This is a genomic window from Sorangium sp. So ce887 (genome assembly GCF_051521455.1).
GTDB lineage: Bacteria > Myxococcota_A > Polyangia > Polyangiales > Polyangiaceae > Sorangium.
On record NZ_CP150354.1, the window covers coordinates 865,074 to 922,744 of the forward strand.

The following is a 57,671-nucleotide window of genomic DNA, read 5'->3' on the forward strand; positions in this document are numbered from 1 at the left end:
CCGCCGCGCGCCTCGATGAACGGCCGGAGCGCCTCGGAGCCGGCGCCGCCCACGATCCACGGCGCGTCCCGGCAGGCGTCGGCGTAGGCGTCGATGAGCTCGCGCGCGGCCGGCGGCGGCGGCGGGATCGCGACCGTCAGGGCGATGATGTCCGGCGCGAGCGACTCGACCGCGCGCGCGATCGCGGCAGGCGGCGTCCTCGGGCCGAGCACGATCGAACGGAAACCCCACGCGCAGAAGCGCAGGCCGATGCCGAACAGCCCGAGCACGTGATCCTCGTCGGCAAAGGCGGCGAGCAGCACGCGCCGCCCGCTCTCGCCCGGCTGCGCCAGCCGCAGGAGGTGCATCAACGTCGCGCCGAGGACCTGCGAGGCGAGGTGCTCCTGCGCGACCGTGATCTTCCCCTCGTGCCAGAGGTCGCCGATGCGCTCGAGCGCCGGGCCGAGCGCGCGCTCGAAGATCGTCACCGAAGGGCCGAGCGACAGGGCCCGGTTCACCTCGGCCTCGAGGCCGTCCGGATCGAACCGGATCGCTGCGTCGACGATGCGCTCGCTCGCGCCCGCGAACGCGTCGCCGCCGTTCATGTGCACCGGCGCGCGGGGCACCTCCGTCTCGCGCACCATGCGCGCCGCCTCGGCCGCGGCCATCCCGCCGTTCACGTAGTCGCGCATCTTCTTGATCACCGCGACATCGTCATCGCTGTACAGGCGATACGCCGACGCCGTGCGCGCAGGGGACGGCACGCCGTAACGACGCTCCCACGCGCGCAGGGTCGCCGAGGACACGCCACACATCTTCGAGACGGCCTGGATTCTGTAGCGGCTCAAGTGAACGACCCTGGTGGACCCGCCGAGCCGCGGCCGCCAGCGCCGGCTCGAAGCACCGAGCCGGCGGGCGGCGCAACCCCAGGAAGGCCAGCTTGCGCAGATGTTTTCGCCTTTGTCAAAGGCTAGTACAAACATTATCCTGGGCACCATGCGAAACACCAGCGCTTCTTCGGCGCATGAAGAGCGGCCCGGCCCGTCGCCGGGCGACGACGGGGCCGCCCGGCGGCAGGCGCCGCGCGCGGCGGGCGCCCGTGGGGCGTCGCGCGCGCCGCGCGCCGTCGTGATCGGCAGCGGGTTCGGGGGCCTCGCGGCGGCCGTGCGGCTCGGGGTGCGGGGCTACGAGGTCACCGTCGTCGAGAAGCTCGACGAGCCGGGCGGGCGCGCGTACGTGCACCGCCAGGACGGCTTCACCTTCGACGCGGGGCCGACCGTGATCACGGCGCCGTTCCTCTTCGAGGAGCTCTGGCAGCTCTGCGGCCGGAACCTGGCCGACGACGTCGATCTGCGGCCGGTGACGCCGTTCTACCGGATCCGCTTCCACGACGGCGTGACGTTCGACTACACGGGCGACGCCGCCGCGATGCGCGCCGAGGTCGCGCGCCTGTCACCCGGCGACGTCGCGGGCTACGAGCGCTTCGTCAAGACAAGCGAGGCGATCTTCCGCGTCGGGTTCGAGGAGCTCGCCCACGTGCCGTTCGGGTCGTGGACGGACATGGCGCGAATCGTGCCCGACATGATGCGGCTCGAGAGCTACCGCACGGTGTACGGGCTCGTCGCGAAGCACGTGAAGGACGACCGCCTGCGCCAGGTGCTGAGCTTCCACCCGCTGCTCGTCGGCGGGAACCCGTTCTCGACCACCTCGATCTACGCCCTGATCGCGTTCCTCGAGCGCAACTGGGGCGTGCACTTCCCGATCGGCGGCACGGGCGCGCTGGTGCGCGGGCTCGTGTCGCTCATCGAGGGGCTCGGCGGATCGGTGCGGTGCGGCGCCGAGGTGCGGCGCATCGCCGTGGAGGGCGGCCGCGCCCGGGGCGTCGAGCTCGCGTCGGGCGAGCGGCTCTCGGCCGACGTCGTCGTCTCGAACGCGGACTCGGCGTGGACCTACAGGCACCTCGTGGCGCCCGAGGCGCGGAAGCGCTGGACCGACCGGCGCATCGAGCGGCAGCGCTACTCGATGAGCCTCTTCGTGTGGTACTTCGGCACGCGCCGGCAGTACCCGGACGTCGCGCACCACACGATCCTCCTCGGGCCGCGGTACAAGCCGCTGCTCGAGGACATCTTCGAGAAGCACGTGCTCGCAGACGACTTCAGCCTCTACCTGCACCGGCCGACCGCCACGGATCCGGCCCTCGCGCCGCCCGGCTGCGACGCGTTCTACGTGCTGTCGCCGGTGCCGAACCTGCTCAGCGGCACGGACTGGCCCGCGACCCAGGAGCGCTACAGGCGCTCCATCGCGGCGCTGCTCGAGGCGACCGTCCTGCCGGGGCTCGAGGGCGCGCTCGCGAGCTCGCGGCTCCTCACGCCGCAGGACTTCCAGGACCGGCTGCTGTCGTTCCGCGGCGCGGCGTTCGGCCCGGAGCCGGTGCTCACGCAGAGCGCCTTCTTCCGGCCCCACAACGCGAGCGAGGACATCGAGCATCTCTATCTCGTCGGGGCAGGGACGCACCCAGGGGCCGGTCTGCCCGGGGTGCTCTCGTCGGCGCGCGTGCTGGATCGGGTGGTGCCGGATGCATCGAAGTTCCGTTGAGGCGTCGGCGGCGGACTTCGCCGCGTGCAGGGCGCTCCTCCGCAAGGGATCGAAGAGCTTCGCCGCCGCGGCGCTGCTGCTGCCGCCGCGCGTGAGGGAGCCGGCGGCGGCGTTCTACGCGTTCTGCCGGGTCGCCGACGACGCGGTCGACGAGCTCGGCGAGCACGCCCCGCCGTCCGCGGCCGCGGCGGCGGTCGCGGCGCTGCGCGAGCGGCTGGCGCGCGCCGCGGCGGGCGCGCCGGACGACAGCCCCGTCGACCGGGCGCTCGCCCACGTGATGGCAGAGCACGGGCTGCCGCGCGCGTTCATCGAGGCGCTGCTCGAGGGGCTCGCGTGGGACGCGGAGGGGCGCCGCTACGAGACGCTCTCGGAGCTGAACGCCTACGCGGCGCGCGTGGCGGGCACCGTGGGCGCGACGATGTCGACGCTCATGGGGGCGCGGGGGCCCGACGCGCTCGCGCGGGCGTGCGACCTGGGCGTCGCCATGCAGCTCACGAACATCGCGCGCGACATCGGGGAGGACGCCCAGCGCGGGCGGATCTACCTGCCGCTCGCGTGGCTGCGAGAGGCCGGGATCGAGCCGGACGCCTGGCTCGCGCGGCCCGCGTTCGACGACCGGCTGGGGCGCGTCGTGGCGCGGCTGCTCGCCGAGGCGGAGGTGCTCTACCGCCGCGCGGGCGCCGGCATCCCGATGCTGCCGCGCGACTGCCGCGCGGCGATCCAGGCGGCGCGGCTCATCTACGCCGACATCGGGCGCGTCATCGCGCGCCGCGGCTTCGACTCGGTGTCGACGCGCGCCGTTGTGTCGCCCGGCCGCAAGGTGTGGCTCGTGCTGCAGGCGCTCGTCCGCAGTCCGGTCGCGCCGGAGGAGGAGCGCGAGCACGGCGCGGCGCCGCCGCTCGACGAGGTCCGCTTCCTCCTGGAGGCGGCGCGATGAGGGCCGGAGCAGGCGGCGCGGCGGGCGCGGCGGCGCGGGAGCTCGACGCGGCGCGCGGACGCGTGCGCGAGGCGGGCGGCGAGGCGCTGCTCGCGCGCCTGGAGCACCTCGACGCGGCGCGGGTCGCGCCGGCGCCGCAGACGGGCCTCGGGCGCGCGCCGCGGCCGCCGGACCGGGGCGCGGCGGCCGACTACGACGTGGTGATCGCCGGCGGCGGGCTGTCGCTCCTGCTCGCGCCGATGCTCGCGGCGGCCGGGCTGCGGGTCGCGGTGCTCGACAGGGCGCGGATCGGCGCGGCGCACCGCGAGTGGAACGCCGGGACAGCCGAGGTCGAGGCGCTGTCGGCGTCGGGGATCTTCGCGCAGAGCGAGGTGGAGCGGCTCGTTGTCGCCCGCTACGTCGAGGGGCTGTGCCGCTGGCACGGCGGCGGGACGTACCCGGTGCGCGGCGTGCTCGACCACGCGATCGACGCGGGGGGGCTGCTCGCCGCGGCGCGGGCCCGGGCCGAGGCGCTCGGGGTGACGCTGCTCGACGGGCACGCGCTCCTCGGGCACGCGGAGGGGCCGGACGCCGTCGCGCTCGCCGTGGCCGAGGCGCGGGCGGGCGCCGCGCCGCGCGATCTGTCGGCGCGGCTCCTCGTCGACGCGCGCGGCGCCGCGAGCCCCTACGCGACCGCGGACCTTGTCTGCCCGACCGTGGGCGGCGTGCTCGCGGGGCTCGCGGAGGGCGATGGGGAGCGGCGGATCCGGCCGGATGTCGGCGAGATCCTCGCCACGACGGAGGACGTCGAGGAGGGCAGGCAGCACCTCTGGGAGGCGTTCCCGGGGCGGCCGGGCGAGACGACCGTCTACCTCTTCTATTACGCGCGCTCCGGGGACGTCGGGCCGGGCGCGCTGCTGTCGCTCTACGCGCGGTTCTTCCGGCTCCTCTCGCGGTACAAGGAGGGCGACGCGCGGCTCGTCCGGCCGACGTTCGGGTTCATCCCCGGCTGGTCGCGGCTGTCGGCCGCGCCGCGCGCGCCGGGGCGGCGGGTGCGGCTCGTGGGGGACGCGGCGGCGCGGCACTCGCCGCTGACGTTCTGCGGCTTCGGCGCGAACGTGCGCGAGCTCGCGGCGACGGCCGTCGACCTGGCGCGCGCGGCGCGGGATCCGGGCGCGCCCAGCACGGCGCGCGACGCGCCGGTGCACTCGGGCACGGGCGCGCTCGCGGCCCTGATGGCGAGGCCGGCCGGCGGGGCGAGGGCAGGGGAGATGAACGCGCTCCTCAACACGGCGTTCGCGGTGCTCCACGCGATGGGCAACGACGCGTACGCGGCGCTGCTGCGCGATGAGATGCAACCTGGCGATTTTGTTAGATTTTTGCGCGAGACGGCGGCGCGGCGGCCCGAGGTGTACCGCGAGGTCGTGAGCGCGCTGCCGCTCCGGGCCCTCGGCCGCTGGGGAGCGGGGCTCGCGCGGGAGCTCTACCGCGCCCGCTGAGGGGCGCGCTCGCCGAGGGGGGCTCCGGCGGAGGGGCGTCCGGGCGCGGCGCCCGCCGAGGGGCGCCCGGGCGCGGCGCCCGCCGCTGCCCGGCGCGCGAGGACGAGGGGCCCGAGGAACAGGCCGTACGGCGGGCCCCCGGTGCTGTGGTGGACGCGGTGCGCGTCGCGGACGCGCGCGAGGTAGGGGATGCGCGCGAGGCCGGAGACCGGGAGCCGCCGGTGGACGAGGCCGTCGTGGACGAGGACGTAGGCGGCGCCGAAGGCGGTCATGCCGAGGCCGAAGCCGTAGGCGGCCTCGCGCAGCGGGCCCGGCGCGCCATCGCAGCCGTAGATGATGAGCCCGGCGGCGATCGGGGCGTGGAGGAACGCGAGCGCGTCGTTCTGCTCGAAGGCGCCGCGCCGCTTCGTGTGGTGGGAGCGGTGGATGCTCCAGAGGGCGTGGTGCCAGACCCTGCCGTGGAGGAGCGCGGCCCACACCTCCATGGTCGCGAAGGCGGCGAGCGCCGTGGCGATCCAGATCGCGAGCGAGAGCGTCACGACGCCCTCCGCATGCGGAAGGGCAGGAGGAGCTGGACCCAGGGGCTGGCGAAGCGGTCGAGCGAGAGGGCCTCGTGGACGACCATCGCCGGCTTGCCGCCGAACGTCGCCGTCGCCAGAGAGCGCGCGTAGAACGGCGTGTCCTCGTAGGTGCGGAGGAGCCGCGGCGCGGAGCCCGGGTCGGCGGCGATGTCCCGCGCCATGCCCCAGCGCGTGCCGCCGAGCGGCCGCGGGGTGAGCGGCGGGAGCTCGCGCGCGCCGCCTCCCGCGTCGAACGCGGGCGAGAGGAGCATGCGCGTGCCGTCCCGGCGCCGGACGTCGTAGGTGAGGGCGATCCCGTCCGCCCCGAGCGCGCGGGACCAGGTCCAGCGCTCGAAGGCGTGCTCGAGCGGCTCATCGCCGGAGTTCGTGTCGAGGTAGGCGCTGCCGGAGAAGCGCAGCGACGGGTGCGTGAGCTCGACCTCGGCGCGCGCGATCGGCGCGACGGGCGCCCAGCGATGGCGCCCCCGGCCGTCCAGCGCGACCCCGGGCTGCGCGCCGCCCGCGCCCGGCGTCGCGGGCTCGGGCGCCGACGGGCGGAGGCGCACCGTCCCGGAGAGCCGCGAGGGCACCGGCGCCGTGATCTCGTCGAAGGCGACGCGGAGCTCGCCCCCGGCCCACTCCATCAGGCTCGGGCCGATGGCGAGCGACCGCGGCGACCTGAAGACGGCGCGCCGCGGCCGCTCGGTCAGCGCCCAGCGATCGGCGCGCGGGCCGTACAGCGCGACGTTCATCGCGCAATGCATGAGCGGGTCCGCGGCGCCGCGCGCGCGGGCCCTCGCGTAGTACGGCGAGAAGACGCTCCCGAGCATCGCGATGATCGTGAGCGCGCTCCGGCCGTCGTCGCTCACCGCGTCCAGGTACCACCAGGCGTAGCCGCCGCTCGGGATCTCGAGGTCGAAGCGAGGTCCTCCATCACGCTCCGCGCCGCGAGCTGGCCGCTCAGCGCCGCCATCGGCACGCCCGCCCCCGGGTGCGCGCTCCCGCCCGCGAAGTACAGGCCCTGGAGCTTCGAGCGCGAGGCCGGGCGCGCGAAGGTCGAGCTCCACCCGTGAGACACCGGCCCGTACAGCGCGCCCCCCGTCGCCGGGAACATGCGCTCGAAGTCCGCCGGCGTCGTCACCACCGGGGAGGGGCCCGCGCTCTTCAGCGAGAGGCCGGACCTCTGCAGTCGATGGAACACACGCTGCTCGCATTCTTGGATCTCCGTGGATGAGGGGGTGTGCATATCACCGGTCGCGGGGGCGTTGAGGAGGAAGAACAGACGCTCTCCGGCGTGCGCCTCCGGGGGCGCGCCGGCCGCGGCCCCGCCGGGCCCCGGCGACGGCTCATCCCAGCGGTCCTCGGCGCAGACATAGACCGTGGCGTCGCGCGGGACCGCGGCGCGCTCGAAGAGGTCGCGGAACTCGGCCTCGTAGTCCCCGGAGAAGAAGACGTTGTGCCGGAGGAGGGGAAAGCCGCTCACCTCGGCCACGAGCGCCCAGGTGATCGCCGAGAGCGACCGCGGCGCGCTCGCCGGCGCCTTGCCGGCGACGCGCTGGCCGAACAGGCCGCTCCGCAGCGCCGCCGGGTCGGCGTTCATCACGATCGCGTCGGCCTCGATGCGCTCGCCGCCCTCGAGCACGACGCCCCGCGCGCGGCCGCGGCCCTCCTCGATGGCGGCGACGCGCGCGCCGCAGCGCAGGGTCGCCCCGGCGCGGGTCGCGGCCGCGGCGAGCGCCTCGACCACCCGGTACATCCCGCCCTCGGGGAACCAGAGGCCCTCGCGCTCCACGTGCGCGATCACGCTCAGCGTCGCCGGCGCGAGGTACGGCGACGAGCCGCAGTAGGTGGCGTAGCGCCCGAACAGCTGCAAGAGGCGCCCGTCCGCGAAGAAGTCGTGGAGCGCGCGGTGGAGGGTGCGATGCCCGTCGATCTTCATCATCCCGCCGAGGCCCAGGCTGCCCGCCGTGCTCAGGATCGTCTTGAGCGTGGGCCGCTCCGCGCGCAGGAACGGCGCCTCCACAACGTCGAAGATCTCGCGCGCGTACCGGCAGAACCGGCGGTACCCGTCCGCCTCCCGCGCCCCCGCGAGCGCGCCGATCGCGTCCGCGGTGCGCTCGACGTCGGCGAAGAGATCGAGCGTCGACCCGTCCGGCCAGACGTGGCGCGCGAGCGTCCCGGCAGGGCGGAGCGGCACGTGGTCCCCGAAGCAGAGCCCGAGCGACGCGAAGATCTCGTCGAAGACCCACCGCATCGTGAGCACCGTCGGGCCGGCGTCGAGGCGGCGACCCCCGAGGGCCACCTCGCGCATCTTTCCGCCGACGCGCGCCGCCTGCTCGAGTAGCACGACGTCGAGCCCGTTCGATGCCAGGAGCGCGGCCGCGGTCAGCCCGCCGATGCCCCCGCCGATCACCACGACGCGATCTCCCTTGTCCGCCATGGAGCCGGAGTTTACCCGTCGCGGGCGGTTTGTCTATACTTTGTGTAAACGTTGTTCAAACCATTGACAATGCCCTGAACCTCGTCAAAAGTCGTCCGTCATGGATTTCGATCGCCGGATCGAGCGCGTGCTCCGCGTCGCCATCGAGTCGCTCTCCTCGCCCGCGTCGCCGCCCGCTCTGCTGGCGGCGACGCACCACGCCCTCTTCCCCGGGGGCGCCCGCGTCCGGCCACGGCTGTGCCTGGCCGTGGCCTCGGCTTACGGCGATCCTGCGCCGGAGGTCGCCGACGCGGCGGCGGCGGCGGTCGAGCTCATCCATTGCGCGTCGCTGGTCCACGACGATCTCCCCTGCTTCGACGACGCGCCGATCCGGCGCGGCCAGCCCTCGGTCCACCGGGCCTTCGGCGAGCCGATCGCGGTGCTCGCCGGCGATCAGCTGATCGTGCTCGCCTTCGAGGCGCTCGCGCGCGGCGCCTTCCACGCGGTGGCGAGCGGCGTGTCCGACGCGCGGAGGGCGGCCCGGTTCTTCGAGGTGCTCGCGGGCGGCGTCGGGATGCCCCAGGGGATCATCGCCGGGCAGGCGTGGGAGTCGGAGGCGAAGGTCCCGCTGTCGGCCTACCGGCGCGCGAAGACGGGGGCGCTGTTCGAGGCGGCGGCGGCCCTGGGCGCGCTCTCGGCGGGCCAGGACGGGGCCGCCTGGGGCGACCTCGGGCAGCGCATCGGCGAGGCGTACCAGGTCGCGGACGACGTGCTCGACCTGATCGGCCAGCCGGAGGACATGGGCAAGCCGGCGGGGCGGGACGGGGCGCTCGGGCGGCCGAACACGGCGCTGGAGCTCGGGCTCCCCGGGACGACCCGGCTGCTGCAGCGGCTCATCCAGGACGCTGTCGCGTCGGTGCCGCAGTGCCCGCGGGCCGACGCCGTGCGGTCGTGGGCGGTCGAGCTGGGCGACAGGCTCCTCCGGGTTTGCAAGATCCGGGATGCGGCGCTCCCGAGCGTGAGCTCGATGTAGCGGCCTCTGCCCGGGGCGCCCGTCCGCGCGGAGGGGGTGTTCGCGCGGGGCCTACGGTTGTTTGAGGGGCGCCGTCCGAGACTTAGGATTTGCGGAGGAACAGGCGTGGTTGCGCGTCGCCGGACGGAAGACGAAAAGGGGCTTCGGGAAGGGCCTTAGCGCGCTGTCGAATCGAGACAGAGAGCGTGCGGGCCGGCTCGACGAACACTGGTTGAGATGCCATTCTCGGCGGGCCTTTCCGCGCCTGTCGCGGTGGGTAGGACCGTGGAGCGGCGCAGAGGTGGTTGCCCTGCGTCTTGTGAAATAAGGGGTGGGTCGTAGTCCGCGATCGGGGGGATTGGGGATGAGGGCGATTCGGGAGCAACACGCCACCATCGTTTCTCGCAAACTCGAGGCCGATAGCCCAGGGGGAATGCGCGAGGCGATCACCTCCGTCGAGCAGCTCGCGCGCGTCGCGCGCGGGCGGCTCCGGGACCGGGTGGTGGACGTCGGGAGCCCGACGAACGCAGGCCTGCGGGGCGCGCCGAGGAGCGCGAGCTTCGTCCGCGCCGGCAGCGCCGCCGTGCCGCTGCACGTGTCACGGATGCTGCTCGATCGACACCAGCTCGCCGCTCACGCGCTCGCCCACCTCTACGCGGAGATCGAGGCCTGCCGCTCGCTCGCCAGCTGGGCCTGCGAGGCGGGCGGCGAGGCCAGGGCCGTCGCCGAGGCCCACGCAGGGGCGCTGCTCCTGTCGCTGCGCGGAGGCGTCGATCTGGGGGGCGGAGAGGTCGCGCCGCTCGGCGAGCTCGAGCTCCGCGATGACGAGGTCGCCAAGGCGATCGGACACCCCGCGGTCGCCGCGTGGGCGCGCGACGCCGGCTCGGGCGCCGCCGTGGCGTCGCTCGTGCGCACGGCCGCGGAGCACGGGATCCCCGGCTGCGGCGGCGCAGAGGACGAGCGCGTCGGATGGATACGGCACAACATGCGCGACTTCGTCGAGCGCCTCGTCGAGCCGCTCGCCCCGGAGATCCACCGGCGCAACGGGCTCATCCCGGAGTCGATCGTCCGCCGTATGGGGGAGTTCGGGGTGTTCCGGCTGGCCACCGCGCCCGAGCACGGAGGCGACGGGCTCGGCGCGGCCGCCATGGCCGCCGCCGTCGAGGAGCTCGCGCGCGGCTCGCTCGGCTTCGGCGTGCTCACCATGACAGCCTCCATCGCGCTCGACCTCCTCGCCCGATCCGGCACCGACCTCCAGCGCAGGACCTGGCTGCCGCGCATCGCCGGCGGCGAGGCGCGCTGCGCCCTCGCGTTCTCGGAGCCCGCCTACGGGTCGGACCTCGCGCGCGTCGCCACGCGCGCCGAGCGCCAGGCCGACGGCAGCTACCTCATCACCGGCAAGAAGGCATGGGTCACCGGAGCGTCACGCGCCGACCTCGTGCTCACCCTCGCGAGGACCACGACGCCAGGCGGACAGGGACAGCAGCCGCTCGGGCCAAGCCTCTTCGCCGTCGCCAAGCGGCGCGGCGCGCCGGGCGCCGACTTCCCGGACGCAGGGATCGCCGGGGCCGAGGTGCGGGCGCTCGGGCAGCGCGGCATGGGGCACTACGAGCTCCGGATCGAGGGGCTCCAGGTCGGCCGCGAGGCCCTGCTCGGCGAGCGCGAAGGCGAGGGGATCGCCCAGATCCAGCGGTCGCTCGTGATCGGTCGCGTCTACGCGGCGGCGTGCGGCGTGGGCGTGGCGCAGGCCGCCCTGGAGCTCGCGCTCGAGCGGGCCAAGACGCGCGTGCAGTTCGGGTCGCAGCTCATCTCCTTCCCGCGCGTGGCGCACCGGCTCGGCGGGCTCATCACCCGCGTCGCGGCCGCGCGCCAGCTCACGCGCGCCGCCGCGCAGGCCGCGGACACGGGACAGCCGTGCGAGCTCACGTCCGCGATGGCCAAGCTGTTCTCGAGCCGCGCGGCCTGGGACGCCGCCGACGCCTGCATGCAGATCCACGGGGCGAACGGCTACGCCGAGGGCTCGGTCCCGGCGCGGCTGCTGCTCGACGCCCGCAGCCTCTTCTTCCACCTGGGCACGCGCGAGGTGCTCGCGCAGGGCATCGCGCGCGCCCTGCTCGAGGGATCGCTGCCCTGAACGGGCCCGCTCCGCCGCGGCGGAGCGCGCCGTGGACGAGGGCGAGCGCGCGCCGGCGTGTGCGCGGGGGCACGCGGGCGAGGGCCCGGGCGAGTGTGCGCAGGCGTGGTTGCGATCGGCGCCGTCGTCAGCGGTGCGCGCCTGTGCCATCATCGCGCGGACCGATGGTCCGCGTCCGCTCTCCTCGCTACGGCCGCAAGCTCGACGATTTCACGGTGGGCGCGGTGTACGCCCACCCCTGGGACGTCACCGTGGACGAGGGGATGCTCGCGCTCTTCGCGGCCTCGTTCCAGGACGCGATCCCGACCTACTCGAGCCGCGTCGCGGCCAGAGCGGTGGGGCTCAGGGACAGGCCGGTGAGCCCGCTGCTGCTCCTCAACCTCGGGATCTCCTTCAGCGTTCACGACGTGAGCGAGCAGGCGATCGCGCACCTCGCGTACATCGACGTGCGGTTCCCGGAGGCCTGCTATCCAGGGGACACGCTGCGCGCGAGCTCGATGGTCATCGGCAAGAAGCCGGTCTCGACGGGCGACAAGGGCGTCGTCCACGTCAGGACGCAGGTGGTGAACCAGTACGGGCTGCTCGTCTGCTCGTTCGAGCGCAAGGCGCTCGTGCCCCCCGGCCGCGTCGCGGAGCGCCCCGCCGACGCGCCGCACGCGGTCGTGCAGCCGGACGGGACCCCGGCGCGCCTGCCGAAGGAGCTCGACGGCCCGCTGCCGCCGCCGGCGCGCCAGGGCGGCTTCGCCTGCTTCTGGGACGACTTCGAGGTGGACGACGTGCTCACCCACGAGGTGGGCCGGACCGTCGGTGACAGCGAGCACATGCAGCTCGCGACCCTCCTGCGCAACTCCCACCCGCTGCACCTCGACGAGCAGTACTGCAGGGCGAGCTCCTTCGCGAAGACGCGCGTCGTCCACGGGGGGCTCGTGCTGTCCTGGGTGCTCGCGCTCTCCAGCCGGGACACCGCCGGGTGCGGCGTCTGGGACCTCGGCCTCGACGACGGGGCCCACCCGAGCGGCGTGCTCGCGGGCGACACGCTCTTTGCCGCGTCGAAGGTGATCGCCCGTGAAGAGGCCGGCGCAGGCGCCGGGAGCGTCACCTTCCGGATCGTCGGCGTGAAGAACACTCCGCCGCGCGCGCTGCTCGAGCAAGGGGCCGATCTGTTCACCCCCGAGCTCGGAAAGACCGACGGCAGGGTCAAGGAAAAGGTCGTGGAGATCACGCGTACGCTGCTCGTGCGCCGACGGAGCTAGGCGCGCTCGCGGCATGGGTCGCAGAAGAGGGATCCCCCGCGGGGCGCGCCGCGGCATACAATGCGCGGCCATGAGCACCGCCCCGCCACGACGAGGAGCAGGACGGCCATGAGCGCGGCTGCGAGCCGTGAGCTCGACTCACTCCGCGCGCGCGTCGCCGAGCTGGAGCAGGCGCTGTGCGACGCCCACGCGTCACGCCAGCGCGCCTCCGCCGCGGATCCGAGCGGCGCGCGGGGCCCCGCCTCCATCGGGTGGGAGGCGCAGCTCGACGAGGCCGAGCGCGCGGCGCAGATGGGCAACTGGCTCTGGGAGCTCGGCTCGAACCACGTCACCTGGTCGCGGCAGCTCTTCCGGATCCTCGGCTGCGACCCCGCGACGGACAGGCCGTCGACGGAGACGTTCCTCGCGGCCATCCACCCCGACGACAGGGAGCGGATGCACGCCGGCATGCGGCTGGCGATCGAGACCGGAGAGGGATCGGGCGCGAGCGCGTTCCGCGTGCGCCACCGGGATGGCACGGTGCGGGAGTGCCTCCTGAGCAGCCTGCCCGTCATCGAGGGGGCGGGCCCGCCCACCCGCTTCTTCGGCGCGATCGTCGACCTCACCGAGCGCCGCCGCGCCGAGCAGGAGCTCCGCCGCAGCGAGCGCATGCTGAAGGAGGCGCAGCGCATCGCCCTCGTGGGCAGCTGGTCCTACGACCTCGCGTCGCGGACCATCCGCTGGTCCGAGGAGCTCTACCAGCTCCTCGGCGTCGACCCGTCCGTGCGCCCGACGTTCGAGCTCTTCGCGGGCCTCATCCACTCGGAGGATCGCCACCGCGTCTTCGGCGGTGCGGAGAGCGCCTCGCCGCTCGGCATCGCGAGCCCCGTCGAGTGCCGCGTCGTGCGTCCGTCGACCGGGGAGCTGCGGCACATGCAGATGGCGGCGCAGCTGCTCACCGACGACACAGGGGAGATCACCGGGCTCGTCGGCACGAGCCTCGACATCACCGAGCGCCGGCGCCTCGAGGAGCAGCTCCTGCACAGCCAGAAGCTCGAGGCGATCGGGCGCCTGGCCGGCGGGGTCGCGCACGACTTCAACAACATGCTCACCGCCATCTTCGGGCACAGGGAGCTCGCGGTGCGCAAGGTGTCGCCGTCGTCGCCCGTCCTCGATCACCTCACGCAGATCGGCACCGCCGCGGAGCGCGCCGCGGCGCTCACGCGGCAGCTGCTCACCTTCGCGCGCAAGCAGCTCATCCAGCCGACCGTGGTCGACCCGAACGCGCTCATCCTCGGCGTCGAGCCGCTCCTCCGCCCGCTCGTCGGCGAGGACGTGGAGCTCGCCGTGCTGCCGGGGAGCCAGATCTGGCCCATCCACATCGATCGGGGCCAGTTCGAGCAGCTGCTCATGAACCTCGCCGTGAACGCGCGCGACGCGATGCCCGCGGGGGGCCGCCTGACCATCGAGACAGCGAACACGACGATCGGCGCGGGCGACGCGGAGCGGACGCCGGAGCTCGAGCCAGGCGACTACGTGGAGCTCACGGTCACGGACACCGGGCAGGGCATCGAGGACGCCATCCGGCAGTACGTGTTCGAGCCGTTCTTCACGACCAAGGAGCCGGGCAAGGGATCGGGGCTCGGGCTCGCGACGTGCCACGGCATCGTGAAGCAGCACGGCGGCCACATCTGGTTCTCGAGCGCCGCCGGCCAGGGGACGCGCTTCACGATCTGCTTCCCGCGCGTGCGCGGCGCGCCTTCCGAGCAGCCCGCGAGGGCGCCCTCCGCCGTCGCGGGGGGCGGGGAGACGGTGCTCGTCGTGGAGGACGAGGCGCAGGTGCGCGACCTCAGCGTCGCCGCGCTGCGCTCGTTCGGCTACTCGGTCCTCGCGGCGCGGAACGGCAAGGAGGCGGTCGCGCTCGCGGCCACCCACCCCGGCGCGATCCACCTGCTCGTGAGCGACGTGGTCCTCCCGGACGCGCGCGGCCCCGCGCTCGCGGCGGCGCTCGCCCGCGCGCGCCCCCCGCTGCCCGTCCTCTACGCCTCGGGCTACACGGAGGACTCCCTCTTTCCGGCCGACCTGCTCGACGGGTCCGTCCACTTCCTCGCCAAGCCGTACACGCCGACGCAGCTCGCCAGGGCGGTGCGCGCGGTGCTCGACGCGTCCGCGCAAGCGCGACGGGCGAAGGGCTCGGGCGACGCTCCGCCGCCGGCCTCGACCGCCGAGCGCCTGCAGTGAGCGCGCCTGTGCGCGCCCGGAGGCACGCGCGCACAGGCGGCGGTGCCGGAGCGAGCGGCGTGCCCGCGCGCTCGGGCACACGCGCGCTCCGCGCTGGCCCGAGCGGCCCGGGAGCCTCTATCCTGGACAGGCGGCTGTCTCGATGAAGATCCGGGGCTCAGCGCTCATGCACGCGAGGACCTACCTGCAGACGCGGTGGGGGAGCCAGGCCATGTCGGCCCTCGACGCGAAGCTGCCCGCCGCCGCCCGCGCGGTCTTCTCCTCGCCCGACCTCGTGGCGCACAGCTGGTACCCTGTCTCGGTCTGGAACGCCATCGCGGACGAGATCACGAGATGGCCGAGCAAGGCCGGTGTCATCCGCGATCTCGCGGCCTACGTGGCCGAGCAGGACCTGACGCTGGCGCACAAGGTGCTCCTCAAGCTCGGCACGCCCGCGCTCGTCATGCGGCAGGCCGGCGTGATGTGGGGCATGTATTTCAACGGCGGCCGGCTCGCCCCGCTCGCGGAGGGCGAGCGGTTCTTCCGCCTGATCCTCTATCTCGGGGTCGATCCGCAGTCCGACCCGGGGCGCCAGACCTGCAGGGACGCCGTGCCGGCGTGGCAGGAGAACGCGCTCCGGCTCGCGGGCGCGCGAGGCGGGCAGAGCCTCCACACGAAGTGCCGTTTCGAGGGACACCCCACCTGCGAGTACGAGGTGCGCTGGCTCCGCTGAGGCCGCGGCGGCGCGGGCGCGTCAGGTCTTTGTGCAGAACGCGAACAGGTTGACCTGCGCCTCCTCGGCGCGCACCTCGACGGAGGTGGTCCCGAACTTCGAGCGGGAGAACAGCGTCCTGAGATCATCCGAGCTGCGGTGGATCAACTCCCACTCGAGGACGTGGTCCATGAAGGCCTTGCTCGGGTTGTTCACCCCGAAGTTGCCCACGACCGCGATGCCCCCGGGGAGCAGCTTGTCATGCATGCAGTTGAGGAGGCTCACGACGAGGTCGTCGCGCAGATAGTCGGTGAGCCCGATGCTGTAGATCATGTGCTGGGGCTTGAGCACCGTCCTGCCGCGGCCGTGGGCGAGCCGCACCACGTTGTCCTGGGCGAAGCTGAAGCGGTCCATGACGCCGAGATCCTCGGCGATGCCGGCGGCGTAGGCGAGGGCCTGGTTGTCGATATCGATGCACGTCGCCTTGATGTCGGGCGGCTCGCCCCCATCCGCGAAGAGGTCGAACAGCTCGCGGGCGGGCCCGCTCGCCAGGCTGGTCACGAGGACCGGGCCGGACCCGTGCACGTGGAAGGCCTCCCGGAGCGCGCGGCTCAGCACGCCCCGCCTGTTCTTGACGGCGCGGCAGGCCTCGATCGCGAGCCCCCACTGGTCGATGAAGCGGCCGAGGCGGCCGTCGCCGGCGGGCTCGTCGTTGTACATCATCTCGATCGTGTAGAAGTCGCCCGCGTAGCCGCGCGGCTTCGTGTAGCACCGGTCGACGGTGCGGCTCAGCATGAAGAGCGAGAAGGTCTCGCGGAAGACGTAGGCGCCGATGCCCTTCTCGAGGTGGCGCTCGCGCTCGATGTGCTCGCGCAGCGCGGACACGATGGTCTGGCACGCGGCGCTCACCTTCTCCTGGATCTCCGCCTCGGGCTGCTTGGCCTCCTTGACCATCCTGTCGGCGATCATCATCTCGAACTTGAACTGTTCGACCGTGTCGATGAGCTTCGGAGGGATGTTGTTGGTGCCGGCCTGGCCCGTCCTCGCCGCGTGAAAGCGGTTGACCTGGGGCACGTCCTCGACGAGGAGCGGGGGGAGCATCGCGGTGTTCTCGCGGAGGCGCTGGGCGAGCATGATCGCGAGGGACTGGTAGAAACGCGCGGCGAGGCCGGGGACGGAGGCAAGCAGCGAGTGGACATACGGGCCCTCGATGACGTCGAGGGTGCACTCCTCGCGGGCGACGACGGAGGCGCTCGCGGCGGCGCTCTCGAGGAACGACATCTCGCCGAAGATGGCGCCGGGGCCGAGCTGGCGGAGGGCCACGCCGCGCCCGAGGTGGGCGACCTCGACCCCGACCAGGCCGCTGCGCACGATGAAGATGCCCTGCCTGCGCGAGCCCTCCTCGAGGATCTGCTCGCCCGGTCGGTAGGTGACGCAGGTCGACTTCTCCAGCAGCAGCCGCTCGTCATCCTGGGTCAAGAACTCGAAACCTGTCGTCATGATGCCTCCCGACCACCGTAGGCGCCTCGGCGTCGCGGCGAGCCGGATCCCTCCCCGCCGCGGCGACAGGACGTCCACGCGTGCGCCCCTTCTACCACGACGCATCGCGACCTCGCTGGGGCATGGCGCGCCTCTCGAGGCCCAGCCCCGATCCGCGCCGCGGCGCTCAACGCGATAACGCGCGCGCGCCGCTCACGGCGGGGCGCAGGCCGCGAGGCCGCCGTCCTCGGCGAGCACCAGCACACAGTTGCGGAGCACATCCATTCCGGCAAATCCGTCCGACGGGCAGGTCCCCCTCCGCTGGCCGGGCAAGAGATCGAGTTCCGCGGCGGCGTCGAACCCCGCCAGGTGGAGGCGCGCGCCTGACAGCACGGGGACGGTGTGCTTGCCTGAGGCGGCGTAGGCGCTCCTGCCGCCGGCCGCCCGGTGCGACAGCCGCTTCCCCGCCGGCGCGGCGGCGAAGAGCGAGCTCTGTGACGCGCCCGAGTCGACCTTCAGCGTGACGGCGATCCCCTCGACGGTCGCCTTGACGGTGAGCTCGCGGCCCTGGTTCGGGCCGCCGCAGTGGCCGAGCTCCGCGATCGCGGCCTCGCCGAACCGCGCCCGGAGCGAGCGGGCGGCCTCGTCGCGCGGCGCCTCGGTCATCCGTCCCTCGCGCAGGTCGAGCACGACCGCGCGGCCCGGCGCGGCCAGCGCCTGCGGCGCGAGGACGCCGCCGATCCCGAGGCGCTGCAGCGCGTCGGGGACGGGGACGACGAGCAGCGCGGGGGCGTCCACCGCGCCCCACCCGGCGAGCGCGAGGGTCGCGCGCTCGATCCGGGAGACCGGCACGGGCCGGCCCGCGTGGTCGACCGCGACGTCGCCGGCGGTCGAGAGCGGCAGCCCGAGCTCGTCGGCGAGCCAGCGGGCGATCACGTGGTGGGAGGCGCCGGTGTCGACGATCAGCGCGGTCGGCTGGCCGGCGACGACGGCATCGATGAGCGGCGAGGGGAACGGGCGGTCGTTGAGCTCGAACTGGAGGCTCGCCCGGCGCCCCCCGGCGCTCGCCGGCGCCGCCGGCCCCGCGCTCGCCGGCTCCGCGGGCGGAGGTCCGTGGGCGGCGTCGACGGCCGGCGCCGCGCCGTGCGGCGAGGCCGGCGCCGCGCGGACCGCGGCGGGCTCGGCGCAGCCGGCCACCGCGAGCGCGACGGCTGCGAGGGGGATCGAGAGCGCGAGGGCCGCCCTCCCACGAGCGCGCTGCACCCGCATCATCCGCGCTCGGCCTGCCGCGGTGAGGGACGGCCCCGGCGCCGGGCCTCGCCGCGCTCGCCTCTCTCCGGAGAGGTGGAGAGTCTCTCTCGCATCGTCATCAAGCCATCCTTGGCCGGCGCTCGACCTCGGTCAAGCGGGCTCTGCCGGTGACCCCGGAGCGCCGGTTGTCAGCCGGCTCGTCCGGCTTCAAGGTTTGCGCAGGAGAAGGCAAACGCATGATCCACATCGAGGCGAGGCACGTGATTCACTGCGACGAGGACACCTTCTGGGAGCTGTTCTTCAGCGGTGAGGTCAATGAACGGATGTACCGCGACGTCCTCAAGTTCCCCTCGTTCGAGGTGCTGGAGCAGCGGGAGGACGAGCGCACGAGGGTGCGCAAGGCGACCGGGCAGCCCCGTATCCATGCGCTCCCGGCCGCCCTTCAATCGATGCTCGGGCCGAACTTTCGTTACATCGAGGAGAGCGTCTTCGACAAGGCCGCGCGGACCTGGAGCTGGACGATGGCGCCGAGCCTGCTCCACGATCGGCTGCGCAATTCGGGCACCCTGCGGGTCGAGCCGTCGGGCCCCGGCCAGGTGACGCGCGTGGCGAGGGCGACGATCGAGGCGAAGATCTTCGGCGTGGGCAGGGTGCTCGAGGGCATCATGGAAAAGGAGATGCGCGCCGGCTGGGACGACAGCGCGGCGTTCCTGAATCGATGGATCGCGGAGCACCCCGCCCGGGCGGCGGCGAGCGTTCAGCCGGCGTGAAGGGGGCGCGTTTTGCGCGGCCGACCAGGCCGAGAGGCCATCACGGATCCAGGGCGGCGCCGAGGCGGCGCTCCACCTCGGCGCGGGTCGGATAGGAGGGCTGGCACCCCTCGCGCTCGACCGAGAGGCCCGCCGCCGCGATCGCGAGCCGCAGCGCGGCCTCGATCGCCATCCCGGAGGCGAGCCCGCCGGCGAGCACGCCCGCGAGCGCGTCCCCCGCGCCGGTCGTGTCGACGGCGCGGGCGGGCAGGGCCGGGAGCTCCTCGCCCGAGGGCAGCAGCACCGCACCGCGGGCGCCGCGCGTGAGCACCACGCGCTCCGGCAGGTGACCGCGCAGCGCCTCGTGCTCGAGCTCGTTGACCACGGCGAGATCGAACCGGCCGACGAGCGCAGGGTCGATGGCGTTGACGGGCGATGGGTTGCAGATCGACAGCGCGCCGTCGGCCCGCGCGGCCGACAGCACGCCGTCGATCGCCTCGGCCGGGATCTCGCCCTGACAGAGCCAGACCGAGGCCCCGCACGGCGAGGGCGGCGCGACGAGCGCGTTGGCGCCGGGGATCGCGAGGATCTGGTTCTCCCCGGCGTCGTCGACGCAGATCAGGGCCACGCCCGTCGTCGCGCCGCGGTGGACTGCCACGGTGGACTGGTCCACGCCGCATTCGGTGAGCGCGGCGGCGCAGAGCTCGCCGTGGGCGTCGTCGCCGCGCGCGCCCGCGAGCCGCACGCGGGCGCCGGAGCGCGCCGCGGCGACCGCCTGGTTCGCCCCCTTGCCGCCCGGCGCCACGAGGAAGCGGCGGCCCAGCACCGACTCGCCCGGGCGCGGCAGCCGCGGGCCGTAACCGAAGAGATCGGCGGTGATCGAGCCGCAGATCGCGAGCAACCCCATGTCCGCCGCATACCACGAACGCGTCGGCGCCGAGCCGCTGGACGGCGCCAATGAGCCGATGAGGCGGCTGCTCCAGGCTCAGCCGCCGAGCGCGCCGTCCAGGTGGCGGGACCCCAGCGTGAAAAGGAGGACGAGCAGCGTCGTGCGACCGAACAGCCATGCGAGCGCGCGCAGCGGCCATCTCTCCTGGCGCGCCGCCTCGCTCCGCGTCCCTTCGGCCAGCTCGTGCTCCCCTTTGCCGGCCCGCGAGGGCCTGTGTCTCCGCGCCCTGTCCCTCCTCTTCTGTGCCGACTCGCCGGCGACCTGGGCCGGCGAGCGCGTCGCCGGCCGCGGGCAGATCTCGGCGTCGAAGAGCAGTGCGCCGTCTGGGGCGTAGCGCCGCGCTCCCGAGCTGTTCTCGAAGAGCCAGACGCCGTCGTCGACGGCGAGGAGCACGGAATCGCGCCACACGCGGCCGGCCGGGCCTTCGAGGCAGGGGCGGAGCTCCTGGTCCTCCGGTCGGGCCACCCAGAGGCGACGATGGTTGAGCACTCCGACGAGCCCGCTCGGGCTGACCGAGAATGCGAGCCTATCGAGCGAGCCGTCCTTCGGATTGACAAGGAACGTCCTGAGCGCGCCGCGCGGATCGACGACATCGAGCCTCACCCCGCGGTGGCGGGAGAGGACGCCGAGCCCGCCGCCGGGCAGGCGCCGGACGACCTTCACGCCGCGTCGGCCGAGGACCGCTCCGGGGAGCACGGCGGCATCGCCTTGCACCACGGCGATGCGTCCCCTGTCGACCCGCAGATGAAGGCCGAGCGCGCGCGCCACCCGCCCGTGGAGCGACGCGAGCATCGAATCGCTGGTCGCCTGTTTCCCGAGGGAGGCGCCGGTGGCGCTATTGAGCACCTCGTGTCCGTCTCGGGAGTAGAGGAGGATGCGTTCACCGTCCGACGCGAGGCCGAGCGCCTGCTTCCCGATCTTCCCGGGCATGCGCTCGCGCCGGAGCCACCGCACCCGGAGATCCGGGCCGAGCGCCACGACGACGCGCTCATGCACCTCGTCGTGGCTGCGCCGCGGCTCGGTCCACTCTCCGGTGGAGAGCGAGAGCAGGACGAACCCACCGTCGTCGAGCGGTGCGACCCTGGGCGCCTCTCTCCAGTCGAAGAGCCCCTCTTGCACCGGGGCGGCGCGCCCGCTGACGGGGGCGAACCGCTCCGACGCGATGAGCCATGTTATCGGGGCGCGGTCACGGACGCGTTGCGAGGAGGCTTCGGGAACGTGAGGGACCGCGGTGCAGCGCTCGCAGCCTGCTGCGGGGGCGCTCGAGTCGCCCGCAGCGCTGCAAAGGGCGCAAGAAGACGGCTCGACGCCCGCGGTGCCGGGGCGCTCGGCCGCGGCGCTGATCTCGGCCTCCTCTCCAAGGAGGAGCGCCTCGGGATCGAGGCCGGCGATCGGGATGGCCGCCGGCCAGCGGCGACGCGCGTGCTGCGTCCCGCAGCTCGAGCACGAGAGGGGTGTGAGCGCGCTCGAATCCAGGGAGAGCGGCGCCCGGCAAGCGCGACAAGCGGGCTTCGATCGAGAAAATTCGAGTGACAGTGACATTTCCTGCACGCGCTGCACCTCGCCCGGCAGCAGGCGCGGAGCGCGGTAGAGCGGTTCGCGTAGCATGCGATGCCACACGCGGTTTGCGATCTCGGTGAACGTGCCGCACACGGAGCAGAAGATCTTCGTGTCGACCCGGTTGATGGGCAGGATCGCCTGGCAATACTGGCACCGCCCCCGCATCGTTACGCACAGCGCATCCACGGCAGCGTCCTCGCTTCTCGGCCTTCGTCCCGCGCGCCACGCCCGAGGACGGTGAATGATAAAAGCGACATCGGAGACGAGATGTCAAGTCACAGTTCCGCGGACCTGAGTTGATCGAAACTGCAATGGAATCTGCTCCGCGCTGGAATCCAGTCTGCCGGTTGCTCTCGTTGGTGGGTTGCCGTCGTCGATGGCGCCCGTTGCGCTTTCACACGGAGCGGGTGCGCGATACTGCGGTTGCGGGACCGCGAGGGTGGCCGTTGAGGGGGAGCCGGCGCGGTGATCCCTGGTGAGCATCTGTACAGCAGAGTGCGCTTCGGAGTTGTGGCCGGGCTCCGGCGTGTCGTTTCCTGCCCCTGCTCGATGTGCCGGCGTGCATGTCCGGGCCGGCTCGAAGGCGGCGTGGCGCTCTACCTACCTATCTGCCGGTCAGTCGGCGAGCCTCGCGGCCACGGCGTCCGTCTTGCCGGCCGCGAGCGCGCCGGCGCGGCGGACGACGCCGAGGAACTCCTGCTGATCGCCCTTGCTGGACGCCGCTGCCCTCGCGATCTTCTCGATGTCGGAGAGCCTCCAGGAGCGCGCATGCGGGCTGTGGCGCAAGATCTCGGAGAAGCCGGCCACCGCGGACGCGAAGCGGAGGTCGGCCGGCGCCGCGTCGAAGGTGGGCGCGATGGCGCCAGGAGCCATCTTGACCAGCGTCTCCTCGGCCACGTCCGAACCGAGAGGCGCCTTGTGGCGGAGGCGCACGACGACCGGCGCCGCGCCCTCGCCCCTCTGCGCCGAGGCCTTGAGCTCGACGTCGTAGAGGGCCGTCACGCTGTGCCCGGCGCCGATCTCGCCCGCATCCACCTTGTCGTTCCGGAAATCCCGGTCGGCCACGTCGCGGTTCTCGTAGCCGATGAGCCGGTAGCTCTTGACGAAGCTCGGATCGAAGTCGACCTGGATCTTCACGTCGCGCGCAATGACCTGGAGCATCCCGCCGACCTGCTCGGAGAAGACCCGCCGCGCCTGCGCCTCGCTGTCGATATAGGAGTAATTGCCGTCGCCCTGGTTGGCGAGCTGCTCCATCATGAGATCCTTGTAGTTGCCCTGGCCGAAGCCGATGGTGGACAGCGTGATCCCCTTGTCCCGCGCGCGCTTGATCGTCTTCAGGATCTCGTCGTGGGAGGTCGGGCCGACGTTCGCGTCGCCGTCGGAGAGCACGACGACGCGGTTGATGTGCCCCTTCACGAGCGTCTGCTCCGCCAGCCTGTAGGCGAGGTCGATCCCGCTCGCCATGGCGGTGGAGCCGCCCGCGCTGAGGTCCGCGATGGCAGCGAGGATCTTCCCCTTGCTCTCGATGCCGGTCGGCGCCAGCACCTCCCGCACGCTGCCCGCATAGGTGCAGAGCGCGACCGTATCCCCTGGCTTGAGCGACTCCGTGAGCATCTTCAGGCTCTTCTTCGCGAGCTCGATCCGGTCCGGCGCGTGCATCGATCCGCTTGTGTCGACGAGGTACACGAGGTGCACCGGCGTCCGATCCTTGACCGGCACGCGCCTGCCCTGGACCGCCACGCGCACGAGGTGGTGGCCCACCGTGAACGGCGAGGGCGCGGCCGCGAGGTGCACCGCGAACGGGCCCGTCGTGGGCGCCGCATAGCCGTAATCGAAGTAGTTGAGGAACTCCTCGGCGCGCACGGCCTGATAAGGGGGCAGCGCTCCGTCCAGGATCTTGCGGCGCGCGATCGCGTAAGAGGCCGTGTCCACGTCGATCGCGAACGTCGAGAGCCGGTCCTTCGCGGGGTCCTCGACCGGGTTGACGCCATAGTCGCGGTACGACTCGCTGCCCTGGGGCTCGGGCGCCGTGACGGCGACCGCCGCGGGCGGGGCAGCGGGGCGCGCCGGGGCGGAGACCTTCTTGGGCGCGGGCGCGGCGCCGGTCGCGCGGCCGCGCGCCTCCGGCTTGGCGGCCGACGTCGCGGTGGCCGACTGGGCCACCCGCACCGGCGAAGGCGAGGCAGGAGCCGCCGCAACGGGCGGGGCAGGCGGGGGCGGGGCGGCCACCGCGGGCGGGGCCCCGGGGGCGGCCACCTCGGCCTTCTCGTCCCGAGCGGCGGACGCGCGGTCCTCTTCTTGCGGAGCGTCGTACTCCGGCTGCATCGACTGCCCGGCGGCGGTGCCCGTCGGCACGGCCGCCGATGCCGCCGCCGCCGGCTCCAGGGCAGGCGCAGCGCCGCAGCCCACGAGGAGCGCGGCGAGGAGAGAAGGGGCGACGAGATCGAGGGGTCGGGTGCGCATGAGGTGTCCTCCTTGAAGGGGATCGCGAGCGCGGATCCCCGCAGTACGTTCTCGTGGGGCGGTCATCGCCGACCCCGACACAGGTCCTTGCGAGGGCCGCACGCGCGGCCCCCCTTTGGCATCGTCCAGGGGCGAGACGGATCCCCCCGCCGCTCTCGCTGGGCGAAAGCCGCGTGTCGCCGGTTGTCCGGCGAGCCGACGGAGGGACCCTCGCGGCCGGGGCTCGCGGCGGCGGGCCCCCGGCGCGTCCGGGTGTCAGGGAAACGCGGTCGCCTCCGCCGGCTTACACCGAAAATCGAGGGCGCGCCGGCCGCGCGTGCTCCGTGCCCGGGACCGGGTGGCGCGGCGACGGTGCGACAGGCACCGGCGGTGCGGCAGGCGCCGCCGCGCGCTAGATTGCGCTGGAACGCGGGAAGCCGGGGGCAGCGACAACCGTTCTCCTGTCTCCCCATCTCCCTGCTTGATTTTCCTCAGGAGGTTCCGCGATGAGCGCAACGAGCCGCGAGCGCTTCCAGTCCAGCCTGCGCCGCGCCAGGAAGATCGCCGTCCTGACCGGCGCCGGCGTCTCGGCGGAGTCGGGCATCCCCACGTTCCGCGGCGCCGGCGGGCTGTGGCGGCGCTACCAGGCGACGAGCCTCGCCTCGCCCGAGGCGTGGCAGCGCGATCCGGGGCTCGTGTGGGAGTTCTACAACCACCGCCGCGAGCGCGCGCTCGGCTGCCGCCCGAACCCGGGCCACCACGCGCTGGCGCGGCTGGAGGCGCGCTTTCGGGAGGCCGGCGGCGTCTTCACCCTGATCACCCAGAACATCGACGGCCTGCACGAGCAGGCGGGCTCGCGGGACCTGGTGCGGCTCCACGGCTCGGTGTGGCAGGTGCGCTGTCTCTCGTGCGGGAGCGTGACCGAGAACCGCGGCGTGCCCATCACACCCGCCTTCGCGGGCAGCGGCTCCCCCGATCCGGAGACCCGCGCCCGCCGCTTCACCGCCGCGGAGCTGCCTCATTGCAGCTGCGGCGGCGTGCAGCGTCCGCACGTCGTCTGGTTTGGCGAGGCCCTGAAGGAGAGCGATCTCGCCGCGGCGGCCGCCGGGGTCGACGGCTGCGATCTCCTGCTCGTGGTCGGCACCTCGGCCGTGGTCTATCCGGCGGCAGGCTTCGTCCCCCTGGCCAAGCGTCACGGCGCCCTCATCGCCGAGATCAACGTGGAGCCCAGCGCGGTCACCAGCCTCTGCGATTTCGTGTTCACCGGCGGCGCGGGGGAGATCCTGCCCTCGCTGCTCGACCTCGCACCGGCGCCCGCGCCGTGACGATCGCGGTCTGACCGGCGCGCGCCGACGCGATGATCTCGACTTCTCTCCGGCGACGCGATCGCCCCCGCGCGCCCGCGCCGAACCCGGCGGGCGGCCTCCTCGACGGCAGGCCGGCGGCGTCAGCGCGACAGAGGCGAAGCGTGACGGCGACGAGCGGGCGATATCAGCGGGTTGCGCAGCACGTCGCAGCGCGCGCGCGGTGCACGTCGCGCGCGGCGCGGCTCGTGCTTCTCCCGGGGTATGGAACAGGTCAACCGTGGGATTTCAGGGCTAACGTGGGCTGCGATCGCGCTCGTCGTGATCGGCGCCGTCAACTGGGGGCTTGTTGGGCTGTTCGAGTTCGACCTGGTCGCCGCGCTCTTCGGCAGGCTCAGCGCGATCAGCCGCATCGTCTACGTGCTCGTCGGGCTCGCTGGCCTTTACCTCCTCTACGCCTCAACCCAGCTCGGTAAGCGCACGCGCGTCACCACGACGCCCTGAGCGGCCTCGCTCGACCGGGCGCACCGGCGCGAAGCAGGCGCGCCGTGGACCGGATCCGGAGTACCTGGGAGTCAGGTGGCTCCCGAGGTCGTGGTCTGTGCCGGCGCGGGTCTTGCAGCTCATGGCACCTGTCCAGACACCGTTCTGGAACCATGGAACAGCGAGCTCAGCGGCAACTCCCAGGCGCCCTCGTCGTTCGTCAGAAGGGTCGATCCGGCGGACTGGAGAGGTGCAGTCGTGTCCCGACAAGGCCGCAGCCGCGACGGACCCAGGAGTGACACCATGCCCAGCTCTCGAGAACCCGTGACCGCCCTCGCCCGCGACGCCGCCCGGCCGCTGAGCGGCCGCGCGCGGGACCACGATGCCCTGCTCGACGCGATCGGCGATCGCCGCTTCGTCCTGCTCGGCGAGGCGACGCACGGCACACACGAGTTCTACCAGGCGCGCGCTCAGATCACGCGGCGGCTCATCGCCGAGAGGGGCTTCACCGCCGTCATCGTCGAGGCCGACTGGCCGGACGCCTACCGCGTGAACCGCCATGTCCGCGGAACGGACGACGACGGCAGCGCCGAGGAGGCGCTCGGCGGCTTCAAGCGGTTCCCGCGGTGGATGTGGCGCAACCAGGATGTCCTCGGGCTCGTCCGCTGGCTCCGCGAGCACAACGCCCGCGTCCCGCGCGGGCAGCCGAAGGCGGGCTTCTACGGCATGGACCTGTACAGCTTGCACGCCTCCATGGAGGCTGTCCTCGAATACCTCGACCGCGTCGATCCGGAGGCCGCCAGGCGGGCGCGGCGCCGCTACGGGTGTTTCGACCGGTTCAGCGAGGACCCGCAGGTATACGGGTACGCGGCCGGCTTCGAGCTGAGCGGGTCGTGCGAGCGCGAGGTCGTCGAGCAGCTGATAGAGCTGATGAAGAAGCAGGCCGAGTATGCCAAGCTCGATGGGCGCGTCGCCGAGGACGAGTACTTCCAGGTCGAGCAGAACGCGCGGCTCGTGCAGAGCGCCGAGGAGTACTACCGCACCATGTTTCGTGGCCCCGTGTCGTCGTGGAACCTCCGCGACCGGTACATGGCCGGTACCGTCGAGGCGCTGGTCGCGCACCTCGATCGGTTCCATGCGCCGACCCGGGCCGTCCTCTGGGCGCACAACTCGCACCTGGGCGACGCGCGCGCCACGCAGATGGGCGAAGCAGGCGAGTGGAACGTCGGCCAGCTCCTGCGCGAGCGCTTCGGCGACGACACGTTCCTCGTCGGCTTCTCGACGCACACCGGCACCGTGATGGCCGCCTCCGCGTGGGGCGATCCCGCGGAGATCAAGCGCGTCCGGCCGTCGCTGCCGGACAGCTACGAGCGGCTCTTCCACGACACGGATCTGCCGCGCTTCTGGCTCGACCTGCGGCCCGAGGCGGGCGCGCGCCGGGAGCTCGTCGAGGCGCTGCGCGAGCGCTGCCTCGAGCGCGCGATCGGCGTGCTCTATCTCCCGGAGACCGAGCGGGCGAGCCACTACTTCCACGCGAGGCTCAGCGAGCAGTTCGACGCGGTCATCCACGTCGACGAGACGAGCGCGGTGCGGCCGCTGGAATGGACGACCGAGCGGCGCGAGCCGGAGGCGGAGACGTACCCGACAGGGATGTGAGCGCCGGGAACAGGCGCTCTGGCGAGGGGAGGGTCGCGCCGGCCCCGCCCGCGCGCCGCCGCCGCGCGGCGCGTCTCGGGCTTTCGCGCTTGCCCGGAGGGCGGCCGGTCGAGGTATCGTCCCGGCCGTGTCCTCCGCTCACAAGCTCCGCGAGCTCCTCGCGACGCCCGGCCTCCTCGTCATGCCGTGCTGCTTCGATGCGCTGTCGGCGCGCCTGATCGAGCAGGCCGGCTTCTCGCTGACCTTCATGAGCGGCTTCGCGGTCTCCGCCGCGCGCCTCGGCGCTCCGGACACGGGGCTCATCTCGTATGGCGAGATGGTCGACCAGGCGCGGGCGATCTGCGCTGCGGTGTCGATCCCGGTGCTCGGCGACGGCGACACGGGCTACGGCAATGCGATGAACGTGAAGCGCACGGTGCGCGGCTATGCGCAGGCCGGGCTCGCGTGCGTCATGATCGAGGACCAGGTGGCTCCGAAGCGCTGCGGCCACACGCGCGGCAAGCAGGTCGTGCCCCGCGACGAGGCGTTCACCCGCGTCCAGGCCGCCGTGGACGCGCGCGACGAGGGCGCCGGCGTGCTCATCATGGCGCGCACCGACGCCCGGCAGACCCACGGCTTCGACGAGGCGCTGGCCCGGGCCAGGGCGTTCGCCGATCTCGGGGCCGACATCGTGTTCCTGGAGGCGCCCGAGAGCGTGGAGGAGATGCGCACGTTCTGCCGGGAAGTGCGCGCGCCGGCCATGGCAAACATGGTGGATCACGGCAGGACTCCGGTGCTGCCCCCGGCCGAGCTCGCGGCGATCGGCTACAAGATCGCGGCCTATCCGCTCACCCTGCTCTCGGTCGCCGCCGCCGCCATGCGCGAGGCCCTCGCGGCCCTGCGCGCCGGCCGGCACCCGGACCCCCGGACGAGCTTCGGTACGCTCCAGGAAATCGTCGGCTTCCCTGAGTACTATGCTGAAGAGGAGCGCTATGCGCTGCCTCCCAGGAAGGGTTGAGTCGGGAACCATGTCCACCATGTCCTCCGCCGAGCCCGCGTCGCTCCTCGACGCGGCGCGCAGCCTCGTTCCGCTCATCAAGGAGCACGCGCAGCAGGGAGAGCGCGAGCGCCGTCTGCCCGATCCTGTCGCGAGGGCGTTCAGGGAGTCGGGGATCTTCCGCATGTGTCGTCCGCGAGCGCTCGGTGGCCTCGGGACCGACCCCCTCACGGCGATGCAGGTCATCGAGGAGCTCTCGCGGGCCGACGGCGCGGCGGGATGGTGCGCGATGATCTGCGGCACGACCGGCGCGTTCGAAGCGCACCTCCCGGCGGAGGGGGGCAGAGAGATGTACGCGAGCCCGGATGCCGTGACCGCCGGCGTCTTCGCGCCGAGCGGGCGCGCCGTCGAGGTCGAGGGAGGGGTTCGCGTCACCGGGAGGTGGGCGATGGCGAGCGCCTGTCAGCATTGCGACTGGCTGGGCGGCACCGCGGTGGTCTTCGACGGGGCGGCCCCGCGCATGCTGCCGGCGGGCATGCCCGAGGCCGTCGTGTCGATGTTCCGCGCCTCCGAGTGCAAGATCCTGGATACGTGGACCGTCTCCGGCCTCGCCGGCACCGGGAGCCACGATTTCGAGGTCGTGGACGTCTTCGTGCCGAGCGGCCGGTGTATCCGTCTCCCGATGGCGGCGCCGATCCATCCGGGGCCGCTCTTCTCGTTCCCCCTCTTCGGCTTCCTCGCGAGCGCGGTCGCGTCGACCGCGCTCGGGGTGGCGCGCGAAGCCCTCGATGAGCTGGTCCGTCTCGCGGCGACCAAGAGGCCGTCTGGAATGATGGCGTCGCTCGCGGCGCGGCCGTCGACGGCGCTCGTCGTGGCCGAGGCCGAGGCCACGCTGGGCGCGGCCAGGGCGTACCTCTTCGATTCGGTCGGCGCGGTCTGGGATGCCGCGGCCTCTGGCGGGTCGATCACGATACGGGAGCGAGCTCGCGTCCGGCTCGCCGCGACGAATGCCGCTCTCGGCGCGGCCCGCGTCGTCGATCTCGCCTTCACGGCGGGCGGCGCCACGGCGCTCTACGCGGACAGCCCTCTTCAGCGCTGCTTCCGCGACGTCCACGCCGTCACGCAGCACGCCCTCGTCGCCCCGCACACGCGCGAGGTCCAGGGTCGCGTGCTCCTCGGGCTGGACACCGAGCTACCGATGTTTTGACGGGCCGTCCGCGAGAGGAGAGACGGAGACGAGAGGGCGAAGCAGGCGAGCCGTCACGCGCCCGCGGGGGGCGCGCGCCTCACGTGAGCGGGAGGTCCACCCAGCGCTCGAAGCCCGGCCGGCGCTTGATGCGTTCGTACCACGCGTCGACGTGCTGGAGCGCCGGCCGGTCGGCCGGCAGGTTGTACCACCGCTGCGCCGCCACCCCGAGGGGGATATCGGCGAAGGTGAAGTACTCTCCTGCGACCCACGGGTGCCGTGACAGCTGCCTGTCGAGGATCCCCAGGGCGGCGAGGGCCGCCTTGCGCGCACCGTCGATCGCGCCCCGATCGCGGCGCTCCTCCGGCGTGCGCAGGAGCTGGATGAGGAGCGTCCGGACCGGGGGCCACAGGGTCCCGAGCTGCCAGTCTGTCCAGGCGTCGGCGCGCGCCCTCTCCGCGAGATCGCTCGGCTGGAGCGGCGGCGAGCCGTAGCGCGCGAACAGATACCGCACGATCGCGTGCGACTCCCAGAGCGTCAGGGACCCGTCCTCGAGCGTCGGGACCAGGCCGTTGGGGTTGAGGGTGAGATAGTCGGCGTCCTTCACGCGGCCGAACGGCCCGCCGGCGTCGACGCGCTCGAAATCCAGCCTGAGCTCGTCGAGCGCCCAGAGGACCTTCTGCACGTTCGAAGAGTTCTTGTGACCCCAGAGTCTCAGCATGATGTCTCCTGTCCCTCGGTGCCGCTCAGGCGGCCGTCGCCGCCGCCGGTTTCACGAACTTCGCGTAACGCTCCACGTAGAAATCGACCGGATTCGAGGTGGCGCGGACCGCGTCGCGCGCCTGCACCGCCTCGATCCACGCCCGGAGCCGCGTGAGCTCTGCCGGGATGGAGAACCCGCGGAGGCGATCGACCGCGGGCAGCCGCTCGAACCACGGATAGAACGAGAGATCGACGAGGCTGACGTCGGCGCCGAGCCAGTAGGGCCCGCGGCCCGACGACCCCGCCAGCGCCTCTCGCTCGATGAACGCGAGCACCTCGCCGAGCGCCTTGCGCCCCTCCGCTTCGCGCTCCGGCGTCTCGGCCCTGAGCAGCTGGGCGAACGCCGGCACGAGGCGCGTGTTCGCGTAGTCTATCCAGATCCGCGCCAGGGCGCGCTTGCCCGGCTCCCTCGGCAGGAGCGCCGGATCGGGGAAGACCTCCTCGAGGTACTCGTTGATGATCGCCGACTCCCAGATGCGGTTGCCCTCGTGCTCGATCGCCGGGACCTTGCCGTAGAGCGAGGCGTCGACGAACGCCCGCGGCTTGTTCTGCAGATCGACCTCGATCAGCTCGGCGTCAATCGCCTTCTCCTGAAGCACGAGCCGGGTACGGTGGGCGAAGGGGCACGCCTTCGCGCTGAAAAGTCGCAGCGTCGTCATCCTGTTCTCCTTCGTGGCGTCCGCCACGCGAAAAGCTCTCCGGCAGTCGATTGCGTTCGCGTCATCTCCCGAGCTGTGATCTCACGAGCTATCGATATCGATGGCTATATCGATAGAGCAGGTAGCGTGCCAGATCGTTGTCGCAGGAACGGATCGCAATCCGTCATGGTGGACATGGACTTGCTGCGACAGGAGCAAGGATTGCTGGTGATGTGTTGCTGCGGCAGCAATTCATCCGTCGTGAGGCCGTCGTGAGGCGGTGCCCCGGTCGGCCGGCGTCCTGTGATGCCGCGCGGGCTCGCTGGACCGCCTGCTGGACGCACGTTCGAGGTGCTCGGGGTCGGCTTGCTCGACCGGCGCTCCGCTGGGAGCGCGGGGCGCTGGGGTGGGCCGCTGCCGGTGGGAGGGTCGAAAGACGTCAAACGCTCGGGAGGCGGCGCGCCTCTCGGGCGGGCGCATGTTCAGATCTTCATCCTTCCTCCTCGTGGCTTGTTGGTCGCGGATGCGACAGAAAGAGGCGCAGTCGGCGCCACGTCATCGCGTGGCGCCTCTGGTCGAGCGGGTCATCCACGCGCGGGCGTGGACGCGGAGCTCCTCTCAACGCACCGGGAGGGAGAGCTGCTGTTGTTCGCCTTACTCTTTCGTGGCGGATGTTAATCCGTTATAACGGAAGTGTCAAGCCGCTCCGGGAGGGCGTTGGCGTTCCTGATCGGTCGCGCTGTAACGGGTCTGCGGCGGGGATGGCGCTGTCGGGGAGGGGACTGGGCCGGACATGCGGGGATGTGCCAGCGAGGTCTTCGTTGTAAGCTCCGCGGCATGACGACGGTTCGTCTCCACGCTGGAGCGCTCTGCGGCTCGGGACATGGCCCTCGCGCGGTCCGCGGCGCTCGACGGGGCAGCGTCCTCGTCGTCAGGTGCACGATCGCGGCGGGCGTGGAGCGGGGCGATGGCGGGTGAGCGCCCGCCGTCTCGTATCCTGACCGCTCGGCTGACGCTGCGAGCGTGGCGGCCCGAAGATGCTCCTTTGATCAGGGAGGCGATCGACGGAAGCCTTGCGCACCTGCGGCCCTGGATGCCGTGGGCCGCGCACGAGCCTTCATCCATGGACGCCTCCACTGTGCTCCTGGAGAGGTTCCGGGACGACTTCGCGGCAGGACGGGACTTCCATTACGGCATCTTCACGCGCGACGAGCGCCAGGTGCTCGGAGGGACGGGGCTGCACCCGCGGATCGGTCCGGACGCGATCGAGATCGGGTACTGGCTCCGGGAGACCGCGACGCGCCGCGGTTACGCGAGCGAGGCCGTGGCCCGCTTGACCCGGGTCGCGCTCGAGGAGCTCGGGGTGAGCCGCGTCGAGATCCGTTGCGACCCGCGGAACACGGCGAGCGCCGCCGTGCCTCGACGGCTCGGGTATCAGCATGTGACGACGCTCGAGGCCAATGCCCTGACGCCCTCGGGCGAGCCGCGCGACACCATGGTGTGGGCGCAGACGGCCGCGGAGCTCGCGGGGCCAAGGCGGGAGTAAGTCACCTGCACATGAAGGCGTGAGTCAGGAAGAATATCGAATGATCTTGCCACCTCCATGTGAACTCTCTCCGGGCGAGTGACAGCACCGTTGCGCCGAGGAAGGCAACGTCCGTGAGACCACCGCGCTCGGCCGGCGCGCCGCGAGCACCATCGAGTTCAGAGAGAGGTGCTCGGTGCGCGCTGGCAGCGATCAGAGCTCGAGCGTCATCTCGATCATCGTGCGACGGAAGCCGAACCGCTCGAACAGGCGCTGCGCAGCGGCGTTCTGCGTCGCGGTGTGGAGCACGACGCGTGGCGCACCCAGGGCGCGGAGCCGTGCGAGCATGGCCTCCAGCAGGATGGCGCCCGCGCCGAGCCGGCGCACGGGTTCGGCGATATAGAGGTCGTGGACCACGCCGCAGGCGTCGAGGAGGCTGTTCCAGTCGCGCGGCTCCCGGCGGCCGTAGGCGTAGCCGACCAGCACCGGCTCGGCGCCGCCTCGCTCGGCGACGACGATCGCGGCGTCAGGGCTTTCGAGCTCGCTGGTGAGCCATCGCTCGTAGCCCGGCTCGATCGGCTCCAGGCACAGGAAGCGGTGCGGATCCAGGGCATGGTGGAGGCGGACGAGCTGCGCCGCGAAGCGCGCCACCTCGGGCATGTCCGCGCGCACCGCCCCGCGGACCGTGATGGAGGAGGTCATCTACCAGGATAGCCGAGCGACGACCGCTCGCCCGGCGCTCGGCGCCCGGCGCTCGGCGCTCGGCGCTCGGCGCTCAGCGTGCTTTGCCCGCCCCCAGGCTCGCCAGCGCCTGCTCCGCGTCGCGCCGGTAGGCGTTGTCGGTCGGCGCCGTCTCCAGGAAGCGCTGGTAGTGGCGGATGGCCTTCTCGCGGTCGTTCGTCGCGCGGAGCGCCTCGGCCAGGAGGAAGTGCGCGTCGAACAGCCACGGCGGGGTCGAGCGCTCCGGCGACTCGCCCAGGGCGACCGCCTGCGCCATCTCGGTCGCGGCCCCGGCCCGGTTGCCGCGCGACGCGTAGATCTTGCCGAGGCGGTAGTGCCACTCGGGGACCTTGTCGTTGGACGCGATCGCCTTGCGCCAGGCCTCCTCCGCCGCCGGCCAGTTGCCCTGATCCTGGTAGCAGAGCGCCATCGTGGCGTACGCCTCGTAGCGGGACGGCCGCTTCTCGAGCGCGATCTGCAGATCCGCCAGCGCGTCGCGGCTCGCCCCCTGCTTCTGCAGCAGGACGCCGCGCTGCCAGTACGCGTCGCCGAGCTCCGCGTCGAGCTCCAGCGCCCGCCTCAGCGCCATCTCGGCGCGCGCGGTCTGGCCCGTCTCGTTGGCGCCCCAGCCGACGTAGAGGTGGTACTCGGCGCGGTTCGGGTCGATCTCCGAGGCGCGCTCCAGGAAGCGCAGCGCCTCGGCCGTGTTCGTGCCGCGCACCAGGAGCGCGCGGCCGAGGAAGTGGTTCGCCTCGGCGGAGTTCGCCTTGTCCTTGAGCACCTCGCGCAGGATGGGCTCGGCCTGGCTCGCGTGCCCCGCCATCACCTGGGTCGAGCCGACGCGCAGCTTCAGATCGACGTCGTTCGGCGCCTTGCGGAGCGCGTCGGCGTACATCTCCAGCGCGCGCTCGCTCTGCCCGGTCTCCTCGAACAGGAGCCCTCGCTCCAGCGCCAGGCCGGGGTAGTCCTTGTCCGCCGCCATGACCTTGTCGAAGATCCGCGCTGCGTCCTCGAACCGGCGCAGGCGGCGGTAAGCCTCCCCCAGCTTGAACTCGCTGCCGAGGTCCTCCTCCTTGGCGAGCGCGAGCTCGAGCTCCATCCGGGCCTCCTCGTACTTCCCGGTCTGGAGCGCGACCTCGGCCTTGGCCTTGTGGAGGGCCGGCAGCTCCGGGAACTTCGCCGTCGCCTCCGACAGCTTCGCCGCCGCCGCCTCGTTGCGGCCCAGGCTCGACAGCAGCGAGGACAGCGCCACGTAGGCGTCGACGACCTCCGGGCGGTTCTCGCTCGACTTCACCGCGTCGAGGTACGCCTGCTCCGCTTCCTTCTTGTTGCCGAGCGCGAGCTCGGTGCGCCCGATCCAGTAGGCGACCTGCGGATCCGCCGCGTGGGTCTTCTGCAGCCCCTTCAGGAGGTCCTTCGCCTCCTTCATGCGCTCCTGCGCGAGCCAGGTCTTCGCCTTGCCGATGTGGGCGGCGAGGTTCTGCGCGTCGGCGCGGGCCGCGGCCTCGAAGCGCGCCTGCGCCTCGGAGTAGCGGCCGGACCGGTACAGGACCTCGCCGTTGCCGATCAGCGCGCGCACCGCCTGCGGATCGATCTTCGCCGCGGCGGCGAAGGCCTGCTCGGCCGCGCTCATGCGGGACTTCGTGAGGTGGATGGTGCCGAGCAGCGTGTACGCCTCGACGATCTCGGGGTCGCTCGCGGCGGCGCGGACCGGACCGTCGCCGGTGACCTTGCCGAGCAGGTCGAGCGCCTCCTGCTCGCGGCCCTGCGTCTGCCAGAGCAGCGACGCGATCAGGGTGCGGGCCCCGACGTGGTCCGGCGAGGCCTCGAGCGCGCTCCTGGCGCTCGCCTCGGCGCCGGGCGCATCGCCGGCGAGCCGCTGCGCCCGGGCCAGGCCGAACAGCGTGCGCGCGCTCTTCTGGAGCTCGGTCGCGCGCTGCCACGCCGCGGTCGCCTTGGGAGCGTCCCTGGCGAGGAGCTCGATCTCGGCGGCGAGGACGGCGACGTCGATGTCGTCCTTGAGCTGGGCGCCGAGCGCCTGCGCGGCCTGGCGCGCGCGCGGGAGCTGGCCCGTGGTCGCGTCCTGCGCCGCGACGGCCAGGGTGAGCAGGTCGCCCGGATGGGAGCTCGCGAGCGTGACCATCTCCTTCCCGAAGGCGTCGTCGATGGTCCGGTGCCCGAAGCGGACGCTGCGCGCGAAGGCGACGTACGCGGCGTAAGCCATCGTCGGCCGGTGGCGGGGCGCGCTCGTGCGTGTGGCCTTTGCGTCGTTCAGCGCGCCGTTCGCGGCCGAGGCGGTGTCCTGGGCGAGGGCCGTCTGGGTCCGCTGCCGGAGATCGGCGAGCGCCGCCTCGTACGCGAAGACGTTGAGCCGGTCGCTGATGAGGTTCACGCCGAAGGCGCCGACGTCCGGAACGAGCGCGAGCGCGCCGCCGCCGACGGCGGCGACGGCGAGCACCGCGACGACGTAGCGCTTGATCTTCGACTTCTGCGCCGGGGCTTCCTGGGCAGGCGCGGGCTTCTCGACCTGCGCCTCCGGCCCGGCGCTCAGGTCGCCGATCTCGGTGCCCGCGCCGGTGAGATCGACCTCGTCGCCGACGCTGGGGTTCGGCTGGCTGAGCTCGATGCCCCGATCGTCGTCGTCCGCCGGCGTCTGCGTGAAGTTCCCGGAGCGATCGGACGGATCGTAGGCGGTGGGCGCGGCGCTGGCGGCGAGGTGCGTCACGCTCTCGCCGAGCGCGATCTCGTCGCCGAAGTCGGCCGGCGGCATCGCGCCGCCGAAGTCGGCCGGCGGCATCGCGCCGCTGCTCGGGGGCTCGGGCGCCGCCTGCGGGATCGGGCGCGGCCCGGGCGCCTGGAACGCGGCGCCGACGCGCGAGTCGTCGTAGTCCGGCGGGGCCTCGTCGAACAGCTCGGCGCCGACGATGGTGCCTGGTCCGGCGGGCAAGCCGGTGCCGGTGGCCCTCGTGGGAAGGGCGGTGCCGGTGGCCTTCGTGGGAAGGGCGGTGCCCGTGGCCTTCGTGGGAAAGCCCGCGGACGCCGCGGCAGGGTAGCCGGCGGACGCCGCGGCAGGGTAGCCGGCCGATGCCGAGGTCGGGAGCCCGGCGCGCACCGGCGAGGGGAGCGGTGCGGAGGCCGGCGCGGGCAGGCCCGCGTTCGAGAACGGGGAGGGCATGCCGATCACGCCCGGGACCGAGCTCGGCAGATCGCTGGCCATGATGGGCAGGTCGCCCGAGGGCGAGGGCAGCTCGGCCTCACCGTCGCCCTCGAGCGGCAACTCGAGCTCGCCGAAGCCGAACGACATGGACCCGCTGCTGGAACGCGCCGGCGGAGCCGGGGGCGCGTCGTCGTCCAGGTCTCCGAAGTCGTATTCCGGGACCACGCGGGGCGGAGCGACGTCCCCCATCCCGCGGGTGCGCCCGCGGCTGAGCGGCTGCGAGGCGGCCCCGGAATCGCGCGCGCCGAACCCCGAGGGGGCGCTCGGCCGCGAGTCCCGTATGCCGAACCCGAGGATGCGCCGGCTGCTGGGAGGAAGCGGATCGGACGGCGCCGGCAGGTCGGACTCGGCGAACGCGGTGGGCGTCGCCGGAGCGGTGCGGGACTCCGCGCGCGAGCGCGCCCCGAACGGAGCCGGCGCGGCGGGCATATTGCCGTAGACGACCGGCAGGTCGTCGGGATCGAGCCCCTGCACCTCGGCGTCCGTCGGGCTCGGGAGCTCGACCATGAGATCGATCTCGCCGAAGCCGCGGCGCTGCGGCACGGTCTTGGCGTTGCGCCGATCGGACGGGGCCGGGCGATCGGGGACGTCGGGCAGGCCGATCTCGCCGAAGACCTCGGGGCCCGACGGCTCAGGGAGCGGCGCGGGCGCTGCGGGGGCCGTGGGCGCCGCGCGGCGCGGCGGCGTCGCCACGGGCGCCGGCCCCGGACGACGAGGAGGCGCGACCGCGGGGAACGCGACGTCCTCCGGGGCCGCCACCGGCAGATCGGCGTCGTCGTGCATCGCCGGCGCGCTCCGCTCCGAGAGCTGCAAGCCTCCCGCTCCAGCCCGCGGCGCGGGCGTGGGTGTGGGCGCGGGCGTCGGCGCAGGTGCTGCACCCGCGCCCCCCTTGGTCACAAGCAGGCTCGTACCGCACTTCGGACAGCGCATCCTGAGCCCCGCAGGGGGAATGCGCTTCTCGTCGACCTGGTACGGCGATTTGCATCCGTCGCACTCGACCTTGATCATGCTCCCCGACCCGATGCCGGCGCTGCGAGTGCCTCCGCAGGCGCGCGCCTACACGCTCGTTCGGCCTGTCAAAGGCCGGGATGCCCCGACATCCGCTCTCCTTACTAGCAGGGCTTGTGGTCCTTGGATCGCCTCTTCTACGGGCCGTCCTCAAATCGGCGATTTCCCCGGGCATGTCGCGTGCTTGTCTCCGGCGTGGAGCCGGAGCCGCGCCGGGGTGGAGCCGGAGCAAACGCGGCCGGCGGCCGAGCGACGCTCGGCGAGCGCGGGCGCGGGTTGGCGACGTCCGGCCGGCGGAGCGCGCCGCCATCGCGGCCTCGCCAAGCGTCCTCCACCTGTGCTAACGCGCTGCCGCCCATGCAGCGCTCGACGGCGGTCATCTACACGCTCTTCTTTGCGGGCGCGCTGGCGTTCGTCATCGCGAACGGCGGCCCGAAGGGGAGCGGCGCGGCCAGCGCGCCCGCCGACGCGGGCGCCGACGCCGACGCCGACGCCGGCTCGCCTGCGGCGGCGTCAGCGGCGGGCGACGGCGACGCCGGGAGCGACGCCGGCGGTGACGGCCTCCTCCAGGAGAGCGGCCCGGAGCAAGCGGCGCGATCCGACGCGGGCATCACGCTCCTCTCGGGCGAGGCGCCGCCCGGGCTGCCGGCCGAGGCGCCGAAGAAGGTGCGCTTCGGCGTGGTGCTCGTCCAGTACCGTGGAGCGCAGGGCGCGACGCAGAACGCGCGCTCCAAGGACGCCGCGCTGGCGCTCGCCAGGGAGCTCGCCGAGGTCGCCAAGACGGACTTCAAGGCCGCCATCGGCAAGGGGGACAAGGGATCCACCGACGATCTCGGCTACATCCCGCGCGGCGTGCTCGAGCCCGCGCCGGAGTATGAGCTCTTCAGCCTCCCCAAGGGGGGCGTGAGCGGCCCGGTCGACACGCCGCGCGGCTTTTGGATCGCGCGCCGGATCGAGTAAGGAAGGCCTACCGCGCGGCGCGTCGCCGCGCGCGCGAACGAGTGGAGATACCGTATGGCGACGATCGACATCCGCCGGCAGCACGCGCTCACCAAGGAGGAGGCCAGGCAGCGCGCGGAGGAGCTCGCGCGCGGCATGGAGGACAAGCTCGGCATCCGCTGGCGGTGGGAAGGCGATCTCATCCGGTTCGAGGCCCCGGGCGGCGCAGCGAAGGGGACGAAGGGCCTCGTGCGCGTCGAGGCGTCCGCCGTCCAGGTGGAGATCGATCTCCCGTTCCTGCTGAAGGCGATGAAGGGCACGATCGAGTCGAAGGTCAACGAGAAGCTCGAGGCCGTGCTCTCCAAGGCCTAGCCGCGGCGGCCGGGCTCAAGGAAGCGCCGCGCAGACCTGCGCGCCACAGCGCCCGCAGCTCCGCGCTTTCCAGGGCCGCGCGCCTCCACGCGCGCGGCGCAGATCGAGCCCGCCCCCTACCCGGCGCGCTTTACTCCGCGACGTTCGGTTCGCTACTCTCCGCCATCGTCATGCGTTGCGCAGAGATGAGACCCCCTTCGGAGGCGTCGCAAGCGAGATGACGGTTCAGGCACCCGAAGGGCAGGTGGAGAGCATGACGGCCCTGATCGCGCGGCTTCGCGCGGAGCAAGGAGACCAACCGGAGCGACAGCTCCAGGCGCTGCTGCTGCACGAGCTCGGCGCGCTCGAGGAGGCGCTCGGCGAGGAGCCCACGGCCGCGCGCGACTACCTCGCCGCGTTCAACGCCGATCCCCAGTTCCGCGAGCCGCTCGAGGCGCTGGTCCGCATCCTCACCCGGCGCAAGTCGATCAAGAACCTCGGCAAGCTGCTCGACGCGCTCACGCGCGCCGCGGCCACGCCCGAGGAGCGAGCGCGCGCGTTCTGGGAGCGCGCGGCGTACCTCCAGGACCACGAGCAGAACCTCTCGGCGGCCAAGGAGGCGCTCGAGGAGGCGGCGCTCAGCAACCCGGAGGACGCGACCCCGTGGCTCGAGCTCGAGCTCATCGCGGCCAAGGAAGGGGACATCGCCGGCCGCATGCGCGCGATCGAGGCCCGCGCCGAGCTCGCGACCGACGCGACGTGGAAGGGGCTGCTCTTCATCGAGCTCGCCGACCTCGCGTCGGCGGCCGAGAACGTGGAGCGCGCCTACGAGCTGCTCGACGCGGCCGCCGCGCTGGAGGGGCGGGCGCGCTTCCGGTCGCAGCTCGCGCTCGAGGCCATCGCGCGGCGCGAGGAGGACTTCGGCGCGCTCGCGCGCGCCCTCGAGGGGCAGGCCGAGCTCATCGCCGACGCGCTCGATGACGAGGCGAGCGGCGAGGCCAACGGCGTCCCGCGGTACATGCGCAAGCCGGAGTACGCGGCCGACGCGTGGCTCCGCGCCGCCGAGCTGACGCAGCGCACGGGGACAGGCGGCTTCGCGTCGCTCCTGGAGCGGGCCGCGGAGCGGCTGCCCAAGTCGGCGCTGCTCGGGCGGGCGCGCATCGCCGCCCTCGAGGCCGCCGGCGAGGCCGAGGCCGCCGCCGGCCTGGCCAAGCAGGAGATCGCGCGCGGCGCGAGCGGGCCCGGCGCCGCGGCGCTGTGGCTCCGCATCGCCGAGGCGGCGGCGCTGGCGAGCGACCGCGAGGCCGCGCTCGCGGCGCTCCGGAGCGCGCTCACGGCCGACCCGCAGTGCATCCCGGCGCGCGCGCTCGAGATCGATCTGCTCGGCGACGGCCAGGACCCGTCCGCGTTCGCGGCCTCGCTCGAGACAACGGCGGCGTCGTACGGCAGCGACGAGGCGAGGGGACGCGCGCTGCTCCTCGCGGCCTACGTCTGGGCGGTGCGGACGGACGACGTCGGCGCGGCGAAGGCGGCCCTGTCGCAGGCCGGCATGGCCGGCGTGCATCCGGGCGTGCTCGCGCGCTTCGGGCGGTCGTTCGCGGCGCTCCGCGGCGACGCGGCCTGGTACGAGGAGTCGACGAAGCGGCTGCTCTCGACCGGCGTTGACCCGGCCGAGAAGGCGAGCCTCTGGTTCGAGATCGGCAGGAGCCGCCTGCTCCGGGGCGACGCGGGCGGCGCCGAGGGGGCCTTCGCCGAGCTCGCCGCCGCTGGCGCCGACGACGGTGGCCTCGCGCCGAACGCGTGGCTCGGGAGGGCGCTCGGCGCCTTCGCGGTCGATCTCGTCCGCAGCCGTCGCGAGCGCGGCGACGAGCCCGGCGCCCCCGGCCCGCGGCGCTCGCCGATGGTGATCGAGGCGCTCGCGGAGGTCGAGGGCCCGGAGACCGCGCGCGGGCTGTGGCTCGTCGCCGCCCTGCGCAGCGCGCGCAGCGGCGAGCTCGATCGCGCGCGGAGCCGGCTCCGCGCGCTCTTCGAGCAATCCGCGGACGACGAGGTCATCGCGGTGTTCCTGGCCGAGCTGGAGCGGCGCGCCGGGAGCCCCACCTCCGCGGCCGCCACGCTCTCGACCTGCGCCGCGGCGATCGACGACGCCGATCTGTCGGCGGCGCTGCACATCGAGGCGGCCATCCTGCTCTGGCGCGCCGGCGAGCGTGGGCGCGCCATCGAGGAGCTCGAGGCGGCGCGCGGCAAGGCGCCGCGGGCGGGCGCGACGGTCCTCACCTGGGCGCTCCGCGGCCACGAGGCCAGCGATCTCGACAGCCGGCGCCGCGCCCTCGAGGTGGCGGGCGAGGCGGGCGAGGACCCGGCGGCGCTCGCGCTGTCGCGGTTCGGCCTCGAGATCGGCGCGGCCGAGGGCGGCGACGCCGACGAGGCGCTCGCGACGCTCGAGGCGCTGGAGTCGCAGGCGAGCGACGATCTCGCCCTGGCCGCCGCGCTCGGGCGGCTCCTCTGGCAGCCGGCGCTCGAGCAGCGGAGCGCCGTCGAGCGCGCGCTCGACTACGTCGAGGAGCGGGGCGACGGCGCCGCGTCCATCGCCCACGCCGAGCGCTTCCGCCTCGCGCGCACCCTGGATCACGACCGCGCGCGCACCGCGGCGCGCGCCGCGGCGTGGGCCGAGGCCGACCCGAGCGCGCACGCCGAGCTCGAGTGGCTCGGCGCGGCGCTCGGCGCCGAGGACCGCGACGCCGAGGTCGCCGCCCGGAGCGCCCTCGCGCGGCACATGGACGGCGAGGCCCGCGCGGCGATGGAGGCCTCGGCCGCGATCGTCGGCGCGCTCGACCAGCCGAACCTCCCGCGCCCGTTCCTGACGGGCGAGCACGCGCCCGCGCAGCTCGCCAACCTGGAGCTCGCGCTCCCCGGCTGCGATCCGCGGCGCCGCGCCGCGGCGCTGCACGGGCTCGGCGACGCGCTCGGCGAGGACGCGCAGCTCACCGCGCTCGGCCTCGCGGGCTGGTCGGACTTCGCGGCCGGCGATCACGAGCGGGCGCTCGCCGCGTTCCGCACGGTCGTCGAGCGGAGGCCCGACGACGTCGCCGCCTGGGAGGGCGTCCGCGCGACGTCCGAGGCGCTGCGCGACCCGGTGTCGACGGCGCTCGCCTCGGCGCAGCTCGGGGCGCTCTGCAAGGACGACGCGCGCGGCGCGGGGTTCTGGGAGAGCGCGGGGCTCCTGCTCCTCCAGCACACCGAGGCCCACGAGGACGCGGAGATCGCCTTCGACCGCGCCTTCTCGCGCGACCCGCGGCGCGGCGTCGCCTTCGACCGGCTGTTCCGCCGGGTGCGCGCGCGCAACGAGGACGATCGGCTGCTCGACATCGTCGAGCGGCGGCTCGGCGTGGCCGACAACGACCTCGAGATCTGCAAGCTGTTCTGGGAGCGCGCGCGCGTGCTCCGCAAGAAGGGCAAGCTCGACGAGGCGCTCGCCGCGCTCGAGAACGTGACGCTGCTCGAGCCGGACCACATCGGCGCGCTGGCGCTCTCGGCCGACATCTCGAAGGCGCAGGGCGATCTTGGCCAGGCGGCGGCCTTCTACGCCGAGCTCTCGCGCGTCGCGAAGGCGCCCGGGGAGCAGCGCCTCATGTCCGGGATCACCGCGGTCGACGCGTACGAGAAGCTGGGCGAGCACGACAAGGCGCTCGAGGTGCTGGTCAGCCTGCACCGGGCCGGGCTGTCGACGCTCCCCGTCCGCGAGCGCCTCGTCCGGGTCGCCGCGCGGGTCGGCTCCTGGGACGAGGCCACGCGCCTGCTCGAGGAGCTCATGGTCGAGCGCGACACCCCCGCGGGGCGGATCGAGGCGGCGCGGCTCGCGATGGCCATCTACCGGGACCAGCTCGGCGCGCCTCGCCGCGCCGAGCGGGCGGCGGCGAAGCTCCTCGACGAGGCCCCGGACGACGGGGAGGCGATCGACCTCGTCCTCACGACGGACTACGACCCGGCGTTCCGCACCCGCGTGCTCGGCCGCGCCAAGGCGACGCTCATCCAGGCGCTCGCGTCGGACCCGATCGACGCGGACCGCGTCGCGCTCCTCGCGAAGATCGCCGGCGCCGGGCAGGACGCGGCGCTCCGGCAGGCCACGCTCGGCGCGCTCGTCGCGCTCGGCCGGAGCGACGAGGGCATCTCCGCGGAGCTCAGGAAGATCGACGCCCGCGTCCCCGCGCGGCCGCAGATCGCCCTCGACGCCAAGGCCATGGCCGAGATCGCCGATCCGCTCGACAGCGGGCCGGTCGGCGAGCTCTTCGCGAAGATGGCCGAGACCCTCTCCGTGACGCTCGGCCCCTCGCTCGTGTCGCTCGGCGTCGGCAAGAAGGACCGCATCGACTCGCGCGGCGGCCACCCGCTGCGCGTCGCGGTCGCCGAGTGGATGGGCGCGCTCAGCTTCGAGACGGACTTCGAGCTCTACGTCGGCGGCCCCAGCCCGCACGGCGCCACGGGCGTCTACGGCCAGCTGCCGGCGCTCGTGCTCGGCCCCGAGGTCACGACGCCGCTCGACGCCGCCTCCCGCTCGGCGATCGCGCGCGAGGCGTTCGCCCTGCGCCGAGGCATCACGTCGCTCCGGACCCGGGACGACAACACCGTCGCCTCGCTCGTCGCGGCGGCGTGCATCGAGGCGGGCTTCGCGGTGCCGCAGCCGCCCTACGCCGTCTTCGGCGAGGTCTCGCGCGCCATCCACAAGGAGATGTCGCGCGCCACCCGCAAGACCATCGCCGACGTGTGCCAGCGCATCGTCTCGAGCCAGCAAGACCCGCACCACTGGGCGCAGGCCGCGCGCAGGAGCATCGACCGCATGGCCGTCGTCGCCGCCGGCGACGTCTCGCTGGTCCTCTCGGACATCCTCAGTACCCCGCGCGAGCAGCTCGGCGGTGTCGTCGCCGAGAGCGAGCGGGCGCGCCAGCTGGTCGCGTTCGTCCTTTCGCAGAGCTACCTCGAGCTTCGGAAGAAGCTCGGGATGGGGGTCCGGTGAGCAGCAAGAATCCGCAGTCCAAGAGCTCCTCTGGCGGCGGCGACGAGGGCACCCCGTCGCAGGAGAAGATCACGGTCCCGCCGCCGGCGATGTACGGCGCGGCGGTCTCGGACGACGACGTCGAGGAGGCCACGCTCCTCGCCAAGATCCCCGACGAGCTCATCCAGTCGATCCGCGCCGAGGAGGGGGAGCGCGCCGGCGAGGGCGGCCTGAAGCAGCTGTTCTCGCGCGAGCCGGTGCCCGTGCCCGCGAGGCCGGCGCAGAGCGCCGGAGAGAGCGACGCGCTGCTCGACATGCTCTTCGAGGAGCCGCGCGGCGACGACCCCGACGACGGGGTCGTGACCTCGGCGCCCGCGCTGACCGGGCCGCGCCGGGCGACGCCCCCCGTGCCGCCGCCGCCGCGGCCCCCGTCGCTGCCCCGCCCCGCGGCCACGCCCCGCTCGGGCAGGCCGGGCGACGCGAAGGCCTCGCTCGGCGCCGAGCTCGCGCACAGCGATCGGACGCCGAAGATCCCGGCGCGGGCCGCGTCCGCGAGGTCTCCGGTGCCGCGCCCGCCGCCCGCCGCCACCCCGCCCCCGCTGCCGCAGACCGGGCGCCCGGACGAGGTGCAGGAGGAGGACACCGCCGAGCCGGGCGACCGCGCGACGCCCATCCCCGACGGAGGCGACTCCCCGTTCGAGTTCGCGCCGCCCAGCGCCGTCAACAGCAGCCGGCTCGCGAAGGCGCCGCACTTCGACGACGAGGACACGACGGGCTTCGACGACGAGGAGACGAACGCCCTCGACGAGCCCGGGCCCACGACCCGACCGTACGCCGGCGTGCCGTCCGCCCCCCCGAGCCACTGGGATCAGCCCGCCATCGAGAGCGATCCCGGCGAGCTCGTGGACGAGTCCAGCCTGCTCGACGGGTCGGCCGACATGGAGGACGATCTCGCCCAGACGCGCGTCGCGAGCCGGAGGCCGGAGGTCGGCCCGACGTTCGCTCCGCCGCGCTCGTCCGCGCCTGCCCGCGCGCCCGAGAGCCTCCCGCCGCTGCCGTCGATCCCGCCGCCCGCGTCCGTGTTCGACGGCGAGCAGGACGCGAGCGCGATCCTCGTCCAGTCGCAGCAGCGCGACGTCTGGGCGGCGCGCGCCGCCTGGCTCCGCGCCGAGGCGGAGCTCATCGAGGACCCGGCGGCCCGTGCGCGCGCGCTGCTCCCCGTCGCCGAGCTCTTCGTGATGGCCGGAGAGGACGCCACCGCCAGCGCCATCGCGGCCGAGGCGCGCGAGCTCTCTCCGGGCCTGATCTTCGCGCACCGGCAGCTCCGCGGGCTCCTGATGCGCGAGGGGGATCTGCCCGCCGCGCTCGAGGCGCTGGAGAGCGAGACCCGCATCCTCGGGACGCCCGCCGCGCGCTGCCACAACCTGGCGCTCGGCGCCGAGCTCTCGCGCATCTCGCTCGCGGACCCCGAGGGCGCGCACAAGCGCCTGGAGCTCGCGTCCCGGATGCACCCCGCCGATCCGCGCGCGCACGTCCAGCGCTTCTGCGACGCGCTCGCCGCGCCCGACACCGACGCGGCGGCCTCCGCCACGATCGCGAAGCTCCGCCTCCCCGACGCGCCCGAGCTCGCGCCGCTCGCCGCGGCGTGCGCGCAGGTCGCCGCGCACCGCGGCGCCGCGCGGCGCGGCCGCGCCGCGCCGGCCACTCCGTACGAGGCGCTGCTCCGCGCCCGCGCCCTGCTCCGCGCCGGCGACCTGGCCGAGGGCCTCGCGAGCCTCGATCCCCTGCGCAGCACCTCGCTCGCGCCCGGGGTCGCGTGGCTCACCGCCGCCCTGAGCGCCGCGCGCAAGGAGACCCGCCCGGCGGCGCTCGGCGCGCTCCGCACCGTCGCCTCCGGCTCGCACGGCGGCCAGGCGCGCCGCGCCCTCGCGGCGCAGGCGATCGAGCTCGGCGACGCCGCCGCCGCGCGCGAGGCGACGCGCGACGACGGCGACGCGTTCTCGCCGGCCGATCGCATCGTCCTCTCGGCGCTCGCCGGCGGCTCCGCGGGCGAGATCGAGCCGTGGCTCACCGCCCTCGCCGACGACCCGGAGTTCGCGCCGCTCTGCGCCGCGACGAGCGCCGCCCTCAGCGACGCCGGCGGCGCGGGCGACAGCGCGACGGCGGACGGGGCGCCCGCGCCGCGGGGCGTGCGCGCCCTCGGCGGCCCCGGCGCCCGCGCCGCCGCGGTCCTCGGCCGCGCGCTCTCCCGCGAGGCTGTCCCGGCCGAGGGCGGCATCGACGCGAGCGACGCCTTCTCCCGCGCGGTGCTCACCTACGGCGACAGCGCGCCCGAGAGCCCGCTCTTCCGGGCCCTCTCGCTCGAGCTCGATCTCGACGGCGATCGCGGCGCCCGCGTCGCCAGGGCCATCGCGGCGCTCCGCGAGGTCGCGTCCGAGCGCGACAGCGCGCTCGCCGCCGCCGTCATCGCGGAGGTCGCGGGGGATCAGCGGGCGGCCATGAGCGACCTCGATCGCGCCCGCGCCGCGGATCCGCAGCACGAGGGCGCCGCGCGCGCCCGCGCCGCGCAGGAGAGCGGCGTCGGCGCGGCCCGCATCCTCGCGGAGCACGCGCTCACGCTCGAGGAGGGGCCGCGCGCCGCGGTGCTCGTCACCGAGGCGGCGATCCGTTTGCTCGACGGCGGTGACAACGACGAGGGCGAGCGCCTGCTCTCCCGCGCCGCGCAGATCGATCCGAAGCTCCCCGTCGCGCTCCACCTCGGCGAGCGCAGCGCGCGCGCCCGCGTGGATCGCGACGGCCTCCTCGAGTGGCTCAGGACCCGCCGCGAGAGCGCCACCGACCCGCTGGAGCGGGCCCACGACCTCGTCCGCGAGGCGCTCCTCGTCGCCGAGGCCGATCCCGCGTCGGCCGCGTCGCTCCTCGAGACGGCGCACCGCTCGCGCCCGCAGGACATCGGCCTGCGCGAGCTCTTCGAGCGGCTCGCGCCGGAGCCTCCGGCCGACCGCGCCGCCTGGCGCGCCGAGCGCGCCACCGAGCTGATGCGCGCCCTCCACCCGGGCGGCGACGGCGGCGCCTCGGGCGACGCCGACGACCGCGCCGCGACGGGCATCGAGGCCGCGCGCCTCGCGCTCGAGGCCGCCCTCGAGTACGAGCGCACCGGCGATCTCGCGCAGGCCGCCGCGTGCGCCAGCCAGGCCATCGCCGCGGGCGACGAGGCGCTCGCGCCGATCGCCCTCTACCGCGCCGCCGTCGCCGGCCACGGCGCCGGCGAGCTCGTCGACGCCCTGATCCCGCGCGCCCGCGAGGCGGCGGACGCGACCGAGCGCCTCGAGATCTACGAGCGCCTCGCGGAGCTCGACGAGCTCGGGCGCAGCGACGCCGGCAGCGCCCTGCTCTGGCGCCGCTCCGTCCTGGAGGAGACGCCGCACCACCTGCCCACGCTCCGCCGCGTCGCCTCCTTCCTCATCGGCGAGGGGCGCGACGAGGAGCTCGAGCCGATCGCCCTCGAGGTCGCGCGCGTCCTCGACGGCCCCGAGGCGATCGCGCACGCGCTCCTGTCGGCGCGCCTGCGCCTGCGCGTGCTCCCGTGGGAGGAGACGTTCGAGCCGGTCCAGATCGCGTACAGGAACGAGCCCCGGGGCATCTGGTCGCTGCGCCAGATGGCCGCCCACGCCCGCGCGAGGGCGGAGCACGCCCTCGCGATCGAGGCGGATCGCCAGCTCATCGAGCGCACCGATCGCCCGTCCGAGGCCGCTGCCCTCTCGGTGCGCGCCGCCAAGGACGCCCTCCTCGCCGGCTCGATCGAGGACGCGGTCGCCTTCTTCCGGCACGCGATCACGCTCGTCCCGCACTACCTCGTCGCGCACCTCGACCTCGCCGACGCGCTCGAGCGCGGCGGCGAGGCGGCCGCCGCCGCGGCGGCGCTCGAGTCCGCGGCGGGCGCCAGCGTCGGCTCCGAGGGGCGCGCGCACTCGCTCTATGCCGCGGCGGTGCTCTGGCAGGACAAGGTCCAGAACGCCGCGCGGGCCCGCGACGTCCTCGAGGCGGTCGCCACCGTCGACCCGTCGTACGCCGACGTCTTCTCGCGGCTCAAGGCGATCTACGTCGCCGAGGGCGCGCGCGCCGAGCTGGCCGCCCTCCTCGAGCGCCGCCTCGACGCGGTGACGGATCCGGCGGAGCGGGTCGAGATGGAGGTCCTCCGCGGCCGCGCGCTCGCCGACGTCGGCGACGCCACGGCGGCGAAGCGGGCGCTCGCCGCCGCGCTCGACGCGAACCCCGACCACGTCGAGGCCCTGTCCGCGTTCGCGGACGTCTGCGCCGGCGAGGGCGACTGGACCGGCGCCGAGCAGGCCTGGATCCGCCTCGCGCGCCTCGTGCCCGATCCGGCGAAGCAGGTCGCGATCTACCTCCGCCTCGGCGAGCTCTACGACGAGCACCTCCCGAACGCGGAGCGCGCCGAGCTCGCCTACCAGGAGATCCTGAAGCGCGCGCCGGGCGACGTGAGCGCGCGCGAGCGCCTCGTCGCGCTCTACAAGCGCGAGGGCGACGGCGTCCATGCGCTGGAGCAGCAGAACCTTCTCATCAACGCCGCGGAGGCGCCCGAGCAGAAGTGCCGCCGCACCGCGGAGCTCGCCGAGATCTACGAGTCGATCGGGGACCTGAAGAAGGCCGAGGCCACGCTGCTCACGGCCCGCAAGACGTGGCCCAAGGACGACTTCGCGCTCGGCGCGCTGGCGGGCTACTACCAGCGCACCGAGCAGGCCTCCGCGGCCAACGTCTTGCTCGATCGCGCCCTCGCCGACGCCCGCCGCGCGCTCACCACCGGCCGCTTCGAGCCGTACCTGTTCGCGACGGTCGCCACGGTCGCGGAGCTCCGCGGCCGCGCCGGCGCCTCCAGGATCGCGCGCGCGACGGTCGCCGCGCTCGACGGCCGCGAGGCGGCGATGGGCGGCGCCGGCAACGCCGCCGGCGCGGCCCGCCTCGACGTCCACCTCGCCCCGGACCTCATGACCGCGGCGTTCCGCGAGCTCCTGCTCAAGACGGGCCCGCTGCTCGACGCCGCGGTGCCGTTCGATCTCGACTCCATCCGCGCGACCCCGCTGCCGCCGCAGCACGCCGACATCACCGACCTGGCCCGCGGCATCGGGGCGGCGTACGGCCTCCCCAACCTGCAGGTCTACGTGACGGGCGCGCTCGGCACCGTCTGCGTCCCGGCCTCCTCGAGCCCGCCCAAGATCGTCCTCGGGCAGTCCCTGGTCGCCTCGCCGCGCGAGGACGTCCGGCTCTTCCTCATCCACCGCGCCGTCAAGATCCTCCAGACCAACGGCTCGGCCTTCTCGCGGACGGCGCCGATCGACCTCTGGCCGCTGCTCGCGGCCTACCTGAAGGCGTTCACCCCCTCCTGGGCGCCGCAGGGCGCCGAAGCCGGTCGCCTTCGCGAGTACCAGGGCCGCATCGATCGGGTGATGACGGGCGGCGTGGATCCGAAGCTCAGCGTGCTCGCCGCCGACGTCATCGGCTCGATCGGCAACCGGGCGTCGACGCTCAACACGGCGATCAACGGCTGGGGGAACCGGGCTGCGTTCCTCGCGGTCGGCGACCTCAACATTGCCCTCACGGGCATCGCCTGGTCGGGCGGCCACACGAACGCGCCGCCCGCTGCGGGCAAGGACCGCGTCACCTGGATCGGACGCAACGCGGAGGCGCGCGACCTCATCGTCTTCGCCGTGAGCGACGGCCTGGCCGAGGCCCGGGAGCAGCTCGGGTTCAACGAGTGAGGGCTCGCGCGCTCGTCGCGGCGCGCCGCCGCGCTATGTTGAGCGCGCGCCGTCGCGGGTACTTCGCCGTCGCGGAGGCTTGCGCGGCCGCGTATGCTCCGCTGCCTGCCAGCGAGCGCTCCGCCTCTTCCTACCGGCATCGGCTGCACGTCCCTCACGACCCATGACGACGACCCTCAAGGCCAAGCGCCGCGTCTCTTACGACTGCTCGAAGTGCCCGGCCTACTGCTGCTCCATCTACGAGCGGGTCGAGGTGACGCCGCGCGACATGCGCCGGCTCGCCCGCCATTTCGGTCTCACGCTCGAGGCCGCCGCGGAGCGTTTCACGAAGCGCTACAGCGGCGAGCGCATCCTCCGGCGGCAGTCGGATCCGGTGCTTGGCCGGGTCTGCCGCTTCCTCGACCTCACGACGCGCGGCTGCACCATCTACGACGCGCGGCCCGAGGTCTGCCGCGACTATCCTGGCAAGCCGCGGTGCGGCTACTACGACGTGCTCCAGTTCGAGCGGGAGACGCAGGACGATCCCAACGTGATGCCGCTCGTGCAGATCACGTTCCGGTCGAGGACGCCGGCGGGGTAGCTCCGCCGAGAGGGGCGTCCCGGTCGCTCGGTTGCGCCGGTTGCGCCGGTTGCGCCGGTTGCGCCGGTTGCGCCGCGCTCACGCCGTCTCGTTGCGCTCGTCCGCGTCGGCCTGCGCCCCGGCGCTGGCCTTGGTCTTCTCGTGCAGCCACTCCTCCGGCCGGTCGGCGGGGTAGACCCGCAGCGAGCCGTCTGCCGGTCCGAGCAGATCCTCGGCGCGCGCCACGCCGGTGATGCGCTGCGCCGCCATGAGGCCCGACATCGCGGCGCCGGCCACCCCGTGGCTCAGCGTGCTCGCGCCGCACTGGTACAGCCCCGGGATCCTCGTCCCGATGGAGAACGACAGCGGTCCGAGCTGCCAGGGTGTCTTGGCGGTGCCGTAGGCGGCGCCCCGGTACGAGGCACAGTAGAAGTCGTTGGTCAGCGGCGTCGCCACCGAGCGAAACGCGAGCGCGCGGGAGATGCCGGGAATGACGTGCTCCGCCGCGGCGATCATCTGATCCCCGAGCGACTCCTTGAGCTTCTCGTACTCTGCCCCTCGCTCGCCCGTGCGGGTCTTGTCCCAGCGCGCGAAGGGCCCGTGGGGCACGAACGTGAACATCTCGATCGTGTGGTGATCGCCCCGGGTCGGGTGGCCCGGATCCTTCAGCGTCGTGATGGTCAGGAACAGCCCGTCCACCGCGCCGCGCGGCAGCTGGCGCTCCGCGCGCTCGTAGATGCGCCCCACGTCCCGCCCGCGGTACCACCAGTAATTGCCTGAATCATATCCCATCGACCGGAGGTCCATGTCCACGGCGCAGAACACGCTGAGCAGGCTGACCGAATACTCCATCCGCTGGATTTTCCGGCGCTCGCGGGCGGTCAGCTCGGGCGGCAGCAGCTCGCCATAGGTGATCGCCGGGTCCGCGTTCGAGACGACGCTCGCCGCGCGCAGGGTCTCTCCCCCTTCCAGCTCGACGCCGGCCGCGCGCCCGCGCTCGACGAGGATGCGCCTCACCCGCGCGCGCATCCGGACCTGCCCTCCGAGCCGGCGCAGCGCCCGGATCATCGCGAGCGGGATGCGCCTGGCGCCGCCGCGCGGGTAATACCCGCCGTCGAGATAATGGCAGACGATGCTCGCATGGATCGGCAGCGCCACGCGCGACGGCGAGAGGCCGTGATCGCCCCCCTGCGCGGCCAGGAACGCGCGCAGCAGGGGGTCGCGGATCGTCGCGTCCAGCAGATCTTCCTGGGTGCGAAACCCCCAGCGCACGAGGTCCGGCGCCTTGAACGGCACGAGCAGCACCTTCGGGAACTCGAGCATCGTGTCGAGGCGGACGAGGTCGTCGTTGAGCCCGCGCAGGACGCGGAAGTACCGCGCTATGCCCGCGGCCTCGTGCGGGAACCGCGCCGTGAGCCGGGCGATGAGCCGCTCGAGGCCCTTGGGCACGTCGAGCCGATCGTCGCCGACGATCAGGTGATCGAGCCCGTCCGGGTTGAGCTCGCAGAACTCGAGATCTCCCGAGAGGCCGAGCCCCTCGTAGAGCCGCCTCACGGGGCCTCCGGGGCCGAGCCCGCCGATGTAGTGGACTCCCGGGCTGAACAGATAGCCATCCAGCGAGAAGCTGTGGGTCCACCCGCCGGGGAGGTAATGTTGCTCGACGACGATCACCTTCTGTCCCGAGCGCGCGAGCGCGAGCGCAGCCGTGAGCCCGCCGGAGCCTGATCCGATCACGACGGTATCCGCGTGCTTCATACGTCCCCCCTCGGACTCCGATGCTCCGAGGAGGAGCCTGGCTGCGCGATTCTACCTTTCGGTCACCTGCCGCCGTCCGGCGGCGCCCCGGCGTCGGGCGGCGCCCTGTCCTCCTTCTCCATGTTCGTGAGCGGCAGCGGACAGACGACCGGCACGGCCCGGCTCGGTGTCTGCGCCGACTCGCGCATGCATGTCTTGCCGGTCAGGCGAAGGCGCTCGCCCACCTGGAGGTCGGGTGGGCACACGAGCGGCTGGGATGCGGAGACGAGGTCCCCGTCGATCCAGAAGAGCTCGCAGCCATCGTCCGTCCGCCGCAGATGGTAGTGCCGCGTCGGGCGGCGCGGCGCCGGCGTGCCCTCTGCCGCCAGCGCCGCGCCGCCGTCGAGCGCCGGCGCCCCCGCGCCCTCCCTCCCGGCGTCGCCCTGGCACGCCGCGATCCCGGGGAGGAGCGCAGGCAGGACCCGGACGAGGAGCCTGGCCAGTCGGCGCTGCGACGTCGGCGACGGCCTCTGGGCCCTTTCCGGACCGGCCGCGATCACCGGCTCGGGAAGAACATGATGGACATCTTCGTCAGGAAGAAGTCGGCGATCAGGATTGTGATCGACGTCACCACCACGGTGCGCGTGGTCGCGTGACCGACGCCCTCCGTTCCGCCGCGCGTGATCAGCCCGAAGTGGCACCCGACGAGCGCGATGATCGCCCCGAAGAAGGGCGTCTTGTACATCCCGCTGAAGTAATCCATGAACGTGACCGAGCTGAGCGCCGTCCTCAGGAAGAAGCCGGCCGGGATGCCGAACTCGGTCGCGCAGATCAGCATCGCCCCCCCGAAGCCCAGCACGAGCGCGAACGCGCCGAGCACCGGCATCACCACGATGCTCGCGAGCAGCCGTGGCAGGACGAGCTTCTTCACCGGGTTGGCGCCGAGGGCGCGGATCGCGTCGATCTGCTCGGTGACGGCCATCGAACCGACCTCCGCCGCGATGCCGGCGCCGATGCGGCCGCCCACGATGACCGCCGTCAGCGTCGGCGCGAGCTCGCGCGAGAACGACAGGCCGATGATGCGGCCCGTGTACTCCATGCCGCCGAACTTCTGCAGACCGATGGCGAACTGCACCGCCATGACCATCCCGACGAACAGCGCCGTCACGGACGCGATGGCGGCCGAGCGCACGCCGAGCGACTCCATCTGGTAGATGGTCGAGCGCAGCTCGAGCGGCCGATCGAAGATGGCCTTCATCGCCCCCCAGGTCATCCGCCCGAACTGCCCGAGGTGCTCGACGAACCCGACCGCCGACTCGTTGATCCTCGCGAGCAGCGGGGGGAGCGGCGGCGGCGGCAGGCTGTTCGGGCCCCGGCTGGCGGGGGCCACGCTGTTCGGGGGCAAGCTGCTCGGGCCCGGGCCTGTGGAAGCCGGGCTGTTCGAGGAGGACGGCGGCGCCTCCGGGGGCCGTTTGCGCTCAGTCGTCATGGGCCGGCAGGGTCGAGAAGCCGCGGACCGTCTGTGTGAACGCCGGCTCGCTGGCGGCGTAGCGGGCGGGATCTGCGATGAGGAGCATGTCGTACACGCAGCCGTTCTTCTTGAGCACCCAGATATCGAACACCTTCGGCACCCCGTCGAGCTTGGCCGAGACGACCGTGTGCATCGCCTCGCGGCCGTCGAACGGGACGACCTCCTGCTTCAGCACCTCGCGCTCCGTGAAGTGCAAAAAGAGGTGGTTGGTCAGCGAGACGAGCGGGACGTCCTCTTCGTTCCGGCAGCGTCCGTTCAGGGCGATGGTGGCCCCGTTCGCCTCGTCGCGGTACGCCACCGCCGCGTCCGACACCGAGATCGGCTTCCAGCTTGCCGGCGCCGGGGGCACGCGGAAGGCGACCTCCGAGCCGCGGTAGACCGTTCCATCGAACGATGGGCCTCCGCAGCCGGCGAGCGCGATCGCGATCGCGAGGAGCCTGGCCCGGGGGTTCGCTGCCTCGGCCGCAGAACCGGCGGCGGTGGGGCGCCTTCGAAGGGGTCGTCGCATCGCTGCGGGCCGACGCTATCACGCTTTTGCATCCTGGGCGAACGCCGGCGGTCGCGCGCATCTCTCCTACCAGTTACCAGTCCCAGCGGTCACGCCGCCGCGGCGCGTCCCACGGCGCGGATCGGCGGGCTGCCGGGCGCCGGGGCGACGCGCGCCAGTGCTGCCAGCGCTCGTGCTCGCGCGGGGAGCGCCCCACCATGAAGAGGCGGACGAGGAAGAGCCCGGCGACGAACCCCCCGAGGTGCGCGAAGAACGCGACGCCGCCGCTGCGCATGCCGATCGAGCCGAGCCCGTTCAGCAGGTTCACCACGAAGTACTGGAGGATGACAAGCCACGCCGGCAGCTCCAGGAACAGGCCGAAGATGAACCACAGAAGAAAGATCGGGTTCAGCACCGTGATCGGCGAGCGCGGGTAGAGCGACGCGTACGCGGCCAGCACGCCCGAGATGGCGCCCGAGGCGCCCACCATGGGGATCATCGATCCGGGATCGATCACGATCTGGGCGCCCGCGGCGGCGATCCCGGACAGCGCATAGAACGCCGCGTAGCGGAGGCTGCCCAGCGCATCCTCGACGTTGTCGCCGAAGATCCAGAGGAACAGCATGTTCCCCCCGAGGTGGGCCCACCCGGTCGGGTCGTGCATGAACATGCTGCTGAAGACGGTCCACCAGGCGTCGGTTGGCTCCTCCAGCAGCTGCACCGGGACGAGGCCCCACACGGAGAGCAGCCGGTCGGGCGGGAACCCGGCCGAGATCATCGACCGCATCCAGAAGAAGCCGAGGAGGTTGAGCGCGATCAGCAGGTAGTTGACGATCGGCACCTTGCGGGTGGGCAGTTGGTCTCGGAGGGGCAGCATCGGATTTACTTAAGCACGCGGGCCCGTGACAGCATCCGTCGGCCTTGATAGACCCGGGGCCCATGCTCGAGGTGCGGCTCCGCGACACGCTGGCCCAGGGGCCTGCCCTGCTCGTTCTGTGGCGACCCGGCGAGGTCCGCATGTCCTGCTGCCCAGGAGCGGCTCCTCGGCACGACCGGCCGCCGCCGTCCTCACCAGTGGACGAAAACTCCTGGCAGATCTAGGTTTCCGCCCGATGAGGGCCCCCGGCGGCCCGCGTCCCCTGCCTCTCCTGCAGCCCAGAATGATGACGGACGACCATGGCTCGTGATCTCTACTCCGTGCTCGGCGTCTCGCGCGATGCGGACGAGGACACCATCAAGAAGGCCTTCCGCAAGCTCGCGATGAAGTACCACCCGGACAAGAGCCCGGGGAAGGCCAACGAGCAGAAGTTCAAGGAGATCAACCAGGCGCACGAGGTGCTGAGCGACAAGACGAAGCGCGCGCTCTACGACGAGTTCGGCGAGGAGAGCCTCTCGCAGAACTTCGATCCCGAGCGCGCCCGCGCCTACCGTCGCTACGCGAACGCCCGGGCTGCGGGTGGGGGCCGCGGCGGCCCCGGCAACTTCGACGTGCAGGAGATCTTCGGCAACGCCGGCGGCGGCCAGGGCGATCTCAGCGACATCCTCGGCGACCTCTTCGGCCGAGGAGGCCGCGGCGGCGCGGGCCGGCGCGCGCAGCCCGCGCGCAGCCGAGGCGGAGACGTCGAGCAGGACCTCACCATCGATTTCGTCTCGGCGGTGCGGGGCACGACGCTCCAGATCCAGCGCGCCGACGATCCGCAGCCGGTGACCGTGCGCGTCCCGCCCGGGGCTGCCGAGGGGAGCCGCCTGCGCATCCGCGGCCAGGGCTCCCCCGGCGTGGGCGGCGGCGAGCCGGGCGATCTGCTGCTGAACATCCACGTCACGCCGCACCCGTTCTTCAAGCGCGAGGGCGACGATCTCCACCTCGATGTGCCTGTCACCCTGGGCGAGGCCTACCGCGGCGAGAAGATCCGCGTCCCCACGCCCGACGGCGAGGTGACGCTCAAGATCCCGGCGCGCACCCAGACCGGCCAGGTGATCCGGCTGCGCGGCAAGGGCATCGCCCGCAAGGCGAAGGAGCCGGGGGATCTCTACGTGAAGTTCGTCGTGCACGTCCCGACCGTCGACGACCCCGAGGTGGCGAAGGCGATCGATCTGCTCGACGGCACGGTGGAGGCGCCTCGCGGCGAGCTCCGGTTCTGAGCGCGGTCGCGGGTCGGCGCGGCCGCGCGTCGGCTCGGGCGAGCGCAGCTCTCGGGTAGACCTGGCATGAAGCGGCCTCTCGCGATCGATCCCCGGCCCCTCCTCGCGGCCGCCATCGCGCTCGCCGCGTGCGCCGCGCCAGCGCCGGCGCCGTCGCGCCCGGCGTCGCGCGCTGCCGGCCTCCCTGCGCCCGCCGCCGTCCGGCCGGCGCCTCCGCCGCGGCGGGCGGACGCGCCGGCGCCCGCCGTCGCACCTCCCGCCGCGCCGCCCGCGCCGGCCTCGCCGCCCGCCTCCTCGGTGGTCCCGCCGGCGGCGCCGAGCGCCGCCTCCGGGGACGCGTCCGCCGCGGCCGGCGCGCTCCAGGCGCCCTCGATCACGATCGATCCGCCCTACAAGCTCGGCCGGCACCTTGTGCCCCGCGGCCAGGCCGAGGCGGCGGAGCGGGATCGCTGGAACGCCGGGGGCAGGGGAGATCCTCCCGCGCCGCCGCCTCCGGCCGAGGGGCACCCGCTGCCGCGGATCATCGTGGACATCGGCAAGGTGAATGGCCCGCTCAAGGCGCGCGAGGTCGAGCGCGTCGCCCGGCGGCACCTCTGGATCCACGTGTACTCGTGCTACCGGCTGCGCGCGTACAGGGACCCGTCGCTCCACGGCAAGACCACCGTGCGGCTCACGGTGAGCCGCGCCGGCAAGGTGACGGGCGCGCGCGCGACCTCGTCCACTCTCTCCGCGCCGGACGTCGTCTCGTGCCTCGCGCAGCGCGCGAGGTCGCTCTCGCTGCCCAGGGCCAGGGCGGGCTCGACCGTCGTCGCCACGATGGAGGTCTATCCGGGCGACGAGCCGGTCGAGCCTCCGCCGTCCGTCCTCGCTCCCGGTCCCGGCGAGCTCCGGCCCGACGCGATCTCGGCCGCCGTGGCCGACGCCTTGCCCGCGTGGCGGAGCTGCTACGAAGCGGCCCTTGCCGGCGCGCCGGCGCTCTGGGGCCGCCTCGCGATCCGCTTTCATGTGACCGACAGCGGCGCCGTCGACGAGGCCTTCGAGGCCGAGTCGCGCTTCCCGGACGAACGGCTCACCCGCTGCGTGCTCCGGCGCGCGCGCGCCCTCACGTTCCCGGCGCCGGAGGGCGGCGACCTGCGCTTTGTGGTGCCGCTTCGTCTTTCGCCCGACCCGCAAAGCCCGCTGCGATAGCTCCTGCGCTCCCCGCGGTGCGAACGCTCACAGCGCATGCACGGCCAAGGCGGTCTCGCAAGCGAAACGCGCCGCAACAAATTGCGCCCCGGGGTCGATGTGCAACTTTACCGTGGGGGAGGAGGCTCAGGTATATGGACAGCGCACCGGGCACCATCGTTGGGGGGAAGTATCTGCTGGAGCGGCAGCTCGTGCGTCCTGGCGCGCGGGTCGCGCGCGACCGAGGCTCGGTCTGGGTCGCGCGCGAGCTGCAGCTGGGCGCGCGCGTCGCCCTGAAGCTCTTCCACCCCGAGGCCGGCGCGACGGGAGATCTCCTCCGGATCGATCGCTGGGTCCGCGCAGCCGCCGGGCTCTCGTCGCGGCACGTGGTGCGCGTGCACGACCACGGCGTCGAGGGCGCGGTGGTCTACCTGGCCATGGACCTGCTCTCCGGCGAGGATCTCGCGACCCGCCTGCTCCGGCGCAGCCGGCTCTCGCTCCAGGAGGCTGCGCGCCTCGCCGCGCAGGCCGGCGAGGCCCTCCAGCGCGCGCACGCGGCGGACTTCCTTCACCAGGGCCTCCGGCCGGAGAGCCTCTTCTTCGTGCTGGACGGCGGCGAGGAGGTCGTGAAGGTGCTCGACCTCGGGCTCCCGAGGGCTGCGCCGCGGCTCGTGGGCGAGGTCGCGGCCGACGTGAGCGCGAGCTCGCTGCACTACCTCAGCCCGGAGCAGATCCGGTCGGAACGTACCCTCGATGCGCAGACCGATCTCTGGTCGCTGGCGGCTGTCCTGTTCCGCGCGTTGACCGG

Annotated in this window: 41 protein-coding genes (2 of these 41 cut by a window edge); 23 read left to right on the forward strand and 18 right to left on the reverse strand. The window is 73.6% G+C overall.

Annotated elements, in window-relative coordinates; all coding sequences use genetic code 11:
• Positions 1-962 carry the 5' portion of a MerR family transcriptional regulator gene (locus WMF36_RS03305; RefSeq protein WP_437581847.1) on the reverse strand. Its footprint begins 88 nt before the window's first position, so 962 of the gene's 1,050 nt are visible here — the first part of the coding sequence; the start codon lies at positions 960-962; the stop codon falls past the left edge of the window.
• Positions 963-975: 13 nt separating this feature from the next.
• Between WMF36_RS03305 and crtI the strand changes: the two genes are divergently transcribed.
• The 3 genes from crtI to WMF36_RS03320 are packed head-to-tail and all read left to right on the forward strand — an operon-like array spanning position 976 to position 4,989.
• Positions 976-2,574, forward strand: a complete 1,599-nt coding sequence (gene crtI, locus WMF36_RS03310) for a phytoene desaturase family protein (RefSeq protein ID WP_437578131.1) — start codon at positions 976-978, stop codon at positions 2,572-2,574.
• A complete protein-coding gene (locus WMF36_RS03315; protein WP_437578132.1) occupies positions 2,555-3,511 on the forward strand; it encodes a phytoene/squalene synthase family protein in 957 nt (318 codons plus the stop codon). Before crtI ends, WMF36_RS03315 begins: the two co-directional genes overlap by 20 nt.
• Positions 3,508-4,989: a lycopene cyclase gene (locus WMF36_RS03320; protein WP_437578133.1), complete on the forward strand. Its 1,482-nt coding sequence runs from the start codon at positions 3,508-3,510 to the stop codon at positions 4,987-4,989. The genes WMF36_RS03315 and WMF36_RS03320 overlap by 4 nt, the downstream gene beginning before the upstream one ends.
• Here WMF36_RS03320 and WMF36_RS03325 read toward each other — a convergent pair.
• From WMF36_RS03325 to crtD, 3 genes are read right to left on the reverse strand one after another with little or no spacing between them, the layout of a single operon-like run.
• Entirely contained in the window at positions 4,974-5,528 is a 555-nt protein-coding gene (locus WMF36_RS03325) for a beta-carotene hydroxylase (protein WP_437578134.1), read from the reverse strand. The two genes, WMF36_RS03320 and WMF36_RS03325, sit on opposite strands and share 16 nt — an antisense overlap.
• A complete protein-coding gene (locus WMF36_RS03330) occupies positions 5,525-6,418 on the reverse strand; it encodes a carotenoid 1,2-hydratase (RefSeq protein ID WP_437578135.1) in 894 nt (297 codons plus the stop codon). The genes WMF36_RS03325 and WMF36_RS03330 overlap by 4 nt, the downstream gene beginning before the upstream one ends.
• Positions 6,415-7,989, reverse strand: coding sequence for a 1-hydroxycarotenoid 3,4-desaturase CrtD (crtD, locus tag WMF36_RS03335; protein ID WP_437578136.1), 1,575 nt, complete (start codon positions 7,987-7,989; stop codon positions 6,415-6,417). Before crtD ends, WMF36_RS03330 begins: the two co-directional genes overlap by 4 nt.
• Before the next feature lie 100 nt (positions 7,990-8,089).
• On the opposite strand from crtD, the gene WMF36_RS03340 reads away from it, so the two are divergent.
• From WMF36_RS03340 to WMF36_RS03360, 5 genes are all read left to right on the forward strand, one after another.
• Positions 8,090-9,001: a polyprenyl synthetase family protein gene (locus WMF36_RS03340; protein ID WP_437578137.1), complete on the forward strand. Its 912-nt coding sequence runs from the start codon at positions 8,090-8,092 to the stop codon at positions 8,999-9,001.
• Positions 9,002-9,413: 412 nt separating this feature from the next.
• Positions 9,414-11,114 (forward strand): acyl-CoA dehydrogenase family protein, encoded by a 1,701-nt coding sequence (locus tag WMF36_RS03345; RefSeq protein ID WP_437578138.1) that lies wholly within the window; start codon positions 9,414-9,416, stop codon positions 11,112-11,114.
• 164 nt (positions 11,115-11,278) lie between these two features.
• Positions 11,279-12,367 (forward strand): MaoC family dehydratase, encoded by a 1,089-nt coding sequence (locus tag WMF36_RS03350; protein WP_437578139.1) that lies wholly within the window; start codon positions 11,279-11,281, stop codon positions 12,365-12,367.
• A 108-nt stretch (positions 12,368-12,475) separates the two neighbouring features.
• Positions 12,476-14,587 carry an ATP-binding protein gene (locus WMF36_RS03355; RefSeq protein ID WP_437578140.1) on the forward strand — a complete coding sequence of 704 codons (2,112 nt, stop codon included), beginning with the start codon at positions 12,476-12,478 and terminating at the stop codon, positions 14,585-14,587.
• Positions 14,588-14,729: 142 nt separating this feature from the next.
• Entirely contained in the window at positions 14,730-15,299 is a 570-nt protein-coding gene (locus WMF36_RS03360; RefSeq protein WP_437578141.1) for a hypothetical protein, read from the forward strand.
• 21 nt (positions 15,300-15,320) lie between these two features.
• On the opposite strand, the gene WMF36_RS03365 is transcribed toward WMF36_RS03360, so the two are convergent.
• Both WMF36_RS03365 and WMF36_RS03370 read right to left on the reverse strand, forming a co-directional pair.
• Positions 15,321-16,778 (reverse strand): cyclic nucleotide-binding domain-containing protein, encoded by a 1,458-nt coding sequence (locus WMF36_RS03365; RefSeq protein ID WP_437578143.1) that lies wholly within the window; start codon positions 16,776-16,778, stop codon positions 15,321-15,323.
• Positions 16,779-16,970: 192 nt separating this feature from the next.
• Positions 16,971-18,026: a retropepsin-like aspartic protease gene (locus WMF36_RS03370; protein WP_437581848.1), complete on the reverse strand. Its 1,056-nt coding sequence runs from the start codon at positions 18,024-18,026 to the stop codon at positions 16,971-16,973.
• A gap of 218 nt (positions 18,027-18,244) precedes the next feature.
• Between WMF36_RS03370 and WMF36_RS03375 the strand changes: the two genes are divergently transcribed.
• A complete protein-coding gene (locus WMF36_RS03375; RefSeq protein WP_437578144.1) occupies positions 18,245-18,778 on the forward strand; it encodes a DUF2505 family protein in 534 nt (177 codons plus the stop codon).
• A 40-nt stretch (positions 18,779-18,818) separates the two neighbouring features.
• Here WMF36_RS03375 and WMF36_RS03380 read toward each other — a convergent pair whose 3' ends face one another.
• The 3 genes from WMF36_RS03380 to WMF36_RS03390 all read right to left on the reverse strand — a co-directional run bounded on the left by WMF36_RS03380 (position 18,819) and on the right by WMF36_RS03390 (position 23,729).
• Positions 18,819-19,664: a ribokinase gene (locus WMF36_RS03380; RefSeq protein WP_437578145.1), complete on the reverse strand. Its 846-nt coding sequence runs from the start codon at positions 19,662-19,664 to the stop codon at positions 18,819-18,821.
• Between the two features lie 78 nt (positions 19,665-19,742).
• Positions 19,743-21,452 (reverse strand): hypothetical protein, encoded by a 1,710-nt coding sequence (locus WMF36_RS03385; protein ID WP_437578146.1) that lies wholly within the window; start codon positions 21,450-21,452, stop codon positions 19,743-19,745.
• A 429-nt stretch (positions 21,453-21,881) separates the two neighbouring features.
• Entirely contained in the window at positions 21,882-23,729 is a 1,848-nt protein-coding gene (locus WMF36_RS03390) for a vWA domain-containing protein (protein WP_437578147.1), read from the reverse strand.
• Between the two features lie 485 nt (positions 23,730-24,214).
• Here WMF36_RS03390 and WMF36_RS03395 point away from each other — a divergent pair, with 485 nt between their 5' ends.
• The 5 genes from WMF36_RS03395 to WMF36_RS03415 all read left to right on the forward strand — a co-directional run bounded on the left by WMF36_RS03395 (position 24,215) and on the right by WMF36_RS03415 (position 29,334).
• Complete coding sequence (locus WMF36_RS03395; protein ID WP_437578148.1) at positions 24,215-25,033, forward strand: SIR2 family NAD-dependent protein deacylase; 819 nt, start codon at positions 24,215-24,217, stop codon at positions 25,031-25,033.
• 243 nt (positions 25,034-25,276) lie between these two features.
• On the forward strand, positions 25,277-25,516 hold the full coding sequence (locus WMF36_RS03400) for a DUF378 domain-containing protein (protein WP_437578150.1): 240 nt from the start codon (positions 25,277-25,279) through the stop codon (positions 25,514-25,516).
• Between the two features lie 282 nt (positions 25,517-25,798).
• A complete protein-coding gene (locus tag WMF36_RS03405) occupies positions 25,799-27,151 on the forward strand; it encodes an erythromycin esterase family protein (protein WP_437578151.1) in 1,353 nt (450 codons plus the stop codon).
• Between the two features lie 127 nt (positions 27,152-27,278).
• Positions 27,279-28,148, forward strand: a complete 870-nt coding sequence (locus WMF36_RS03410; RefSeq protein WP_437578152.1) for an isocitrate lyase/PEP mutase family protein — start codon at positions 27,279-27,281, stop codon at positions 28,146-28,148.
• A 10-nt stretch (positions 28,149-28,158) separates the two neighbouring features.
• Positions 28,159-29,334: an acyl-CoA dehydrogenase family protein gene (locus tag WMF36_RS03415; RefSeq protein ID WP_437578153.1), complete on the forward strand. Its 1,176-nt coding sequence runs from the start codon at positions 28,159-28,161 to the stop codon at positions 29,332-29,334.
• A gap of 79 nt (positions 29,335-29,413) precedes the next feature.
• On the opposite strand, the gene WMF36_RS03420 is transcribed toward WMF36_RS03415, so the two are convergent.
• Entirely contained in the window at positions 29,414-30,034 is a 621-nt protein-coding gene (locus WMF36_RS03420) for a glutathione S-transferase family protein (protein WP_437578154.1), read from the reverse strand.
• A gap of 25 nt (positions 30,035-30,059) precedes the next feature.
• Complete coding sequence (locus tag WMF36_RS03425) at positions 30,060-30,734, reverse strand: glutathione S-transferase family protein (RefSeq protein ID WP_437578155.1); 675 nt, start codon at positions 30,732-30,734, stop codon at positions 30,060-30,062.
• A 946-nt stretch (positions 30,735-31,680) separates the two neighbouring features.
• Between WMF36_RS03425 and WMF36_RS03430 the strand changes: the two genes are divergently transcribed.
• Positions 31,681-32,259 carry a GNAT family N-acetyltransferase gene (locus tag WMF36_RS03430; RefSeq protein ID WP_437578157.1) on the forward strand — a complete coding sequence of 193 codons (579 nt, stop codon included), beginning with the start codon at positions 31,681-31,683 and terminating at the stop codon, positions 32,257-32,259.
• Between the two features lie 192 nt (positions 32,260-32,451).
• On the opposite strand, the gene WMF36_RS03435 is transcribed toward WMF36_RS03430, so the two are convergent.
• Complete coding sequence (locus tag WMF36_RS03435) at positions 32,452-32,940, reverse strand: N-acetyltransferase family protein (protein ID WP_437578159.1); 489 nt, start codon at positions 32,938-32,940, stop codon at positions 32,452-32,454.
• A gap of 73 nt (positions 32,941-33,013) precedes the next feature.
• Complete coding sequence (locus WMF36_RS03440) at positions 33,014-37,183, reverse strand: tetratricopeptide repeat protein (protein WP_437578160.1); 4,170 nt, start codon at positions 37,181-37,183, stop codon at positions 33,014-33,016.
• 357 nt (positions 37,184-37,540) lie between these two features.
• Between WMF36_RS03440 and WMF36_RS03445 the strand changes: the two genes are divergently transcribed.
• The 5 genes from WMF36_RS03445 to WMF36_RS03465 all read left to right on the forward strand — a co-directional run bounded on the left by WMF36_RS03445 (position 37,541) and on the right by WMF36_RS03465 (position 49,823).
• A complete protein-coding gene (locus WMF36_RS03445; RefSeq protein WP_437578161.1) occupies positions 37,541-38,143 on the forward strand; it encodes a peptidyl-prolyl cis-trans isomerase in 603 nt (200 codons plus the stop codon).
• A 54-nt stretch (positions 38,144-38,197) separates the two neighbouring features.
• On the forward strand, positions 38,198-38,494 hold the full coding sequence (locus WMF36_RS03450) for a polyhydroxyalkanoic acid system family protein (protein ID WP_437578162.1): 297 nt from the start codon (positions 38,198-38,200) through the stop codon (positions 38,492-38,494).
• A gap of 253 nt (positions 38,495-38,747) precedes the next feature.
• The gene (locus tag WMF36_RS03455; RefSeq protein WP_437578163.1) at positions 38,748-43,487 is read left to right on the forward strand and encodes a hypothetical protein; all 4,740 of its coding nucleotides are present in this window, start codon (positions 38,748-38,750) and stop codon (positions 43,485-43,487) included.
• A complete protein-coding gene (locus tag WMF36_RS03460; protein WP_437578164.1) occupies positions 43,484-49,243 on the forward strand; it encodes a hypothetical protein in 5,760 nt (1,919 codons plus the stop codon). Before WMF36_RS03455 ends, WMF36_RS03460 begins: the two co-directional genes overlap by 4 nt.
• Positions 49,244-49,406: 163 nt before the next feature.
• Positions 49,407-49,823, forward strand: a complete 417-nt coding sequence (locus tag WMF36_RS03465; RefSeq protein ID WP_437578165.1) for a YkgJ family cysteine cluster protein — start codon at positions 49,407-49,409, stop codon at positions 49,821-49,823.
• A gap of 78 nt (positions 49,824-49,901) precedes the next feature.
• Here the strand turns inward: WMF36_RS03465 and WMF36_RS03470 are convergent, their stop codons facing one another.
• From WMF36_RS03470 to WMF36_RS03490, 5 genes are all read right to left on the reverse strand, one after another.
• On the reverse strand, positions 49,902-51,557 hold the full coding sequence (locus tag WMF36_RS03470) for a phytoene desaturase family protein (RefSeq protein WP_437578166.1): 1,656 nt from the start codon (positions 51,555-51,557) through the stop codon (positions 49,902-49,904).
• A gap of 62 nt (positions 51,558-51,619) precedes the next feature.
• Positions 51,620-52,096 carry a hypothetical protein gene (locus tag WMF36_RS03475; RefSeq protein WP_437578167.1) on the reverse strand — a complete coding sequence of 159 codons (477 nt, stop codon included), beginning with the start codon at positions 52,094-52,096 and terminating at the stop codon, positions 51,620-51,622.
• On the reverse strand, positions 52,093-53,025 hold the full coding sequence (locus WMF36_RS03480) for an MlaE family ABC transporter permease (RefSeq protein ID WP_437578168.1): 933 nt from the start codon (positions 53,023-53,025) through the stop codon (positions 52,093-52,095). Before WMF36_RS03480 ends, WMF36_RS03475 begins: the two co-directional genes overlap by 4 nt.
• Positions 53,015-53,575 (reverse strand): hypothetical protein, encoded by a 561-nt coding sequence (locus WMF36_RS03485; RefSeq protein ID WP_437578169.1) that lies wholly within the window; start codon positions 53,573-53,575, stop codon positions 53,015-53,017. The genes WMF36_RS03480 and WMF36_RS03485 overlap by 11 nt, the downstream gene beginning before the upstream one ends.
• A gap of 73 nt (positions 53,576-53,648) precedes the next feature.
• Entirely contained in the window at positions 53,649-54,431 is a 783-nt protein-coding gene (locus WMF36_RS03490) for a rhomboid family intramembrane serine protease (RefSeq protein WP_437578170.1), read from the reverse strand.
• Between the two features lie 299 nt (positions 54,432-54,730).
• Here WMF36_RS03490 and WMF36_RS03495 point away from each other — a divergent pair, with 299 nt between their 5' ends.
• The 3 genes from WMF36_RS03495 to WMF36_RS03505 form a co-directional block, all read left to right on the forward strand.
• Positions 54,731-55,696 (forward strand): DnaJ C-terminal domain-containing protein, encoded by a 966-nt coding sequence (locus WMF36_RS03495; protein ID WP_437578171.1) that lies wholly within the window; start codon positions 54,731-54,733, stop codon positions 55,694-55,696.
• 66 nt (positions 55,697-55,762) lie between these two features.
• The gene (locus tag WMF36_RS03500; protein WP_437578172.1) at positions 55,763-56,884 is read left to right on the forward strand and encodes an AgmX/PglI C-terminal domain-containing protein; all 1,122 of its coding nucleotides are present in this window, start codon (positions 55,763-55,765) and stop codon (positions 56,882-56,884) included.
• A 134-nt stretch (positions 56,885-57,018) separates the two neighbouring features.
• A protein-coding gene (locus tag WMF36_RS03505; protein ID WP_437578173.1) for a serine/threonine-protein kinase crosses the window boundary here: on the forward strand, positions 57,019-57,671 show its 5' end (the start). The gene runs 745 nt beyond the window's last position; only the first 653 of its 1,398 coding nucleotides appear in the window; its start codon is at positions 57,019-57,021; its stop codon lies off the right edge, out of view.

Bases quoted from the DNA above. Each gene is read 5' to 3' on its own strand.
- crtI (WP_437578131.1), top strand. From the start codon at position 976: ATGCGAAACACCAGCGCTTCTTCGGCGCATGAAGAGCGGCCCGGCCCG.
- WMF36_RS03315 (WP_437578132.1), top strand. From the start codon at position 2,555: ATGCATCGAAGTTCCGTTGAGGCGTCGGCGGCGGACTTCGCCGCGTGC.
- WMF36_RS03320 (WP_437578133.1), top strand. From the start codon at position 3,508: ATGAGGGCCGGAGCAGGCGGCGCGGCGGGCGCGGCGGCGCGGGAGCTC.
- crtD (WP_437578136.1), bottom strand. From the start codon at position 7,989: ATGGCGGACAAGGGAGATCGCGTCGTGGTGATCGGCGGGGGCATCGGC.
- WMF36_RS03340 (WP_437578137.1), top strand. From the start codon at position 8,090: ATGGATTTCGATCGCCGGATCGAGCGCGTGCTCCGCGTCGCCATCGAG.
- WMF36_RS03345 (WP_437578138.1), top strand. From the start codon at position 9,414: ATGCGCGAGGCGATCACCTCCGTCGAGCAGCTCGCGCGCGTCGCGCGC.
- WMF36_RS03350 (WP_437578139.1), top strand. From the start codon at position 11,279: ATGGTCCGCGTCCGCTCTCCTCGCTACGGCCGCAAGCTCGACGATTTC.
- WMF36_RS03355 (WP_437578140.1), top strand. From the start codon at position 12,476: ATGAGCGCGGCTGCGAGCCGTGAGCTCGACTCACTCCGCGCGCGCGTC.
- WMF36_RS03360 (WP_437578141.1), top strand. From the start codon at position 14,730: ATGAAGATCCGGGGCTCAGCGCTCATGCACGCGAGGACCTACCTGCAG.
- WMF36_RS03365 (WP_437578143.1), bottom strand. From the start codon at position 16,778: ATGACGACAGGTTTCGAGTTCTTGACCCAGGATGACGAGCGGCTGCTG.
- WMF36_RS03370 (WP_437581848.1), bottom strand. From the start codon at position 18,026: ATGCGGGTGCAGCGCGCTCGTGGGAGGGCGGCCCTCGCGCTCTCGATC.
- WMF36_RS03375 (WP_437578144.1), top strand. From the start codon at position 18,245: ATGATCCACATCGAGGCGAGGCACGTGATTCACTGCGACGAGGACACC.
- WMF36_RS03380 (WP_437578145.1), bottom strand. From the start codon at position 19,664: ATGGGGTTGCTCGCGATCTGCGGCTCGATCACCGCCGATCTCTTCGGT.
- WMF36_RS03390 (WP_437578147.1), bottom strand. From the start codon at position 23,729: ATGCGCACCCGACCCCTCGATCTCGTCGCCCCTTCTCTCCTCGCCGCG.
- WMF36_RS03395 (WP_437578148.1), top strand. From the start codon at position 24,215: ATGAGCGCAACGAGCCGCGAGCGCTTCCAGTCCAGCCTGCGCCGCGCC.
- WMF36_RS03400 (WP_437578150.1), top strand. From the start codon at position 25,277: ATGGAACAGGTCAACCGTGGGATTTCAGGGCTAACGTGGGCTGCGATC.
- WMF36_RS03405 (WP_437578151.1), top strand. From the start codon at position 25,799: ATGCCCAGCTCTCGAGAACCCGTGACCGCCCTCGCCCGCGACGCCGCC.
- WMF36_RS03415 (WP_437578153.1), top strand. From the start codon at position 28,159: ATGTCCACCATGTCCTCCGCCGAGCCCGCGTCGCTCCTCGACGCGGCG.
- WMF36_RS03420 (WP_437578154.1), bottom strand. From the start codon at position 30,034: ATGCTGAGACTCTGGGGTCACAAGAACTCTTCGAACGTGCAGAAGGTC.
- WMF36_RS03425 (WP_437578155.1), bottom strand. From the start codon at position 30,734: ATGACGACGCTGCGACTTTTCAGCGCGAAGGCGTGCCCCTTCGCCCAC.
- WMF36_RS03430 (WP_437578157.1), top strand. From the start codon at position 31,681: ATGGCGGGTGAGCGCCCGCCGTCTCGTATCCTGACCGCTCGGCTGACG.
- WMF36_RS03435 (WP_437578159.1), bottom strand. From the start codon at position 32,940: ATGACCTCCTCCATCACGGTCCGCGGGGCGGTGCGCGCGGACATGCCC.
- WMF36_RS03440 (WP_437578160.1), bottom strand. From the start codon at position 37,183: ATGATCAAGGTCGAGTGCGACGGATGCAAATCGCCGTACCAGGTCGAC.
- WMF36_RS03445 (WP_437578161.1), top strand. From the start codon at position 37,541: ATGCAGCGCTCGACGGCGGTCATCTACACGCTCTTCTTTGCGGGCGCG.
- WMF36_RS03450 (WP_437578162.1), top strand. From the start codon at position 38,198: ATGGCGACGATCGACATCCGCCGGCAGCACGCGCTCACCAAGGAGGAG.
- WMF36_RS03455 (WP_437578163.1), top strand. From the start codon at position 38,748: ATGACGGCCCTGATCGCGCGGCTTCGCGCGGAGCAAGGAGACCAACCG.
- WMF36_RS03465 (WP_437578165.1), top strand. From the start codon at position 49,407: ATGACGACGACCCTCAAGGCCAAGCGCCGCGTCTCTTACGACTGCTCG.
- WMF36_RS03470 (WP_437578166.1), bottom strand. From the start codon at position 51,557: ATGAAGCACGCGGATACCGTCGTGATCGGATCAGGCTCCGGCGGGCTC.
- WMF36_RS03480 (WP_437578168.1), bottom strand. From the start codon at position 53,025: ATGACGACTGAGCGCAAACGGCCCCCGGAGGCGCCGCCGTCCTCCTCG.
- WMF36_RS03485 (WP_437578169.1), bottom strand. From the start codon at position 53,575: ATGCGACGACCCCTTCGAAGGCGCCCCACCGCCGCCGGTTCTGCGGCC.
- WMF36_RS03490 (WP_437578170.1), bottom strand. From the start codon at position 54,431: ATGCTGCCCCTCCGAGACCAACTGCCCACCCGCAAGGTGCCGATCGTC.
- WMF36_RS03495 (WP_437578171.1), top strand. From the start codon at position 54,731: ATGGCTCGTGATCTCTACTCCGTGCTCGGCGTCTCGCGCGATGCGGAC.
- WMF36_RS03500 (WP_437578172.1), top strand. From the start codon at position 55,763: ATGAAGCGGCCTCTCGCGATCGATCCCCGGCCCCTCCTCGCGGCCGCC.